At 68.9% G+C, this 55,647-nt stretch carries 50 protein-coding genes; 31 read left to right on the top strand and 19 right to left on the bottom strand.

Translation table 11 applies throughout. The features are described from left to right. Positions 1-379 (bottom strand): hypothetical protein (locus VFZ09_RS37070; RefSeq protein ID WP_329732493.1); only part of this gene is annotated, 379 nt, incomplete at its 3' end. A 347-nt stretch (positions 380-726) separates the two neighbouring features. Between VFZ09_RS37070 and VFZ09_RS37075 the strand changes: the two genes are divergently transcribed. Continuing rightward, entirely contained in the window at positions 727-909 is a 183-nt protein-coding gene (locus VFZ09_RS37075) for a hypothetical protein (RefSeq protein WP_329732494.1), read from the top strand. Positions 910-1,075: 166 nt separating this feature from the next. On the opposite strand, the gene VFZ09_RS37080 is transcribed toward VFZ09_RS37075, so the two are convergent. From VFZ09_RS37080 to VFZ09_RS37100, 5 genes are all read right to left on the bottom strand, one after another. Next, a complete protein-coding gene (locus tag VFZ09_RS37080; protein ID WP_329732495.1) occupies positions 1,076-1,849 on the bottom strand; it encodes an NlpC/P60 family protein in 774 nt (257 codons plus the stop codon). A 199-nt stretch (positions 1,850-2,048) separates the two neighbouring features. Further along, positions 2,049-2,636 (bottom strand): hypothetical protein, encoded by a 588-nt coding sequence (locus VFZ09_RS37085; protein WP_329732496.1) that lies wholly within the window; start codon positions 2,634-2,636, stop codon positions 2,049-2,051. 389 nt (positions 2,637-3,025) lie between these two features. Further along, positions 3,026-3,826, bottom strand: a complete 801-nt coding sequence (locus VFZ09_RS37090; protein WP_329732497.1) for a hypothetical protein — start codon at positions 3,824-3,826, stop codon at positions 3,026-3,028. A gap of 95 nt (positions 3,827-3,921) precedes the next feature. Continuing rightward, the gene (locus VFZ09_RS37095; protein ID WP_329732498.1) at positions 3,922-4,533 is read right to left on the bottom strand and encodes a hypothetical protein; all 612 of its coding nucleotides are present in this window, start codon (positions 4,531-4,533) and stop codon (positions 3,922-3,924) included. Between the two features lie 172 nt (positions 4,534-4,705). After that, positions 4,706-6,307, bottom strand: coding sequence for a DUF4403 family protein (locus tag VFZ09_RS37100; protein WP_329732499.1), 1,602 nt, complete (start codon positions 6,305-6,307; stop codon positions 4,706-4,708). A 295-nt stretch (positions 6,308-6,602) separates the two neighbouring features. Here VFZ09_RS37100 and VFZ09_RS51780 point away from each other — a divergent pair, with 295 nt between their 5' ends. The 8 genes from VFZ09_RS51780 (at position 6,603) to VFZ09_RS37135 (ending at position 14,706) form a co-directional block, all read left to right on the top strand. Continuing rightward, complete coding sequence (locus VFZ09_RS51780; protein WP_414640786.1) at positions 6,603-7,043, top strand: DUF2169 domain-containing protein; 441 nt, start codon at positions 6,603-6,605, stop codon at positions 7,041-7,043. Next, complete coding sequence (locus VFZ09_RS37105; RefSeq protein ID WP_414640787.1) at positions 6,925-7,821, top strand: beta-ketoacyl synthase N-terminal-like domain-containing protein; 897 nt, start codon at positions 6,925-6,927, stop codon at positions 7,819-7,821. The genes VFZ09_RS51780 and VFZ09_RS37105 overlap by 119 nt, the downstream gene beginning before the upstream one ends. Positions 7,822-7,834: 13 nt before the next feature. Next, positions 7,835-8,923 (top strand): hypothetical protein, encoded by a 1,089-nt coding sequence (locus VFZ09_RS37110; protein ID WP_329732501.1) that lies wholly within the window; start codon positions 7,835-7,837, stop codon positions 8,921-8,923. Positions 8,924-8,950: 27 nt separating this feature from the next. Then, positions 8,951-9,526, top strand: a complete 576-nt coding sequence (locus tag VFZ09_RS37115) for an imm11 family protein (RefSeq protein WP_329732502.1) — start codon at positions 8,951-8,953, stop codon at positions 9,524-9,526. Positions 9,527-9,557: 31 nt separating this feature from the next. Beyond that, a complete protein-coding gene (locus VFZ09_RS37120) occupies positions 9,558-10,343 on the top strand; it encodes an Imm49 family immunity protein (RefSeq protein WP_329732503.1) in 786 nt (261 codons plus the stop codon). A 36-nt stretch (positions 10,344-10,379) separates the two neighbouring features. Beyond that, entirely contained in the window at positions 10,380-10,850 is a 471-nt protein-coding gene (locus VFZ09_RS37125) for a DUF4150 domain-containing protein (RefSeq protein ID WP_329732504.1), read from the top strand. Positions 10,851-10,882: 32 nt separating this feature from the next. Beyond that, entirely contained in the window at positions 10,883-12,202 is a 1,320-nt protein-coding gene (locus VFZ09_RS37130) for a TIGR02270 family protein (protein ID WP_329732505.1), read from the top strand. Between the two features lie 278 nt (positions 12,203-12,480). Beyond that, the gene (locus tag VFZ09_RS37135; protein WP_329732506.1) at positions 12,481-14,706 is read left to right on the top strand and encodes a M3 family metallopeptidase; all 2,226 of its coding nucleotides are present in this window, start codon (positions 12,481-12,483) and stop codon (positions 14,704-14,706) included. A gap of 81 nt (positions 14,707-14,787) precedes the next feature. Here the strand turns inward: VFZ09_RS37135 and VFZ09_RS37140 are convergent, their stop codons facing one another. The 4 genes from VFZ09_RS37140 to VFZ09_RS37155 all read right to left on the bottom strand — a co-directional run bounded on the left by VFZ09_RS37140 (position 14,788) and on the right by VFZ09_RS37155 (position 20,603). Beyond that, positions 14,788-15,420 (bottom strand): manganese efflux pump MntP family protein, encoded by a 633-nt coding sequence (locus VFZ09_RS37140; protein ID WP_329732507.1) that lies wholly within the window; start codon positions 15,418-15,420, stop codon positions 14,788-14,790. Between the two features lie 17 nt (positions 15,421-15,437). Next, entirely contained in the window at positions 15,438-16,169 is a 732-nt protein-coding gene (locus VFZ09_RS37145) for a hypothetical protein (protein WP_329732508.1), read from the bottom strand. A 50-nt stretch (positions 16,170-16,219) separates the two neighbouring features. Further along, positions 16,220-18,964 carry a PAS domain S-box protein gene (locus VFZ09_RS37150; protein ID WP_329732509.1) on the bottom strand — a complete coding sequence of 915 codons (2,745 nt, stop codon included), beginning with the start codon at positions 18,962-18,964 and terminating at the stop codon, positions 16,220-16,222. 274 nt (positions 18,965-19,238) lie between these two features. Continuing rightward, positions 19,239-20,603, bottom strand: coding sequence for a pyridoxal-phosphate dependent enzyme (locus tag VFZ09_RS37155; RefSeq protein ID WP_329732510.1), 1,365 nt, complete (start codon positions 20,601-20,603; stop codon positions 19,239-19,241). A gap of 302 nt (positions 20,604-20,905) precedes the next feature. On the opposite strand from VFZ09_RS37155, the gene VFZ09_RS37160 reads away from it, so the two are divergent. The 4 genes from VFZ09_RS37160 to VFZ09_RS37175 all read left to right on the top strand — a co-directional run bounded on the left by VFZ09_RS37160 (position 20,906) and on the right by VFZ09_RS37175 (position 25,015). Beyond that, positions 20,906-21,943: an aminoglycoside phosphotransferase family protein gene (locus VFZ09_RS37160; protein WP_329732511.1), complete on the top strand. Its 1,038-nt coding sequence runs from the start codon at positions 20,906-20,908 to the stop codon at positions 21,941-21,943. Positions 21,944-21,964: 21 nt separating this feature from the next. Next, complete coding sequence (locus tag VFZ09_RS37165; RefSeq protein WP_329732512.1) at positions 21,965-22,993, top strand: sugar phosphate nucleotidyltransferase; 1,029 nt, start codon at positions 21,965-21,967, stop codon at positions 22,991-22,993. Between the two features lie 313 nt (positions 22,994-23,306). After that, on the top strand, positions 23,307-24,188 hold the full coding sequence (locus VFZ09_RS37170) for a hypothetical protein (protein WP_329732513.1): 882 nt from the start codon (positions 23,307-23,309) through the stop codon (positions 24,186-24,188). Between the two features lie 23 nt (positions 24,189-24,211). Beyond that, the gene (locus tag VFZ09_RS37175) at positions 24,212-25,015 is read left to right on the top strand and encodes a hypothetical protein (RefSeq protein WP_329732514.1); all 804 of its coding nucleotides are present in this window, start codon (positions 24,212-24,214) and stop codon (positions 25,013-25,015) included. A 36-nt stretch (positions 25,016-25,051) separates the two neighbouring features. On the opposite strand, the gene VFZ09_RS37180 is transcribed toward VFZ09_RS37175, so the two are convergent. Together VFZ09_RS37180 and VFZ09_RS37185 are read right to left on the bottom strand one after the other, a co-directional pair. After that, positions 25,052-25,816, bottom strand: coding sequence for a Stp1/IreP family PP2C-type Ser/Thr phosphatase (locus VFZ09_RS37180; protein ID WP_329732515.1), 765 nt, complete (start codon positions 25,814-25,816; stop codon positions 25,052-25,054). A 124-nt stretch (positions 25,817-25,940) separates the two neighbouring features. Continuing rightward, a complete protein-coding gene (locus tag VFZ09_RS37185; protein ID WP_329732516.1) occupies positions 25,941-26,297 on the bottom strand; it encodes a DUF192 domain-containing protein in 357 nt (118 codons plus the stop codon). A gap of 17 nt (positions 26,298-26,314) precedes the next feature. On the opposite strand from VFZ09_RS37185, the gene VFZ09_RS37190 reads away from it, so the two are divergent. The 6 genes from VFZ09_RS37190 to VFZ09_RS37215 all read left to right on the top strand — a co-directional run bounded on the left by VFZ09_RS37190 (position 26,315) and on the right by VFZ09_RS37215 (position 36,891). Beyond that, positions 26,315-26,821, top strand: a complete 507-nt coding sequence (locus tag VFZ09_RS37190; protein ID WP_329732517.1) for a tRNA (cytidine(34)-2'-O)-methyltransferase — start codon at positions 26,315-26,317, stop codon at positions 26,819-26,821. A 33-nt stretch (positions 26,822-26,854) separates the two neighbouring features. Continuing rightward, positions 26,855-31,561 carry a J domain-containing protein gene (locus tag VFZ09_RS37195; protein WP_329732518.1) on the top strand — a complete coding sequence of 1,569 codons (4,707 nt, stop codon included), beginning with the start codon at positions 26,855-26,857 and terminating at the stop codon, positions 31,559-31,561. A 251-nt stretch (positions 31,562-31,812) separates the two neighbouring features. Further along, a complete protein-coding gene (locus VFZ09_RS37200; protein WP_329732519.1) occupies positions 31,813-34,548 on the top strand; it encodes a response regulator in 2,736 nt (911 codons plus the stop codon). Positions 34,549-34,583: 35 nt separating this feature from the next. Continuing rightward, the gene (gene tsaD / locus VFZ09_RS37205; protein WP_329732520.1) at positions 34,584-35,582 is read left to right on the top strand and encodes a tRNA (adenosine(37)-N6)-threonylcarbamoyltransferase complex transferase subunit TsaD; all 999 of its coding nucleotides are present in this window, start codon (positions 34,584-34,586) and stop codon (positions 35,580-35,582) included. Between the two features lie 20 nt (positions 35,583-35,602). Further along, a complete protein-coding gene (rsmA, locus tag VFZ09_RS37210; RefSeq protein ID WP_329732521.1) occupies positions 35,603-36,433 on the top strand; it encodes a 16S rRNA (adenine(1518)-N(6)/adenine(1519)-N(6))-dimethyltransferase RsmA in 831 nt (276 codons plus the stop codon). 59 nt (positions 36,434-36,492) lie between these two features. Further along, on the top strand, positions 36,493-36,891 hold the full coding sequence (locus VFZ09_RS37215) for a hypothetical protein (protein ID WP_329732522.1): 399 nt from the start codon (positions 36,493-36,495) through the stop codon (positions 36,889-36,891). A gap of 34 nt (positions 36,892-36,925) precedes the next feature. Here the strand turns inward: VFZ09_RS37215 and VFZ09_RS37220 are convergent, their stop codons facing one another. Continuing rightward, positions 36,926-37,201 (bottom strand): hypothetical protein, encoded by a 276-nt coding sequence (locus VFZ09_RS37220; RefSeq protein WP_329732523.1) that lies wholly within the window; start codon positions 37,199-37,201, stop codon positions 36,926-36,928. Positions 37,202-37,407: 206 nt separating this feature from the next. On the opposite strand from VFZ09_RS37220, the gene VFZ09_RS37225 reads away from it, so the two are divergent. The 5 genes from VFZ09_RS37225 to VFZ09_RS37245 all read left to right on the top strand — a co-directional run bounded on the left by VFZ09_RS37225 (position 37,408) and on the right by VFZ09_RS37245 (position 41,117). Further along, on the top strand, positions 37,408-38,052 hold the full coding sequence (locus VFZ09_RS37225; RefSeq protein ID WP_329732570.1) for a deoxynucleoside kinase: 645 nt from the start codon (positions 37,408-37,410) through the stop codon (positions 38,050-38,052). A gap of 166 nt (positions 38,053-38,218) precedes the next feature. Beyond that, positions 38,219-39,115, top strand: a complete 897-nt coding sequence (gene panB, locus VFZ09_RS37230; protein ID WP_329732524.1) for a 3-methyl-2-oxobutanoate hydroxymethyltransferase — start codon at positions 38,219-38,221, stop codon at positions 39,113-39,115. A 3-nt stretch (positions 39,116-39,118) separates the two neighbouring features. Then, positions 39,119-39,973: a pantoate--beta-alanine ligase gene (panC, locus tag VFZ09_RS37235; protein ID WP_329732525.1), complete on the top strand. Its 855-nt coding sequence runs from the start codon at positions 39,119-39,121 to the stop codon at positions 39,971-39,973. 13 nt (positions 39,974-39,986) lie between these two features. Continuing rightward, a complete protein-coding gene (smpB, locus tag VFZ09_RS37240) occupies positions 39,987-40,469 on the top strand; it encodes an SsrA-binding protein SmpB (protein ID WP_329732526.1) in 483 nt (160 codons plus the stop codon). A gap of 30 nt (positions 40,470-40,499) precedes the next feature. Then, a complete protein-coding gene (locus tag VFZ09_RS37245; protein WP_329732527.1) occupies positions 40,500-41,117 on the top strand; it encodes a ClpXP protease specificity-enhancing factor SspB in 618 nt (205 codons plus the stop codon). Positions 41,118-41,136: 19 nt separating this feature from the next. On the opposite strand, the gene VFZ09_RS37250 is transcribed toward VFZ09_RS37245, so the two are convergent. The 6 genes from VFZ09_RS37250 to VFZ09_RS37275 all read right to left on the bottom strand — a co-directional run bounded on the left by VFZ09_RS37250 (position 41,137) and on the right by VFZ09_RS37275 (position 47,268). Further along, positions 41,137-42,870, bottom strand: a complete 1,734-nt coding sequence (locus VFZ09_RS37250) for a serine/threonine-protein kinase (RefSeq protein WP_329732528.1) — start codon at positions 42,868-42,870, stop codon at positions 41,137-41,139. A 22-nt stretch (positions 42,871-42,892) separates the two neighbouring features. Continuing rightward, positions 42,893-43,225, bottom strand: coding sequence for a DUF971 domain-containing protein (locus VFZ09_RS37255; protein ID WP_329732529.1), 333 nt, complete (start codon positions 43,223-43,225; stop codon positions 42,893-42,895). A 97-nt stretch (positions 43,226-43,322) separates the two neighbouring features. After that, entirely contained in the window at positions 43,323-45,023 is a 1,701-nt protein-coding gene (locus VFZ09_RS37260; protein ID WP_329732530.1) for an HD domain-containing phosphohydrolase, read from the bottom strand. An 18-nt stretch (positions 45,024-45,041) separates the two neighbouring features. After that, positions 45,042-45,923 carry a LysM peptidoglycan-binding domain-containing protein gene (locus VFZ09_RS37265; RefSeq protein WP_329732531.1) on the bottom strand — a complete coding sequence of 294 codons (882 nt, stop codon included), beginning with the start codon at positions 45,921-45,923 and terminating at the stop codon, positions 45,042-45,044. Next, positions 45,920-46,366, bottom strand: a complete 447-nt coding sequence (locus tag VFZ09_RS37270) for a FecR domain-containing protein (RefSeq protein ID WP_329732532.1) — start codon at positions 46,364-46,366, stop codon at positions 45,920-45,922. Before VFZ09_RS37270 ends, VFZ09_RS37265 begins: the two co-directional genes overlap by 4 nt. Before the next feature lie 98 nt (positions 46,367-46,464). Next, positions 46,465-47,268, bottom strand: a complete 804-nt coding sequence (locus VFZ09_RS37275; RefSeq protein WP_329732533.1) for a carbon-nitrogen hydrolase family protein — start codon at positions 47,266-47,268, stop codon at positions 46,465-46,467. 215 nt (positions 47,269-47,483) lie between these two features. On the opposite strand from VFZ09_RS37275, the gene rimP reads away from it, so the two are divergent. The 7 genes from rimP (at position 47,484) to truB (ending at position 55,436) form a co-directional block, all read left to right on the top strand. Next, positions 47,484-47,966 (top strand): ribosome maturation factor RimP, encoded by a 483-nt coding sequence (rimP, locus tag VFZ09_RS37280; RefSeq protein ID WP_329732534.1) that lies wholly within the window; start codon positions 47,484-47,486, stop codon positions 47,964-47,966. Positions 47,967-48,026: 60 nt separating this feature from the next. Continuing rightward, entirely contained in the window at positions 48,027-49,715 is a 1,689-nt protein-coding gene (gene nusA / locus VFZ09_RS37285; RefSeq protein WP_329732571.1) for a transcription termination factor NusA, read from the top strand. A gap of 41 nt (positions 49,716-49,756) precedes the next feature. Then, on the top strand, positions 49,757-50,098 hold the full coding sequence (locus tag VFZ09_RS37290; protein ID WP_329732535.1) for a YlxR family RNase P modulator: 342 nt from the start codon (positions 49,757-49,759) through the stop codon (positions 50,096-50,098). 71 nt (positions 50,099-50,169) lie between these two features. Next, the gene (gene infB / locus VFZ09_RS37295; protein ID WP_329732536.1) at positions 50,170-53,478 is read left to right on the top strand and encodes a translation initiation factor IF-2; all 3,309 of its coding nucleotides are present in this window, start codon (positions 50,170-50,172) and stop codon (positions 53,476-53,478) included. An 87-nt stretch (positions 53,479-53,565) separates the two neighbouring features. Then, complete coding sequence (locus VFZ09_RS37300; protein ID WP_329732537.1) at positions 53,566-54,174, top strand: DUF503 domain-containing protein; 609 nt, start codon at positions 53,566-53,568, stop codon at positions 54,172-54,174. Further along, complete coding sequence (rbfA, locus tag VFZ09_RS37305; RefSeq protein ID WP_329732538.1) at positions 54,171-54,530, top strand: 30S ribosome-binding factor RbfA; 360 nt, start codon at positions 54,171-54,173, stop codon at positions 54,528-54,530. Before VFZ09_RS37300 ends, rbfA begins: the two co-directional genes overlap by 4 nt. Positions 54,531-54,566: 36 nt before the next feature. After that, complete coding sequence (gene truB, locus VFZ09_RS37310; RefSeq protein WP_329732539.1) at positions 54,567-55,436, top strand: tRNA pseudouridine(55) synthase TruB; 870 nt, start codon at positions 54,567-54,569, stop codon at positions 55,434-55,436. Positions 55,437-55,647 lie beyond the last annotated feature (211 nt).

Consider the following 55,647-nt stretch of genomic DNA (forward strand, 5'->3'; position numbering starts at 1 on the left):
CCTCGGGCTCGTCCGCGAACTGGTTCCAGTAGAAGATGCCGATGTTCCAGCCCGCGTTGATCCACGCGTCGGCCATGTTCACGTTGACGCCGTACGTGGGATCGTTCTCCGCGTAGTTGAACGTCTCGCGCTTGCCATTGACGACGCCGTCCTTCTGCCAGCCGTGCACGTAGATGACGGTGGGCTTGGCGGCGTTGAAGTAGGGATTGTAGACGCCGGGGACCGCCTTCTGGGACGCGTTGCTCAGCCCGTACCAGTAGATACCGAAGTCCAGCGTGCGGCAGTCGAAGGGCACGGCCGCGTGCGCGTCAGAGGGAATGCCCCCGCCGAGCATCACGCCCACGGCGGCCAGGGCCGACAGCAGATGGCTCTTCTTCATAGGATTTCCTTTCGTGCGGACGGCCGGGAATGGACCGTCCGAGGCAGGGGGGCAATAGTTCAATCAGTGAAAATAGTAAATGTGGCAAAACGTGAATTTATTCCCACCCTGTGCGTCTGGGATTGCCCACTGCGAGAATTTCCAATCACTGACGAAACGCTGACGCGGCGCTGACGAAGCGCTGACGGCTCTCCTGTAAATGACTCAGGGGAAGCGTGCTCGAAGCGTCTTCAAAGACAACCGGCAGCTACCCCTTGCCCTGGTCCTCGGCCTGATGGGCTCGCGGGTCAGGTGGGCGAGGCCTCGGCGTTCTGCTCCATCCGCTCGAGCGCGGAGGCATGGCCTGCGTGGCCCCTGCACGCCCCAGCCAGGAGGATGAGGAGGACCTGGCGGCGTTCGAGCTTCCGTTCTTCCAGCGCCTCGTCGTGCAGCGCTGGGCGATGGTGCTGGCCCTGACCGGGGGCGTCAAAGCTCCGAGAGGCAACTGCCCGGAGCCCCGCTCCGACAATCCCAGCGGACGTCCGCCTTGAAACGAGCCCCCGCCTGGCGGACATCAACCACGATCCGAGGGCCCAGCTGCAGTCCAGCCTCGGCGGCCTGGGCGGCGAGAGCTTCCCGAAGCCGAAGCCCACGCCGCCGCGTAGAAAAGGAAGATGCCCGGCAGCGCGATACCGGCTGGAGTGCACGAGCGCCGCGTCAGATGCCTGGTACCCGGTGAGCGGTGTAAGCAGAGTCCTGAAGGTACGAGGTCGCGTTGGAGATGATGACGCCGGTCTTGCTGCCGTCGGGGTTCGTCCATTCCGGCGTCGCCTCCAGGACTGACGCAATGCCATCCCCATCACCGTCACCCAGGTAGACGGCCACGTGCCCGTACTTCACGAGGAGATCGCCCACCTGGATGTAGGACTTGGAGATTTGCGGAATGCCATTCTTCATGTCCGTGGAGGAGGTCCAGCCGAAAGGCACTCCTGCATACTGGAACATCTTGTACACCAATCCCGAGCAGTCGAAACCTCTGACGCCAGCGGGCTGGTAGTAGTTGCCTTGACCACTGTTGCAGCTCGCACCGTAATGCCACATCGCAGTGCTGGGGGCGGCGCCGAACCGGTAGGTTCCCGCACAGGCTCCCGTGTAGACGGAGTCGAGTGCCGCGAGGCCGTAGGAGAGCGCCATCCTGACCTTGACGGAAGGCGACGTCGACACCTTGCAGTGCTGCATGTAGAACGGGATGCCATTGGCCGGGATGCCCGCGACGAGCACCCCGTTGAGGTAGTACCTGAACTCATCATTGGGCACGATGGCCACGTGGGCGATCCCGCCCACCTTCCACTCTCCGGGCCTGGCGGTGTAGCTCTCACTGGATTGCAGTCCAACCCCTGGGCGGTAGCTTTGCACCGTGGCGGTGTGAGTAGAGCCCGTCCCATTCAGCAGATTGTTGGTGATCTGGTAGACGCCTCCGTACGCGTTCACCTTGTTCCAGCAAGCCCCGGTGTGAGGATCCGTTCGGTAGAATGTGTAGTCAGCTCGAGCGGGCGGCGTGAATGCGAAACACGAAACCACGGCCGACACGGTTGCCAGCAAAGCACCTCTGCGGGATGAGAGCATTTCGGTATGGCCTTTCGTTCAATTCACGGTGAGTGGCCCTCATGAGAGGGCCGGTGCTTCCCCCTCACAGGGGGCGGCAGGTGAGATACTGCTTGTTGTCACAGTTGGAGCCGAAGCACCGGATGCCGCGGATGAAGAAGCCAGTACGGCCGATGCTGGCCACCTGGAACGGGCTGTTCTCCTCGGAATAGGTGCCGCTCGTCCACGCGCACTGGGTGGGGGCCCGGTTGGTCTCCGTGCACCGGATGCTGAGGTTGTCGCAGAAGTCCCCATGGCACTGGATGCCGGTCATCCACTCGTTGCCGGAGCAGACGCCCTCGTGAGAGCCCTCCTCCGAGAAGAAAGGCGTGGAGGAGCTGGCGCCAAACGTGAGGCCACTCACCGCCACGCAGTCGATGGCGACGTTGTCACAGAAGCGCCCGCTACAGGCGACGCCCGCCACCAGGCGGCTGTCCAGACAGTTCACCGGCGGGTACTCCTCCGACGTGTAGGCCGTCCACAACGTGCTCTGGAGCTGCTCCAGCGGGTCCGTCCCGTTGTCAGCCGGGGTCTCCCCTCCGGGTGACATGCCGCAACCCACCGCCCCGACGTGCAGGGCCACGCCCAGCACGGTGACCTCGAGGAGGGCGCGCATCGAGAGCCAGGGCTTCATGTTCAGACCTCGCGAGCAGTGGGGGCCTCCTGGCCCACACGTGTGAAAACCGGAGTTCACGAAAAGCTGGAATCACAGTGAATCAGTTCTCACGCGGAGTAAACATGTTTTTCGTTTTTCCTGGTTCAGGGCGGGGCCCCCGGCCGAGGCCGGTGCCCAGGGCGTTCCCTGGGAGCTTGTCGGAGAACCCCACCAGCAGGAGGAGGCAAAGAGCTCCGCGCGCTTCAGCTCACCGCGACCGTTCCGGGAGTGGCTGCCGGACCAGGGGCAACTGCTGCCGCGGTACGCGAGGGAGGTATTGGGGGAGGGCACTCAACGCTCCTGGCATTGCGCAGAGCGAGGGTCATGCGGAAATCTTCCCTCATGGTCACCCCTGCAAGTGCCTGGGCTCACGGGAGGATGGACTGGGCCTTCCGGGACGCCGCGGAGACCGGCAGGTAGCACTTGCCCTGGTACTCGGCCTGGGTCTCGAAGCAGGGCGGGCGCTTCTCCAGCGCCACCCAGCACCCGCCGTTGATCTCCACCTCGCCTCGCTTGGGCCGGCAGGGGGCCTTGGCCTGGTCGCGGAAGGGACCTCCGGGCATGGGATACGCGATGGCAGCCATGCTCTCGTCATCAGGACTGAGCGAGGCGGGCGCATCGAGCCGGGCCGCGGCCTCCGCGGCCACGCCATGGGCCGTGCGGGGCTCGTGCTCAGGGCCACCGCCGAGGCCGGTGATGCCCAGCCAGAGGCCCATGCCGAGTGCCACCGTAGCGAGGCCCGCGATGGCGAGCCCCCGCCGTGAGCGCATCCACCGGCGCGAGCGTCCGAGCCACCTGCGCAGCCGGCCGATGGGCTCGCGGGTCAGGTGGGCGCGGGCCTCGGCGTTCTGCTCCAACCGCTCGACCGCGGAGGCCAGCAGATCGAGCAGCTCCGCCAGGGCCGGCAGCCGGCCCGAGGCCGGGGCGTGCCCCACCTCCAGCGCGACGTAGGGAGGCGACTCGTGCGAGGAGGCGGAGATCCGCCAGTCCTCCGTGGGCTCCCAGTCCGCACCCCGGTCGGGCATGAGCACCAGGGCCGAGGCCCCGGTATTCACGTTGTGCGCCTCGTAGACACGGCCCAGGCCCGTTCCGAGCTCCTTGTGCTTGAAGCGCCTGCCGAGGTGGAACGGCCCCAGTCTTCCGCCCTTGAAGGGTGATTCGTCGGCCATGTGCGGCCTCCTTCCGCCCACCCTTCTATCACCTCGCGAAACGGGAGGCCGCACCTCATCTGGCAGGTCACCTCACGGCGGGCCCCGTCCCTGTCCTAGATGCAGTAGTACAGCATGCTGCCGATGCCCGCCCTCACGATGCAGACCGACCCATAAGGGGAGCAGACCTGCCCACTCGGGCTGCTCGGGCACGGGGCGAAGGCGTAGCACGACGGGAAGCCGAAGGTGCCGCAAGGGAAGGGCGCGTAGGTTGTCCAATGGCAGTCCTCGGTCACCGTGACGGTGGTGGAGGTGAGCGCGGCCGAGCAGGTGGTGCGGTTGCCGGCGCTGTCGACGACCATGGGCCAGGCCTTCACCACCAGGTTGCGCGGGCCGCAGGCGATGCCCGTGGTGCTGAAGTACCAGGTGCCCGTGGTGCCCACGCGCTCCTCGGTGGTGTAGAGCGTGTCACCGACGTAGTACTCCAGCCGCACCGCGTTGGCGCCCGGGGCCGTCGTCCAGGTGCCGCTCGCGGCCATCTCGCCGTTGTACGTGCTCGCCCCCGAGACGACGAGCGAGGTGACGTACAGGCCCGAGCACAGCTCCGAGCTCTGGGTGCCCAGCGTCTCCTGCTCGGACAGGACCGGGTCGGCCTCGGTTCCACCGCACGCCACCAGCAGCCCGCAGAGCACGGCGCACACGAGCGGACGAATCGCTTCACGCATCATCGGGGTCTTCCTCCGGAGACGGGAGTGGGCTCCCGTCCTGTCGTGCCGGAGTTCCACCCTGGGGTGGACGTGTCCTACGAGCTTCGCGGGATTTCCGGCCTCACTGGGTAATTCCTATATCACCGTATGAGGCCGGATTGAAACGAAAACCGATTTTCGCTGGAATCCCGGTTCAGCGCTTGCAGGGCAGGTACAGGCCGAGCTGGGCGTCCACCTGCACGTAGATGCGCAGGAAGCTGGGGTGGGGGTAGATGCCCGTCACCTCGGAGCGGAGCACCTGGCCGCGCACGCAGCCCATGTCCTCCGAGAAGCTCATCTCGGTGGACATCTTGTCCTTCACCGCGGCGAGCCGCTCGGAGATGTCCACGCGCAGCGCCTGCCGGGCCTGGTCGCGGATGGACTGGTAGTCCAGGGCGAACTTGAGCTTGAGCAGCTCGCTGGCCGTGCCCGGGGTGATCTCCAGGTCGGGCACGGAGATCTGGTTGTCGATGACGTGCGGATGGCCGGCGAAGAAGAGCTCGCCCTTCATGGGCACGGAGTAGCTGCCCACCTTGGCGTTGCCCCCGAGGTTCATCTTGATGACCACCGTGTCATCCGAGGGGTAGACCTGGGGGTTCTCCATGTACAGCTCCGGGTGCGACTCGGAGAAGTGGAGCCGGCCCTTCATGGAGGCCTCGAGCGCCTTGGACAGCTCCTCGTAGCGGGCGGCCACGGGGATGACGACCTTGAAGGGGCCGGAGGGCAGGGTGGAGACGTTCTGCAGCAGGGGCATGGCCACCTGCGTGGCCGGAGGCGGAGGCGTGCCGGCGTCCGTGCTGGTGCCTCCGTCGCCAGGCGCGGTGGCGGTGGACACGGCCGTCTGTGTCTGCATGCCCGCGTCCGGGACCGGCGTCCCACCATCCGTGCCCGTGGCGCCCGGGGTGTAGCTGGCGAACTGCGGGGTGCTCCCGGGAGCCGCCGTGGGGCTGGCCGTCTGGAGGCCCGCGTCGGTGGCCGGAGTGCCGCCGTCGGTGCTCGCGGGGCGGGTGAGGCTCGCCACCGGGGTGCATGGCAGCGTCACCGAGGGCATCACCACGATGCCGAGGTCCTTCTCGAAGCCATCCGCGAGCACGGTGGGGGCGGCCTCCAGGCTCGTCACCTTCAGCTCGGCGCAGGCGTACTGGTCCCCGCCCACGGGAATCTCGATGGGGCGGGCGAGCCGGGCGAAGGCACTGGAGAGCAGCGGGCGCACGTCGAAGCGGAACTCCTCGAGCGTCTTGCCGATGAGCTCCTTGAGCTTGGCCTCGAGGGCACGGTTGACGGCGTCCACCGGGCCGGCGGCCACCACCTGCACCTCGGTGGATTGCAGCAGTGCCTTGAAGTCCGCCGTCATGACGGGCTCGCCGGCGATGGTGACGGTGATGGGCATCTCCCGCTCGCCGAGCATGTTGAAGCGGCCATGGACGGGGACGCCCACCACCACGCGGCCGCGGTCGAACTTGATCGTCAGCGGCTCGCGCTGCCAGGTGTAGTGCAGCGTCTGGCCGGCGAAGAGCTGGGCATCGCCCTCGCCCGAGCGCGGCAGGCTCTCGGCCAGCTTCTTGAGGAGCCCCTCGCGGAAGATGGTGGTGTGGATGACGATGCGCGAGGGCGGAGGATCCGACACCGGGCGCCCACCGTTGGCGGCGGGCGGAGGCGGCTGCAGGGTCTGCGACTCGATGCGCGGGCCGGCGCAGGACACGAGGGCCAGCGACGCGAGGAGCGCGGGGAACGGACGAAAGCGCGACTGAGGCATGGCGAGGAAATACACCGCGAGTGTGGGCGCGGAGCATAGCCCAATCCGGTGGCTTTCCGCAGGGGGGAGTGGCGGTGATATTCGCGCCGTTCTGGCTGGGTCCGTGATGGTACGGTGAGGGGGGAGGCCGCACCGTTCCATCCAGCAGGGGTGAGCGCATGCTTCTTCCTGTTGCTGCGTGGTGTGGCATGGTGTTCCGGTTTTGTTCCCGCGCACGGGGGGGCACATGAGTCATCCGGCCATAGAGAACAGGACGCCGTTCGTCTTCGAGCCGCTGGCTCTCGCCGATGAGCAGATGCGTCCCTTGTTGGTGCTGGTGATCAAGGGGACCTACGCCATCGGTCCCCGAGGTTTGCAGCTGGCTGCGGAGCAGGCGCCTTTGTGCCTGGCTGGCCAGCATTGGGGTGAACCGGAGAAGTCCAGTTATCGGTACGAACCGGAGTGTGCCTTCATCAAGCTGACGACGGATGTGGTGCTGGTGGGCCACGTTCATGCCCCAGACAAGGACACGCGAGAACTGTTGTTGTCTCTGCGGGTGGGTCCCGTACAAAAACATGCGGCTGACCGGTCATCCGCTTCGAGGCATCACGGAGGGATTTCGTGGTCTCGGCTTGTATCTGCGCCTCTCCACGCACGCTCTCGCCGATCTGCTCTGGTATTCCGGTCTCCAGCAGGCCGAGCAGGGCTTCTGGCGCAATACAGCTCTCTACATGGGCCTCTCTCCCACTCGGGATGAGTCCATTGATTTCTACGATGACCTTCTGGAGGAGCAACTGGTGGAAGAAGCTGCCCGGCACGTGGGGCTCCCCATCGCTGCGAAGGACCGCGTCACCTTCTTTCAGGGGCATGCCTCCGCGCTGGTGGCCCTTCACCAGGCCGCGTCGGCCATCCAACAGGGTCATCTTGAACGCGCCATCATCTGTGGCGTCGACAGCCTGGTGGGTCCTGATGAGTTGCAGGTGCTCTACGAGCAGGAGCGGCTCAAGACACCAGCCCGGTCACGCGGTCTGATGGCGGGTGAGGCATCCGCGGCCTTCCTGGTGGAGCCGCTGTCGCTGGCATTGCGGAGACAGGCGCCGCTGCAGTGCCTGGTGGGGGCCATCGAGGTGGGACAGGAGCCCAGGCCCCGAGCGGAAGGAGGACTCCCCATGGGCCTCGAACTGTCCAAGGTTATCGATCGGAGTCTGCGCTCGTCCTCGCGAGTGGGGACCCTCTACGGTGATTTGAATGGCGAGGATTCCCGAGCGAGTGAGTGGGGCGGGGCCCGCGTACGGCTCCAGAGCAGGCATGACCTGTCCGGGGCCGTGGAACTCTGGCCCGCCACGTCTCTGGGGGACACGGGGGCCGCGAGCGGGGCCCTCTCCGTAGTGGCGGCGGCACGCTCGCTCTCCCGCGGTCATACGGCACCAGGGGAGGTGCTTGTCTGGTCCAGTGCGGACTCGGGCGAGGTTGCCTCGGCACTGCTTCGCCGCCACGAGCCTTCCAGGATGTCGTCTTCACTTCCGAAGCATTAGGGGAGGCGAATCAATGAGCGAGAACAATCCCAACAACCGGAGCCATGCGGACCAGAGGGCGCTGGTGAACCGCCATGAGCGGAACCCGGGTCCAAACCGGCCCTGCTTCTGGAAACACAACTACGGCCAGAGCAGCGACACGTGTATCCGCATCAGCCAGTCCGAGACCGACACCCATTCCTGCCACTACCAGGAGAACAGCGTCGACAAGGCAGAGGCCCACCCTGAGGTCTATAACACGCGCAAGGGCAAGGGAAACCGGCAGAAGGCCGAGGAACTGGGCTACATCCGTGGTGGCCAGGTGAACAACGACACGGAGGAGTACACCTCCGGTGCCGCACAGGTGGGTGAGCAGAAACTTCAGTCCACCCTTGCTCAGGGCAAGAGCATGGTAGATGCCTTGCGCAAGAAATTGAATTTCCTGAACGCATACCGGGGTAGGTACGGCAAGTCCCTGCACTGGCTCGTGTTGGATCCCCAGGGCTGGGACGTGGGATACAGGGCCGGTGTGAGTAGCGAGAAGTTCCGAAATGTCTATGGCGGGAACAAGAAGAATCGGAAGAGGAGCTTCGCCAACTACTTCAGTGAACTCGTGGCCCGGTTTGGACGGCGGCCCAAGAATTTCGCCATCAGGAAGAGCGTGGCCGAGCCGGGCCTCGGGCAGTGGTACCCCTATGAGCACGATCATCATCACCTGCTGCCGGTGAGCGCCTTCCAGCAGTATGTGCTGAACAAGCAGACGAACAACGGCATCGACTACATGAAGCGGGCTGCGGTCGTCATGAAGTCCACCTGGAATATCCACCACCAGGAGAACATGATGATGCTGCCTCGAGAGGTATTCGTGGCGCGCATCCTGGATCTCCCAGCGCACATCCCCTGGCAATCCGGTGCCGACCACAAGGGCTACTCGCTCACATTTGAGAAGCGGTTGGACCAGGTGCGGGCCCGAATCGATCGGGCCCTCGCCATCGAGAACAAGCGGGAGCGGCACGAAGCAGTCACCAAGGCCGCGAACGACATCAAAAGCATGCTGGAGGCCATGTCGCGCAAGGCACGACAGAACCTTCTGGACGATGGCTTCTTTGTGATTGAATCGTGAGGAGACACTCCTCTCCGAGAGGGAAAAATGGCCCACGGGTACCTGTCGATCTACCTCAACACTGATCGGCGCAACGCGATCATCAAGGACATCGGCGAGCGGGTCGCCAAGAGCTGGGAGCTCACCGAGGGCACTGTCCTGAAGGACTCCCTCCCCGAGTCCACGACGTTCTCCCTCTCGCAGGATAGCGGGGATATTCTGTGTGACTTCATCCCCAACATCAGCTCGGTGCTCGTCATCTCCTCACGGGCGAGGGAGGTGCTCGAGGCGCAGGGCCTTCGCCAGGAAATGGAGTACCTGCCCATCACCGTGCTGGACAGGCGCGGACGGCCCACCAAGAGCCGGTATTATCTGGCCAACGTCTTGCGCAAGGTTGCCTGCATGGACCGCGAAAAATCCGAGTTCGTTCCGGGCAGCGATGAAGAGATCCTGGTAGTCGAGCGGCTCAAGCTCCAGGAGGAGCTCATCCCGCCCGAGACGCGTCTCTTCCGTCTGGGGGAGTGCCCCGAGGTCATCATCATCCGCTCCGATCTGTTGCAGCACATCCAGGCCGAGAATCTCACCGGGCTCGTGGTGCGCGAGCAGGGAGAGGACATCTATTGAAGCCGCGGACGTCAGTGTCCTCGCGGGAGGAATGATGAGCATCCGGGAGCTCGAATTCACCGTCAGCAACCTGAGCCAGATCCTCGCGCTGCGGCTCGAAGCGCTGCGCAAGAGCGGGGCGGTGGATGCCAACAAGATCCTCCAACTCGCGAGCGACTACCGGCGGCTGGGGTGCGGATTGTTGCTATCCTCCTACGATGTCGAAGGATTCTGTGGCCACCTCTTCCTCGCGGCGGATGCATACCTCCAACTGCTGGAGCGCAAGTCCGTGAGTCCTGGGCTCGATCCGTACTACCTGGCTCGGAGCCGGGCCCAACCCCTGCTCGACGCGCTCGCCCTCGGCGACATGACTCTGGCCGGGCGCATTGGCGAGCGGATGGAGCCCCGGTGGGCAGAAGGCATGGAGTACGAGGAGGACTTCTGCTTCTTCGAGCTCCTCCCGCTCCTGGCCTCGTCCACGGGCAGCGAGGAGCGCGCGTTGAAATGCCTGGAGCGTATGGAGCGGGCGCTCGAAGGGGTGGCGTACCCCCGCTATGAGGCTGTGGCAGCCCTGGTGCACAGGGATCCGGAGCGCTTCGAGGCCGCGCTGTTGGCTTTGTGTGAGGAGTGGCAGTCCCAGGTCCGTCTGCAGCGGCAGTCGGGGTTGGGAGATCATGTCTTCCTGCTCACCGAGGCCAACGTCTTCATTGAGGGCCTCGCTCTCGTGAGGCTGGCCAGTGGCAGGGGAATGCCCACCCGGTCTCAGTACCCCTTGATTCCTCCCGTCGTCCTGGCTGGGCGGCCACGGCCCCATGCCCGCGTGATGCTCTGGGGGTAGAATGGCGGAAACCCAACCGGTGCCGGAGGTGGCTCCATGGCCAATACAGTCGGTGTGAACAAGATGTCCGTGGTGACGAAGGACAGCAACGGCACCACGGTGGCCTTCCCGGATGTCTGCAAGACGCCCACCCCAGGCGGGCCGGTGCCCATTCCCTATCCCAACGTCGCGCGCTCGTCGGATACCGCCAAGGGCAGCAAGACGGTGACGGTCGAGGGAAACCCGGTGTGCGTCAAGGACTCGAATTTCAGCACCAGCACCGGCGACGAGGCGGGCACGGCGGGTGGTGGTGTGGCCTCGAGCAAGACCCAGGGCAAAGCGGAGTTCGTCAACTACTCCTTCGATGTGAAGGTGGAGGGCAAGAACGTCGCCCGCGCCTTCGATTTGATGCTCCACAACGACAAGAACACTCCGCCCTTTCCCGTGATGCAGCCACCGGTGATCGCCCCGGGAAAGGAGAAGGAGAAGCCGGAGTGCCTCGTGTGTGAAGAGGACTACGAAGGCTGAGCACGGGCTTCAGGCGAACCTGGCGGAAAAGCGTGAGACAAGATTTGCTGCCGAGATGGGATGTCTACGAGGAGCACCTGGACGAGGCTGCTTTCTTGTGGGGGCAATGGGAACGGGCCCTGGTCGCTCCTGACTTCAATGTGGAGGAAACCTCTGGCCCTGAGGCGCGACTGCTGGCTCATGTCGAGGGGCTCGCGGAAGCGGGTGCTCCCGTCGCGGAGCGCCTGTTGCGGCCCGCGCTCGAGTCCGACGAGCCGGAGCGGCTCTCCTCAGCCGCTCTGGCCCTGCTCGCCAGTCACGAGGCCAGCGCCATGGAGGACCTGCTCCAGGTGCTGAAAAAGGGCGAGCCCGGTTCGCGTGCACCCATCCAGAGAGCACTGGAGGTATGGACGTGGCAGGCGTGTGCCGAGCGCATGGATATCCTCCTGGCGTCTCCCGAGCCCGTCCTCCAGGCGTTGGCGCTGGAGGTGCTGGCTTTCCATGATGTGGTGCCCCCCTCCGAGGTGCTGGACAGGATGCTCGTGCACGAGGAGGCGGCCGTGCGCGTGGCCGCTTGGCGATGTGCTCGTCTCCAAGAGGGCGGAGTCCGGCCAGCGGTGCTGTCTGCCTCGCTCAATTCCGTTCATCCGGCCGTCAGAATGGCCGCGATTAGAACCGGGCTCCTTCAGGGCTCGCGTGCCGCATGGGAGGCCTGCAAGGAGATGGCCTCCGCTCAGGAGATGGGCCGTGCGGAGGCGTGGGTGCTCCTGGCTCTCGGAGGTGGCGACGGAGAGCTTCAAATGTTGCTGAGTGCTCTCGAGATACCGTCGCAACGTCCTGGTGTCCTCTGGGCATTGGGGTTCAGTGGGCGTGTCGATGCCGCGGAGGCCTGCCTCGGGTTGATGTTCGAGGCGCCAGTTGCGGCACTGGCAGCGGAAGCCTTCTCCTCCATCACAGGTCTGGCCATTCAAGGCCCCTATGCGGCGCCCAGCTCGGATGACACTGAGTCCGCGCTTCCTCCGATTGAGGAGGATCTCGATGCGGATCTTTCACTGAAACCCGAAGCCTCCCTGGCCGTTCCAGCGATCGACGCTGTCTCCACCTGGTGGCAGCAAGCTCGTAAGGGCTTCGCGCGAAGCGAGCGATATCTCCATGGGCAGCCGTTCGACGTGGAGCTGCTGTTGAATGCGATCGAGCGCGGACCCATGCGACGTCGCCACGTGCTGGCGCTTGAATTGGCCATTCGCAGCAGGGGCACGTGTCGTGTCCAGACAAGGGCGTTCACCCGCCGCCAACGGGTTGAAATGGGGCGGCTTCGTGCCGCTCCCTCCATCCCAATGGTGCGGCAGCCCCTCTCGCAGATGCTCAGGTAATGGGTGTGGCGCTCATGTTCAATCCACCGAGCGGGGACGACCGAGTAACTCCAGGGGCGCACTTTCGCGTCCTCCCGTGATTATCAGCAGGCGAAGCAGCCCTCGCCGCAGGGGCGGGCCACTCTGCTTGAGGTGTTCGCAGCATCTGGCTCACCGCTGACAGCCTTACCTTCTCCCTTCCGGGGCGAGTTGGAAAAAATCGACGGGAAGAAGCGGGCAGGCATGCTCGTTGGAGCAGGGATTTTCCGTATTCACCCCAGTCTGGAGGCATCTCCTTCATGCGTCAGTTTCTCTTCGCCAGCGCGGGCGTGGCCGCGCTCGTGTCCGCCGGGTGCGCGACGACCAGCCAGGAGGTCCGCGAGGCGGCTCCCTCCGCTCCGGCCGCCCAGGGCGCCCCCGCCGCCCCGAGCGCCCCGGCCGAGGCCGCCCCGGTGCGGAACCCGCTGCTGGTCCCATGGACCGGTCCGTACGGCGGGGTCCCCCCGTTCGACAAGGTCCGCGTCGAGCACTTCAAGCCCGCGCTCGAGGCCGCCATGGAGGAGTTCCGCCAGGAGATCGCCGCCATCGCCAACGAGCCGGCCGCGCCCACCTTCGAGAACACCATCGCCGCGATGGAGTCCGCCGGGAAGACGCTCGACGACGTGGAGACGCTCTATGGCATCTGGGGCTCGACGCTGAGCGGGCCGGAGCTCCAGGCCATCCAGCGCGAGATGGCGCCGAAGCTGGCCGCCTTCTCGGATGAGATCACCCAGAACGAGAAGCTCTTCCGGCGCATCGAGGCCGTCTACCAGTCGCCCGAGAAGGCGAAGCTGACGCCCGAGCAGCAGCGCCTGACGTGGCTGCGCTACACCCACTTCGTCCGCGCGGGCGCGAAGCTCGACGCCGAGGCGAAGAAGCGCCTGGCCGGCATCAACCAGCGCCTCGCCTCGCTCTACACCAGCTTCAGCCAGAACGTGCTGGCGGACGAGGAGAACTACGTCGTCGTCCTCGAGTCGGAAGCGGATCTCGCGGGCCTGCCCGACTCCGTGCGCGCCGGTGCGGCCGCCGCGGCCGAGTCGCGTGGCATGAAGGGCAAGTGGGCCGTCACCAACACGCGCTCCTCCATGGAGCCGTTCCTGACGTACTCGGCCCGGAGGGAGCTGCGCGAGAAGGTCTGGCGCAACTACGTCAACCGCGGGGACAACGGCGACGCCCGCGACAACAACCAGATCATCACCGAGGTGCTCCAGCTGCGCGCCGAGCGCGCGAAGCTGCTGGGCTACCCGACGCACGCCCACTGGCGGCTCGAGAACGCCATGGCGAAGACGCCCGAGCGCGCCATGCAGCTGATGGAGGCGGTGTGGACGCCCGCCGTCGCCCGCGCCCGCGAGGAGGTCGCCGACATGCAGGCGATCGCCAACAAGGAAGGCGCGAAGCTGAAGATCGAGCCCTGGGACTACCGCTACTACGCGGAGAAGGTCCGCAAGGCGAAGTACGACCTGGACCAGAACGAGGTGAAGCCGTACCTGCAGCTGGAGAAGCTGCGCGAGGGCATGTTCTGGGTTGCGGGCGAGCTGTTCGGCTTCTCGTTCACGCCGGTGAACGACGTGCCCGTGTACCACCCGGACGTGCGCGTCTGGGAGGTGAAGGACAAGGCGAGCGGCAAGCACGTGGGCCTGTGGTACTTCGACCCGTACGCGCGGCCGGGGAAGCGCTCCGGCGCGTGGATGAACGCCTACCGCAACCAGGAGCGGTTCAAGGGTGAGGTCAGCACCATCGTCTCCAACAACTCCAACTTCGTGAAGGGCGCGCCGGGCGAGCCCGTGCTCATCAGCTGGAGCGACGCGGAGACGCTGTTCCACGAGTTCGGCCACGCCCTGCACGGCCTGAACTCCAACGTGACGTACCCGACGCTCTCGGGCACGGCGGTGGCGCGGGACTACGTGGAGTTCCCCTCGCAGTTGCTGGAGCACTGGCTCTCCACGCCCGAGGTGCTGAACACGTACGCGCTGCACTCCCAGACGGGCAAGCCCATCCCCGCGGCGCTGGTGGCGAAGATCGAGAAGGCCTCCACCTTCAACGAGGGCTTCGCCACGGTGGAGTACCTGTCGAGCGCGCTGATCGACATGAAGCTGCACCTCGCGGGCAGCCAGAAGATCGATCCGGACGCGTTCGAGCGCGACACGCTGGGAGCGCTCGGCATGCCCAAGGAGATCGTCATGCGGCACCGCACGCCGCAGTTCGGCCACGTGTTCGCGGGGGACGGGTACTCGGCGGGCTACTACAGCTACCTGTGGTCGGACACGCTCACGGCGGATGCCTTCGAGGCCTTCACCGAGGGCAAGGGCCCCTACGACCGGACGGTGGCCGAGCGCCTGCGCGAGAACGTCTTCTCCGTGGGCAACACGGTGGACCCGGCCGAGGCCTACCGGAGCTTCCGCGGCAAGGACGCCGGCATCGACGCGCTGATGCGCAAGCGCGGCTTCCCGGTCCCGGGCGCGGCGCGGAAGAAGCCGGCGAAGTGAGCTGAGCCGGGCTGTTGTCTCCGGGGCCGGAAGCCGCTGCGCGCCAGTGGCTTCCGGCCCCTGTGTTTCGTGCGGGACGCTTCAGGCGGAGAGGTGCTCGATGAGCGTCTTGGTGCCGATGCCGATCAGCACGATGCCGCCGATGATGTCGAGCTTGCCCTCCAGGGACTGTCCGAACCGGCGTCCCACGCTCACGCCCAGCAGGCACAGGGCGAAGGTGACTCCGCCGATGATGGCCGCCGCCGTCACCAGCCGCACGTCGAGCAGCGGCAGCGTGATTCCCGCCGCGAGCGCGTCGATGCTGGTGGCCACCGCCATGAGCGCGAGCGTCCCGAACTGGAACGGGTTGCGCTCGGGGGCCTCGCCCGGCTCCTTCGCGTCGGGAACCCCCGGGTGCTCGTGGGTGATGGCCTCGTGGATCATCTTCCCCCCGATACCCACGAGCAGCACGAAGGCGACCCAGTGGTCCCAGGCGGAGATGACCTTCTCGAACTGGGACCCCAGCGCCCAGCCGATGACCGGCATGACGGCCTGGAAGAGGCCGAACAGGAAGGCGAGCAGCAGGGCGTCTCGTGCGCGGACGCGCGGCGCCGACATGGCGCTCGCGACGGACACGGCCGTGGCGTCCATGGCCAGTCCCAACGCGAGCAACAGCAGTGTCAACAGCGACATGCGGCCCTTTTGCCCCATCCCCGCGTCGCGCGAAAGCACCATGACGATGCTTTCGCCGCTCACAAGGGGGAGCCGTTGTAGGCGCCCGTGGCCGCGCCATAGCCGATGAAGACGCTCACCATGTGGTTGCGCAGCATGGAGCGGGACTCGGCGCCCACCCAGAAGGTGGCGCTGCCGTTGTAGAGGTGGTTGGCGGGGCCGTGGCGGGGGAGGGTGAGGGCGAGCGCCACGCCGAGGGCGAGCTCGTCACTGGTGTGGCCGGCGAGGGAGAGGAGCGGCTGGAAGCCGCTGAAGTGTTCAGCGGGGAGGCTGCCCTCCTCGCCCTGGAGGACGGCGGCGAGCCAGATGGGCCGGGCCCAGACGCGCAGGCGCAGCATGTCGCCCAGGTTCATGGCGGCGGTGGCCTGGAGATTCAGGGTGAAGAAGGCGGGGGAGGCGAGCGGCTTCTGCCCTCCGCCCTGGATGCCGGCACCGCCCAGGAGGCCGAATCCCACGGGGCCCAGCCAGTACCCGAGGCCGAGGCCGAGGCTGTGCTCCCACAGGTCGGTGGGGCCGTACAGGGCGAGGTCGCTGGAGAAGGCCAGGGGAAAGCCCTCGAAGGCGACGCAGTCATAGCGCAGCCGCCCGCCGAGCCGCGGGCCGGGTTCGAGGCCGAGGCCCGGGGCGTTGTCCAGGTGGGTCACGGTGAGGGCGGCGTTCAGGTCACTCAGGACACTGAGGCCCTCGGCGCGCGCGGTGGGCGCGGCAAGGACAGACACGAAGAAGGCAGACACGCGCAGGAGTCGGAACATCCGGGAGGGCCCTTTCACCCGAGGAGGAGACAGGGCGTGAGGGGCCGCCGTCAAGGTGCCGGGCCCTGGGAGGGCGGCGCGTTCCTGGGCAGCACCATCGTGAATGCCGCGCCCTTGCCGGGCTCGCTCTGGACGCGGATCGCACCGCCCATCGCCTCCACGAGGGACTTCGTGATGTAGAGCCCCAGGCCCAATCCCCCGTAGTGGCGCTCGGAGACGGCCCGCGCGAAGCGCTCGAAGATGCGCGTCTGATCCTCCGGGGCGATGCCGATTCCCTTGTCCTCGACGGTCAGCTCCACGTTGTCCGGGTCCGCCACCAGCCGCAGGGACACCGGCTTGCCCGCTCCGTACTTGAGGGCATTGTCCACGAGGTTCACCACCACCTGCTCCAGGCGCGGTGCGTCCCAGCTGCCCGGGAGCGACGGGGGCGCCTCGACGTGCAGCGGTGTGCCCGCCCGGGCCGCCTGCTCCTCGTGCCGTGATGCCACCTCCCGGAGCAGGGCCGCGAAGTCCATGGCGCGGGGGTTCAACACCATCCGGCCCGCGGAGATGCGTGACACGTCCAGCAGATCGCCGATCAGCTCCGCGAGCCGCTTGACCTGGCCGAGCCCCACCGCCACGTGGGCCTGGACCTCGCGCGCGAAGGGAGAGCCGGGCTGTTGGGCGGCGCGCCGGGCCAGCATCTGCAGCTTGAGGGTCAAGGGGGTGAGGGGGGTCTTCAGCTCATGGCTCGCGACGGACAGGAACTCGTCCCGCAGCCGCACGGCCTCCTGGGCGCTCTTGTAGAGCCGCGCGTTGTCCACCGAGAGCGCCACGCGCCGCGCCAGCTCCTCCGCGACGGACTTGTCCGCCGCCGTGTAGTGGCGCCCCGAGCGGGAGGTGAAGAAGCTCATCACTCCGAGCATGCTCTCCCGGGCCACCAGCGGTACCGCGATGCAGGAGCGCGGCCGCGACTGCTCCCGCCGGCACGGGAGCTCCCCGGTCCGCTCGTCCCGCGGGAGGCAGCCGGGCGTGAAGTGCTCGATGAGCAGCGTCGAGGTGCCTTCCGGCATCAGGCTGAAGCGGGGGCCGGGCGGGGCCAGCGTCGTGTCCTCGGACGCGGCGTGCACGGCCCGTACCCGTTGAAAGGAGCCGTCCGCCTGGCGCAGATCGACGAAGCACCAGTCGGCGAACACGGGCACGGCGAGCCCGGCGGCGGCGGTGAGTGTCTCCGTTTCGTCCAACGAGGTGCCCAGCTCGGCTCCCGCGCGCGCCAGCAGCGCCAGCAACTCCTCGCTGCGCTTGCGGTCGGTCATGTCGATGACGGAGCCGATGTAGCCGAGCAACGCGCCCGAGCCGTCGAAGCGGGGCAGGGCCGACACGCTCACCCAGCGGTACTCTCCATCCTCTCGCTGGAGGCGGTGGTCCAGCCGGAGGGGCTCCCGCCGGGAGAGCGCCGCCAGGACGTGCTCCTTCAGCGCCGTCACGTCCTCGGGGTGCACGGCCTCCAGCCAGCGGTGCCCCAGGCTCTCGGCCTCGCCGCGTCCGGTGAAGGCGTACCAGGGGCGGTTGAAGTACGTGCAGCGCAGGGCCTCGTCCGTCATCCCCAGCATGACGGGCGCGTGGTCGGCCATGTTCCGGAAGCGGGCCTCGCTCTCGCGCAGCGCGGCCTCCACCCGCTTGCTCTCGTCGATGTCGATCGACGTCCCGAACCACTTGGCCACGCGGCCGTGCTCATCCTTCCAGGGGATCGTCCGGGTCAGGTGCCAGCGGTAGCTCTGATCCGAGCCCCGCAGGAGCCGGAACTCGCCCTGGAAGGGCTCGCCCCGCTCCAGGCACTGCCGCCACTGCTCGGCATGGGTGGCGAGATCCTCCGGGTGGGTGGCGTGGACCACCTGGTCGAAGTCCAGGCTGCCCCGGGGGAGGCCGGTGTACTCGTACCATTGCCGGTTGTAGAAATCGTTGCGCCCATCGGTTCCGGCGCTCCACACGATGGCCGGGATGGAGTCGGCCAGCCGTTGGAGCCCATTCTCCGCGTCCTCCGCCCGCTTCCGGGCGAGCACCAGCTCCGTCACGTCGAACGCGAAGGTGGCGACTCCCTCCACGCGGTTCTCGGCATCGTACGTGGGTTGGCAGACGAGGTTGAGGAAGGCCTCCCGCGTGGACCCCCGTGGTTGGAGCAACCGCACGGCGACCTCCCTGGCCGAGACGCTCCTCCCCGTGGTGTAGACCTGATCCAGCATCCTCAGCAGCTCGTGGTGCCCGGCCTCGGGCATCACCTCGCGCAAGGGCCTGCCCACCACCTCGCGGCCCGTCATCAGCTCGCCGTTCAGGGCGTTGGACAGCACGCAGACATGCTCGGGCCCCCGGAACAGGGCGATGTACGCTGGCGCATCCTTCAGGAGCGTATGCAGGCGGATGCGCTCCGCCTCGGCCTGCCTCCGGGCGGCGTGCTCGCGCTCGAGCAACTCCACCCGCTCGGCGTTGCTCCTGCGCAGGGTGACGTTCAGCCAGGTGATCAGCGTCGCGATGAGCGCGAAGAGTCCCAGTGTCAGCAGGTTTCCCGCGCGCGGCCCGGACGGCGCTCCGGGGGCCAGGAACAAGCGACCGACGAGCAGGACGGAGAGCGAGATGTTGGCGATGGCCGGCCCCCATCCTCCCCACCACCCCGCCACCATGATGGCGAGGAAGAAGAGCATGAAGGGCGCGATGTGCAGCAGGGGCCAGAGCGCCTGCTCGGCCAGGGCCGCGAGAAGGCAGCTCAGGAGGGCCACCGCATAACGCCCCGGGAGGGAGGCCAGTCGCCGGCGTCCCACGGATGTCCTGGCAGCGCGTGACGCATTGTCTCTCATGACTCCGTAAGCCTTGCCATCTCCTCCATCCCCGCCAATGCCCCTCGGGCCGAGGCGAGACTCGCTCGGGCGTGCGGTCCCGCGGCACCCCCGGATGCACGAAGGCCCCGGGTTCTGGTGAACCCGAGGCCCTCGATACCCTCACCCCGGGGGGCTTGCCCCCCCTTTGAACGACGGGGGGATCCTCTCCCGGAGGGAGAGGGGAGCTGTGCTCGGTGGGGTGTTCTGTGCGGGGAGGCTACGCCGCCGTGCGGTGCATGTACTCGATCAGGTCGATCTTCGTCACGATGGCGAGGATCTTCTCGCCTTCCTTCACCACCGCGACCTTGTCCTGGTTGAAGACCTCGCGCAGCCGGTTGAGGCTCGTCTCCGGCGACACCACGCCCTGCAGCGGCGCCACGATGCTGTCGATGGTGTCCGCGAACTTCGCCTTGTTCGCCACCAGCGCGTTGAGCAGGTCGTACTCGTGGATCATCCCCACCGCCCGGCCGTCCTCGCTCATCACCGGCATCTGGCTGATGCCGTGCTGGCGCATGGCCTCCACCACCTGGTCCACCCGCTGGCCCTTGCGCGCGGTGATCACCGCCCGCTTGCCGCTCAGCAGATCCCGCACCGTGCCCGCGCCCTTCTCCTCCAGGAAGCCGTTGTCGCGCATCCACTCGTCCGAGTGGAACTTGCTGACGTAGCTCATGCCCGTGTCCGGCAGGACGACGACGATCGTCTTGCCCTTGCCCACTTCCTTGGCCAACTGCACCGCCACGTGCACCGCCGCGCCCGCCGAGCCTCCCGCGAAGATGCCCTCCTCGCGCGCCAGCCGCCGCGCCGCCACGAAGCTCTGACGGTCATCCACCTGCCGGATGTCGTCCACCACCTTGAAGTCCATGGCACCGCACAGCATGTCCTCGCCGATGCCCTCGACCTTGTACACGTGCGGCTCGGTCAGCTTCCCCGTCTTGAAGTAGCCCTCGTACACCGAGCCCTCCGGGTCCACGCCCACGTTCTTCAGGCCCGGAATCTTCTCCTTCAGGAACTTGCCCGCGCCGCTCATCGTGCCGCCCGTGCCCAGGCCCGACACGAAGTAGTCGATCTTCCCGTCCGTCTGCTCGTAGATCTCCGGACCGGTGATCTTGTAGTGGGCCTCGATGTTGTCCGGGTTGTGGTACTGGTTGAGCATGAACGCGCCCGGCGTCTCGCGGTGCAGCCGCTTGGCCGTCTCGTAGTAGCTGCGCGGATCCTCGGCCGGCACGTTCGTCGGCGTCACCACCACCTGCGCGCCCATCGCCTTGAGGCGGTTGATCTTCTCCAGCGACATCTTGTCCGGCATCGTGAAGATGCACTTGTAGCCCTTCACCGCCGCCGCCAGCGCCACGCCCATGCCCGTGTTGCCGCTCGTGTTCTCCACGATGGTGCCGCCGGGCTTGAGCTTCCCCTCCTTCTCGGCCTTCTCGATGATGTAGAGGGCCATGCGGTCCTTGATGGACGCGCCGGGGTTCATGAACTCGCACTTGACCAGCACGGTCGCGTCATTGGGGCCCACCAACCGGTTGAGCTTCACCAGGGGCGTGTGGCCGATCGCGGAGAGAATGTTGTCGTGGATTTCCATCTGAAGCTCTCTTGGGGAAGGGAGAAACCGGCGCCCTTATAACTGCCCCGGTGATGCCGGTCGACCTCGGCCGGCTGCCCGCCCCCCTCTTCGAGAGAACACCTTCGAGGTTCTCCCGCTTTCCGACACGGTGCGGCGAAGTCCGGGCCCGGACAGCAGGCGGCCACCCGGGCCCCGGGTTCCTCCTGTCGGGCATACGACCGCTCGTGAAGTGTCCTCGCACAGGAGCTTTGACCCGGGTGCCCGGCACTCCCATACTGCCGCGCCTCCTCTCACGAACCTCCCAGGAGAATCGTCTACTTATGGAAATCGAGGCCGCGCTTCGCGACCAGGTAGGGAAGGCCATCGGCCGCCCCGTTCCCCAGGCCCCCATCAAGAAGCTCAAGGGTGATGCGAGCAACCGCTCGTACTACCGCGTGGGGACGGCCCCCGAGAGCTGGGTGGTCATGGTGATGCCCCTGGATGCCTCGAAGAAGAGCGAGGAGGCCTCCAAGGGCGAGCCGCCCAAGGAGCTGCCCTTCGTCAACGTCCACCGCTACCTGGAGAAGCTCGGCATCCGCGTGCCGCGGATTCTCCGCTTCGACGAGCCCGCCGGGATGATGGTGCTGGAGGACCTGAGCGACATCACCTTCGAGGCGGCGCTCGAGGGCGGCAGGAACAACCAGGCCCTCTACACCCGGGCGGTGGACCTGCTGGCCCGCATGCGCGCCCAGGCCGAGCGGCTGCCGGACCCGGACTGCCTCGCCTTCACCCGCGCCTTCGACGAGGACCTGTACGACTGGGAGCTCCACCACTTCCGCGAGTGGGGCCTCGAGGTGTGGAGCGGCAAGAAGCCCACCGACACCGAGCGCGCCGAGCTGGACCGGACGTTCCGCGACATCGCGAAGCAGCTGGCCGCCGCGCCCCGGGGCTTCACGCACCGCGACTACCAGAGCCGCAACATCATGATGAAGGACGGCGAGCTGGTGGTCATCGACTTCCAGGACGCGCTCCAGGGCCCGCGCCAGTACGATCTGGTGGCGCTGCTGCGCGACAGCTACGTGGAGCTGGACCGGGGCTTCGTGGACACGATGCTGGACCGGTACATCGCCACGTTCGCCGAGGTGACGGGCGAGCGGATCGACCCGAAGTCCTTCAAGGCCTTCTTCGATCTGCTGACCATCCAGCGCAAGCTGAAGGACGCGGGCCGCTTCGAGTTCATCAACCGGGTGAAGGGCAACCCGGGCTTCCTGGTGTCCATCCCCGCGTCGCTGCGCTACGTGCGCGATGCCTTCAAGCTGCGGCCGGAGCTGAGCGGACTGCAGAAGCTGATTGCCAGGTACGTGCCCGAGGTGGGCTGACAGGAAGGGGAGGGGCGGCACATGAAGGCAATGGTCCTCTGCGCGGGGCTGGGTACGCGCCTGCGTCCGTTCACCGAGCGTTGGCCCAAGCCGGCGATGCCGTTCCTCGGGCAGCCCCTGTTCCGCTACCACCTGGCGGTGCTGCGGGCGGCCGGAGTGCAGGGGGTGGGCATCAACACCCACCACCTGCCGGACGTCATGGCGGCCACCGCTCGCGCCGAGTGCGCGCGCGTGGGCCTGCCGCTGCACGTGGTGCACGAGCCCGTCATCCAGGGCACGGGTGGCGGCATCCGGGGCCTGCGCGACTTCCTCGCGGGGGATGACTTCATCGTGTTCAACGGGGACATCCTGTTCCCGGTGGACTTGAGGCCCGTGGTGGCGGCGCACCGGGCCTCGGGCGCGGCGGCCACGATGGTGCTGCTGCCCATGCCGGAGAACGAGAAGTACGCCGCGGTGGAGATGGACGCGCAGCAGCGCGTGCGCCGCATCGCGAGGTTCGGGCCCGGGGGCGAGGGGCTGTCGCCCTGGCACTTCACGGGGGTGCACGTGATGTCCCCGCGTGTCTTCGACTTCATGACGCCCGAGGGCCCCGAGGACATCAACCGCGACGTCTACGTGCGGATGATCGAGGCGGGGCTCATCGTGCGCGGCGAGGTGGTGCGCTCGTACTGGTCCGATCTGGGCACACCCTCGCGCTACCTGTCCACGGTGCGCGATGTGCTCTCCGGGCAGGTGGCGCTGGAGGGGCTGGGCGCGGACTCACCGTTTGTTTCGGCGCCGCGTGCACAGGGGAATTACTGGGCGCATCCGTCCGCCCGCGTGGGTGGGGCCCAGGTGACGGGGCCGGCGCACCTGGACGCGGGGTGCTCGCTGGCGGAGGGGGTGCGCGTGGGGGCCTCGGTGTCCGTGGGCGCGCAGGCGCGCGTGGGCGCGGGGGCCCGGCTCGAGCGCTGCGCCATCCTGGAGGGGACCGAGGTGGCTCCCGGCGAGGAACTGGTCGAGGTGATGGCCTGGGGGGCACACCGGGTGCCCGCGCCGCTCACCCCGTAACTCGCTGCCCATCACGCTGGTTGCGAGTTCTCGCATGACCTGACCGGGGGAGGCGTGGTCTTCCCGCGGCTCTCGGCATCTACTGCTTCCCGGCTCTGCTCTTGTCTGGCCCCGCGGAGTGGGAGGTGCTCGTGAGTGCCGGTCTATCCATGTCTCGGGTCGCGCGGCATCGGGCGGCCCTGATCCTCGTCTGGGTGGTCACGGGATGTGTCACGGAGCCGGCAGGCAGGTGCCTCCCACATTGAATGCGGAGGGGCCACGGTCCGGCCCGTCATCCTCCCTCCAAGCGGTGCCGTCTCATTGCCTGTTGGCGATGAGTGACAGCCCGGCAGCGGGTGGAACGCCCTCTGGCGCGGCCATCCAGGGCTACGATGTCCCCGGCCGGAATCCGGGTTCGCAGACGCCCTGGCAGTTCTTCTTCGGCAACGCCGCACACCGGTTGATTGCGTACATGTACGGCGTGAATCACCCAGGCCATCAGACCTACTACAACAGCAGTACCCTCTACTCGATCATCAGGGACACGCGGCTGGGTGACTCTTCCCGCCTGCTTCCGAATGAGCGCCCGCTACGCCCGGACATCACGGACGTGACCGCCCGGCATCTCTTCGAGATCAAGCTCTGGCATGAGCAGGCCCTCGAGGAAGGCCGACAGGAAGTGCGGACCTACCTTGCCGCGCTGAATCGGGTTGTTGCGCCGGACATGAGCTTCTCGGCAGGAACGGACTTCCGAGGAGAAGTCCTGATCCGTTTCGCGCGAGGGCAATACATCTGGCGCCTGACGTGGTGGGTCGCCGAGCCGGGAGTGGTCCAGTACCGGTGGACGCGTAGCCAGAGGCGCTTCGAGTCCGAGGTGGCGGCGTATGAGGACGGGCAATGGGTGACGCTCATCCAAGAGGAAATGGCTCAGTACGGAGGTTGGGTGGGGCAGGCCGTGGAGGAGATGGTGGAGCGGCGCGAGCGGCTCGCCACCTTCAGCGGGGCCGTTGGCATCGTCATCGAGGTTCTGGGCAACGCCGCGACGGGCTTCTTCTCGGGTGCGATTCTGGGCCGGATGGGCTCGGGTCCTGGGGCGAAGCAGCCCCCCAGCCAGGGAGGAGGGCAGGTCATCCCCTTTCCATCACCTTCGTCACCCATCGCCCCCCCGGTGCGAGTGCCCGCCGCCGCCTCGGGCATGCCCCTTCCTCGCGGATGAGCCGCTTTGATAGGACGCGCTTCATGTCGCCCGGGCCGTCTTCTTCTCTGTGGATGCCGTCCTTCCTTCATGGGGCCTACTCCTCGGTCCAGCGGAAGACGAGGAAGGAGGGGCTGCGGTGTGGCGAGCAGTATCGAGAGGACGGCTCCTTCCCCGTTCCCCGGCAGATGTTGGAGGTCCCCTCCGGAGAGGTGGTGGTGGCGCACGAGGGGGTGGACTTCCAGCGTGAGCGCCCGGCCTGGCGGCTGTACCTGCTGTCCAACCTCAAGCAAGGTTTGTGGGAGGCCCTGGACTGGCCGGGGACGTACGAAGTGGACGACCTCTACGAGGCCACCTGTCGCGAGACGGCCTGGGGAGCGCTGTACTTCGCGATGGGGCGAACAGCTCCGATGAGTGCCGAGCGTGTGGCCCTCCGCCTTCAGGCCGTGCTGCGTTTCTGGGAGCCGCTCCAGTCCGTGCGCTACCTCTTCAGCTCCCCGACGGCCGCGCTCACCTTGGAGGAAGTGATGCGGGCCTCCTGCGACTGGGCGATGGATGCCTGGTGCCCGGAGGGAGATTCCTCGGTCAGGGCGTGCCTGGACGCGGCGGCGGAGCGCATGGGACGTGCGAGCCGGGAGGACAGTCTCGAGGCCATCCTCCGGCAGATGCCCCGTGTTCTCACCTTCGCGCGTGGCTTGAAGCACCAGGAGGTGGTGGCCGACCCGTCATTCCAGCGCCAGCGCTTCTCCCTGCTCGACCCACACGCTTTCGAACGGGTGTCCGGCGCGTGCACGTCGGAACTGCTGGGCCAGGTGTATGCCTGGGACCGGCAGCTCGGAGCGGTCTAGTCGCATTCCGAGCAGCCGCCGCTCACCCCGTGACGCTCAGTTGGCGTGGAAGCGCGCCAGCACGCAGGTGACGTTGTCGTTGCCGCCCGCCGCGTTCGCCATGTCGATGAGCTGCGAGCACGCCTTCTCCAGCTCGTTCGTCCGCGACAGGATCTCCTGCATCTGCGGATCCGTCACCATGCCGGACAGCCCGTCCGAGCACAGCAGGAAGACGTCGCCCTGCTGCGGCTCCACCTTCGCCACGTCCACCTGCACCGTCTCCTTCATCCCCAGCGCGCGGACGATGACGTTCTTGTGCGGGAAGTTCTCGATCTCCTCCGGCGTGAGCTTCTTCGCCTTGAGGTAGTCGTTGAGCAGCGAGTGGTCCTCCGTCACCTGCCGCAGCACGCCCTGGCGGAAGAAGTACACGCGGCTGTCGCCCACGTGCCCCACGTACGCCGCCGCGTCCGTGAAGTGCACCGAGACGATCGTCGTCCCCATGCCCTTGTACTTCTGGTCCGTGCTGGCCTTGTCGAAGATGCTCTTGTTCGCCAGCTTGATGCCCGTGGCCAGCCGGTTCTCGTCGTAGTTGCGGCCCTTCTCCATCTTGAAGGGCCACGTGGCGTCCTCGTCGCGCGACGTCATCCGGAAGAACTCGGCCAGCTCCTCCACGGCGATCTTCGAGGCGATCTCCCCGGAGGAGTGTCCGCCCATCCCGTCGGCGACACAGCACAGGTTCTCGTCGGTCAGAATGAGGTAGTTGTCCTCATTGTGGTTCCGCTTCATCCCGACGTGGGTGTGGCCAGCAACCTCGATGCGCATGCTCGCGGAGTCTCCGACGTGTCCAGGGGGGGCCGTGGACGGGGGGGCAGGTTAACAAAGCGTGACGAAGGGGGTCAAAACCCCAGAAGCCCGGATGGCTGGTCTGTTCACTCCCCTTCGGGGTTCAAACCACCGGCTCGAAGACGAGCCGGTCCCCATCCCGGGTGCCGCTCGCCTGCAGGGCTCCCGCCGGCAGCTCCAGCACCGACTTCGCCTGGAAGTACACCGAGGTCGCTCGCCAGGGGGGCAGGGCCACGAACTGCTTGACGATGACCCCGTCCCGGTCGAGGAAGGCCACGTCGATGGGGATGCGCATGAAGAACGTATGGATGGAGTTGCAGGGCACGATGTGCAGCCCCTCCCCGAAGGCCAGCGACTTGCGGCCCATCAACCCCACGAACCGGTCCGCGAAGGACTCGGCCCGCTCGGCGCGGTCCGCCAACAGCCGCTGCCGTGTCACATTGTTCACCTTCAGGCGCATGCAGCGCCTTCTACCCCATGCTCCAGCCCCTGGCGCGTCCCTTCCACCTCGTCCTCGTCTCCCCCCAGATTCCCCCCAATACGGGCAACATCGCCCGGCTGTGCGCCGTCACCGGCTGCCGCCTCATCCTCGTGGAGCCCCTCGGCTTCTCCATCGATGACCGGCACCTCAAGCGGGCCGGGCTCGACTACTGGGACAAGGTCTTCCTGAAGCTCTACCCGGACTACGACGCCTACCTGGCCGAGTGGCCCTCGGCCAGGCGCTTCCTGTTCTCCGCCCGCGCCGCTACATCCCTGTATGAGGCCCGCTTCGAGGAGGGGGACCACCTCGTCTTCGGCTCGGAGACCCAGGGGCTGCCGCAGGACATCATGGGAGGGGGCTCGGGCACGGCCGTCACCATCCCCATGCTGCCCGAGCGCCGCAGCCTCAACCTGTCCACCGCGGTGGGAATCGCCGCCTATGAGGCCCTGAGACAGGTGCGGTTCGGCGCGGCGGGCGGGCGGACGGGCGGCACGCCGAGTTGAGGGGAGGGGCGGAAGGACTACACTGGGGGCCGCATGCCCCCCTCGCAGGTCGCCGAGACGCTGTACTCCGCCCACAAGTCCCGCTCCACCGGCCGGCTCACGCTGCACGCCGGTGGCCGCGAAGCGCTGCTGTTCCTCCAGGGAGGTGACCTGGTGGGGACGCGGCTCGGCTTCGGCTTCCAGACGCCGGTGCAGGCGCTGATGCAGGCCGGGCGCATCCGCGCCGAGCTGCTGGATGCGCTGTGGGCCCGGGAGAGCGCGGGCTCGCCGGACGAGGAGCTGCTGGAGGAGCTCGGGCTGGCGCCGGACGCGGTGGCGGAGCAGAAGGTGCTCGCCGATGTGCGGCGGTTGAGTCAGCTGGCCGAGCGCGCCGCGTTCGAGGAGGGTGGGGTGGAGGCGATGTTCCGCCCCATTCCGGGGACGCGCGTGGTGCGTGCCGCCCTCGAGCCCGCGGGCGCCGAGGCCCCCGAGCCCCGCATGTACCGCTGCGAGGATCCGGGCCTGTGTGCGCCGTGGGTGGCGAGCGCCGAGGAGATGGCGCTCCTGCTGAAGCTGGCGGAGTTCCAGCGGCTGGAGGCGCTGACACCCGCGCAGGAGGTGCTGCTGCACGTCCTCGAGCGCGAGGGCCTCGTCGAGTCGCTGTCCCTCGAGGCCTGGGAGGCCCGGGAGCGGGCCCGGCGCGAGGAGGAGGCCCGGCGGCGCGCGGAAGAGGAAGCCCGGCGATTGGCCGAGGAGGCGCGGCTCGCCGAGGAGGCCCGGCTGGCGGAAGAGGCTCGGCTCCGGGCGGAGGAAGAGGCCCGGCTGGCCGAGGAGCGGCGGCTGGCGGAAGAGGCGCGGCTGGCGGAAGAGGCCAGACTCGCCGAGGAGGCTCGGCTCCGGGCGGAAGAAGAGGCCAGGCTGGCGGAGGCGGCGCGTCGCGCGGAAGAGGCGCGGCTGGCTGAAGAGGCACGGCTGGCTGAAGAGGCTCGTCTCGCGGAAGAAGCTCGTCTTGCCGAGGAGCGACGGCTGGCGGAAGAGGCCAGACTCGCCGAGGAAGCCCGTCGTCGGGCGGAAGAAGAGGCGCGCCTCGCGGAAGAAGCTCGCCTTGCCGAAGAGGCACGGCTGGCCGAAGAGGCTCGCCGCCTGGCGGAAGAAGCTCGGCTCGCGGAAGAGGCGCGATTGGCTGAAGAGGCGCGTCTCGCCGAAGAGGCGCGTCGCGCGGAAGAGGCCAGACTGGCCGAAGAGGCGCGATTGGCCGAGGAGCGACGGCTGGCCGAAGAGGCTCGCCTTGCGGAAGAGGCCAGACTCGCTGAAGAGGCACGTCGCCGGGCGGAGGAAGAGGCACGGCTCGCGGAAGAGGCACGATTGGCCGAAGAAGCACGTCTGGCTGAAGAGGCCAGGCTTGCGGAAGAGGCCCGTCGCCGCGCGGAAGAAGAGGCACGTCTCGTCGAGGAGGCCAGACTCGCCGAGGAAGCCCGTCGCCGAGCGGAGGAAGAGGCTCGGTTGGCCGAAGAGGCACGTCTCGCCGAAGAGGCACGTCTCGCCGAAGAGGCTCGGTTGGCCGCGGAAGCCCGCCGCCGAGCGGAGGAAGAGGCTCGCCAGGCTGAAGAGGCACGTCTCGCTGAGGAGCAACGGCTCGCGGAGGAGGCACGTCTCGCCGAAGAGGCGCGATTGGCCGAACAGGCTCGGCTCGCGGAGGAGGCTCGGCTGGCCGAAGAGGCCCGTCGCCGCGCGGAAGAAGAGGCACGGCTGGCCGAAGAAGCCAGACTCGCGGAAGAGGTTCGGCTGGCCGAAGAGGCTCGCCTGGCCGAAGAGGCCAGACTCGCCGAGGAAGCCCGCCGCCGAGCGGAAGAAGAGGCTCGACTGGCGGAAGAGGCGCGGCTGGCCGAAGAGGCACGTCTCGCGGAGGAAGCGCGCCTGGCCGAAGAGGCACGGCTGGCCGAGGAGGCTCGTCGGCTCGCGGAAGAAGAGGCGCGCCGCGCGGAGGAAGCTCGACTGGCCGAAGAGGCCCGGCGGGCGGAGGAAGAGGCACGGCTGGCCGAGGTGGCACGTCTCGCCGAGGAGCGACGGCTCGCGGAAGAGGCACGCCTCGCGGAAGAGGCTCGGCTGGCTGAAGAGGCCAGACTCGCCGAGGAAGCCCGCCGCCGCGCGGAAGAAGAGGCTCGCCTGGCGGAAGAGGCGCGGCTGGCCGAAGAGGCACGTCTCGCCGAGGAGCGGCGGCTCGCGGAAGAGGCACGTCTCGCGGAGGAAGCGCGTCTCGCCGAAGAGGCTCGGCTGGCCCAGGAGGCTCGTCGGCTCGCGGAAGAAGAGGCGCGCCGAGCGGAGGAAGCTCGACTGGCCGAAGAGGCTCGGCTCGCGGAGGAAGCGCGGCTGGCCGAAGAGGCGCGTCGTGCCGCCGAGGAGGCAATGCTCGCCGAGGAAGCCCGGCGCCGAGCGGAGGAGGAAGCCCGGCTCGCCGAGGAGGCCCGGCTGGCGGAAGAGGCTCGTCTCGCCGAGCAGGCGCGGCTTCTGGCGGAAGAAGAAGCCCGGCGTGCCGAGGAGGCGCGTCTGGCCGAAGAGGCTCGCCTCGCCGAGGCCGCACGCCTCGCCGAGCAGCAGCGTTTCGCCGAGCAGCGTCGCGTCAACGAGGTCTCCCAACTCTCGGATGTGGCCTTCATCGCCGAGGCGGCCGAGTTGCAGGATGGCGAGTTGATCCTCACCGGTTCGCCGAGCGAGCCGCTGGTGCCCGCGCGTCCGTCCGGAGTCAGCTATCTCTCGGGAGCCGCAGCCGCTCCCGTGGCGGCGGGTCCGCGGACCGACGCCCGCTCCGAGGCCTCTCTCTCCGAGGTCGCGCCCGCCTCCGAGGTCTGGTTCGACGCGGTCCCCGCCGAGAGCACCGCCGAGCTACCCGCGCAGGAGGACACGGAGGGGCTGCGCCTCGCGCGCGAGCAGGCGGATGCCGCGCAGATGCACGACATGGAGGAGGCGATGCGGCGGGCCGGGCCCGCTGCTCCCGAGTCCTGGCTCATCGAGGAGCCCGCTCCCGCGCCCGTGGCCACCGCGTCCGCCGCTCCGGTGTCCCAGGTGGCGGTGGATGAGCTGAGTGCCGATCTGGACTGGGGCGACCTCGTGGCTCCCGAGCCGCCCGCCTCCGCCGCGCCCGTTCCCGTGGCTCCAACGCCCGCCGCGCCGCCCATGGCCGCGCGCCCGCCACCCGCCGCGTCTCCTCCGGCCGCGCGCCCGCCGTCCGCCGCGCCTCCCTCTGCCGCGCCGCCTCGGGCCGCTGTTCCTCCGGGTCTCCGTTCGCCCGCGGCCAGTGCGCCGGCTCCCGTTCCCCCGGGCCTTCGTTCGCCCGTGGCCAGCACGCAGGCTCCCGCGGCCCGTGGGCCGGCTCCCGCCCCCAGCGCACCGGCTCCGGCTGCTCCGACGGCGTTCGTTCCTCCGAACCTGTCGTCCCGCTCCGGTCCTCCCGCTGCCCCCGCTGCCGCTGCCGCTCCTGCCCCGGCTGCCGCTCCTGCCCCCGCTGCTGCTCCCGCCCCCGCTGCCGCGCCTGCTCCCATGCAGCCGCTCAAGCTGGGGCCCGACGCCGCGCGTCCCACGGCGGACGATGATCTCTGGGGAATGGCCTTCGACAACGCTCCCACCGTCGAGGCCGCTGGCGACATCAACGCCTCCTTCGAGGCCGCGTTCCAGCAGGTCGATGCCCACCTGGAGTCTCTCGCCCGCCCGGATGCACCCCAGGCCTCGTCCGCGCCGGTCGCCTCCGCCGTCGCGCCCGCCCCCGTGGCCGCGCCTCCGTCTCCCGCGCCAGCTCCGGCCCCGGCCGCTCCGGCCCAGGCCCGCGACGCCAGCGCGGCCGATGCGTGGGACGACCTGTCCCTCGGCGAGGATGACCTGGCGGATGAGCCCTCCGACGAGGCCGCGAAGGCCCGCCGCCAGGCCCTGCTCCAGCGGGCCGCGCAGCTCGGTTCCCGTCCCGCTCCGCCACCCGGTGCGCCCGCCGCGCCCGCGTCGTCTCCCGCTGGCCCCCCTCAGCTCCTCTCCGAGGAGCAGCAGCTGGCCCAGCTCGCGCAGACCATCGAGAAGCGCTACGAGGAACTGCAGGCCAAGCGTGAGCACTTCACCACGCTGGGTCTCCCCATCGACCCGGAGGTGAAGAAGGAGCAGGTGAAGACCGCGTTCCTCGGGCTCGCCAAGCGCTTCCACCCGGACCGGCTGCCCCCGGCGCTCTCCGCGCTCTCGCCCAAGATGACCGCCGTCTTCGAGGCCATCCGCGACTCCTACGAGGTCCTCTACGACGACAAGCAGCGCGCGGCGTACCTCCAGGAGCTGCGCACCCAGAGCGCGCCGCAGGCGAGCACCCGGCCCCCAGGAGTCGATCCGAACGATCTCTTCAAGATGGGCGAGGTCTTCTTCCGCAAGCGGGACTTCGTGGCCGCGGCCGAGCACTTCGAGCGCGCCTACAACGCCGAGCCCAAGGCGGTGTACCTCGCCGCCCGGGCGTGGGCCATCTACATGGACCCTCAGCGCAAGGCCGAGATCCCCAAGACGAAGCAGATGATGGCCGAGGCGCTCAGGCTGGACGCCAACTGTGATCGAGCGCACTACCAGCTCGGCGTCATCTCCCGCGTCGAGGGCGACATGGCCCGTGCCGAGCGCCACTTCCGCGAGGCGGTGCGCGCCAACCCCAAGCACCTCGAGGCCAACCAGGAGCTGCGCCTGATCGAGATGCGCAAGAAGAATCCGCCTCCCCCCAACAAGAAGGGTGGCCTTTTCGGCTGATCGCCCCCGGCTCGGTTGGACCCCCACGCATCCCCGGGTCCGGAGCCGTGCTTTCCCCGGAATCCCGCCCGCCTGGTTGGGGGCCGTCCGGGGTGCCCGTGCGGGCGGGGAGGGTGCCCGTCTCCCCGGGCGCCAGACGAGGACCCGCCTCCCTCCGCCATTGACATGCCTGGAGAGCGGGCATGATCATCCGCTCTCTTCTCCGCGCCGGGTTCGCCCTGTGAGGCGCCCGCAGCGAAAGGCATTTAAACGTGGCCAAGCAGCACCTGCTCCTGGTCGATGGTGACCCGAAGAGTCTCCGTGTGATGGAGGTCAGCCTGAAGAAGGCCGGCTTCTCCGTGACGACGGCTATCCACGGCAAGGACGCGCTCGAGAAGGTGCAGATCAGCCCGCCGGACCTCGTGCTCGCCGACACGAAGATGCCGGAGATGGACGGCTTCGAGCTGTGCAAGACGCTCAAGTCGGACGAGCGCTACAAGCACATTCCCTACGTCTTCCTCACCAACCAGAAGGCGGTCGAGGCGAAGGTGAAGGGCCTGGAGCTCGGTGGCGACGACTACCTGACCAAGCCCATCTACATCAAAGAGATCGTCACGCGCGTGACGATGATCCTCCAGAAGGCGGACAAGGAGAGGATCGAGCGGCGCGAGACGACCAAGGGCGGGTTCGCGGGCAACCTGGCCGACATGGGCGTGGTGGACCTGGTCCAGACGTTCGAGATCGGCCGCAAGACGGGCACCATCTCCATCAAGGGAGACCGGGTCGCCACCATCTACTTCAAGGAAGGCCGCGTCATCGACGCGGAGATGGGGCGGCTCAAGGGCGAGAACGCCTTCTACCGGCTGCTCAACGCCACCGAGGGCGAGTTCGACGTCCAGTTCACCGCGTTGGACCGGCCCGAGCGCATCGAGGTCTCCACCCAGGGCCTGCTGATGGAGGGCATGCGCCGGCTGGACGAGTGGGGCCGCATGCTCGAGCAGCTGCCTCCGCTGGAGACGGTGTTCGAGATCGACTACCACCAGCTGGCGGACCGGCTCTCGGAGATTCCGGACGAGGTGAACGGGCTGCTGCGGCTCTTCGACGGCAAGCGGAGCCTGAGCCGGGTGGTGGAGGACTCGGACTTCGATGACCTGGCGGCGCTGGGCATCATCAGCAAGCTGTACTTCGAGGGGCTGATCCGCGAGCTGGGCAGCGTCTCGCAGGAGCCGGTGCAGAGCGGCAAGCCCGGCATCGAGGAGTGGCTGCACAACGCGCCGGCGCCGAGCGCCCCGGCCGAGCCCGCGCCGGAGCCGGTGGCCCCCGCGGTGACGCCCGCGCCGGTGCCCGAGGTGGCGCCGGTGGCCGTGGCCGCGCCGGTGGTGGAGCAGCCCGCGCCGGTGCCCGTGGAGGTGCCGGTAGTGCCGCCGGTGGAGCCCATGGCCGAGCCGGAGCAGGTGGCTCCCGCGCAGGCCGCCGCCGGGTCCGACGAGGATCGGCCGCGGCAGCTCGCCAACGTCGTCGTCTTCGAGTCCCGGAAGCGCGCGTCGAACGTTCCCGAGACGGACATCATCGCGCCGCCGCGCTCGGCCGAGGGCTCGTCGTTCCTCGTGGAGCCGGCGCCGGCCCACCGCGCCAAGGAGCTGGAGCGGCGCAGCCTGCTGCTCGACTGGAGCCGGGTGGACGTGGATGGCCTCGGCTCGGCGGGAGGGTGGGGTCCGGGTTGGTCTCCGGCGCCTCGTGCCTCGACGTCTTCCAGTGCACCGGCCTCCACGCCCTCTACGCCCTCCACGCCTCCGTCTCCGTCCGCTCCCGCGGCCCCGGTGGATGCGTCCTCGCGTGGCCCCATCTTCGGCGGGGCCGCCGTGGCCCCCAATCCGTTTCCGCCTGTGCCTCCTCCGGAGCCCGCGACTCCGGCCGAGGAGGTGACGTTGGTGTCGGGCTCGAAGCCCGCTGTCCCCGTCACGCCCGTGTCCTTGCCCGCCGTGGTCGAGAAGCCCGCGGAGCCTCCGGCCGAGAAGCCCCAGCAGCTCGCGCTGCCGCCGTACCCGGGCCATGGTGCGCCCGATCCCGCCGCCGCGTCCAAGCCCGTGGAGCAGCCCCGGCCCGTCGAGACGCCCAAGCCGGAGCCCAGGCCCACGCCGCAGGCCAGCAAGCCCGTGGCGGATGATCCCAAGCCGCGTCCGGTGTCGCCCCGGCCCACGACGCAGCCCAAGACGCCAGCGGCCGGCGTGCAGAACGCGCAGCAGCCGAAGCCGAACCGGACGGGCCTCATCATCGGCGGCATCGTGGCGATCGCCATGGTGGCCGCGGTGGTGGTGTTCACCCAGTCGGGTGGCTCGGACAAGCCCACGCCTCCGCCGCCCGCGCCGAAGCCCGCGCCCACCGAGCAGGTGAAGGCGCCCGAGCCCGAGAACAAGGCCCCCGAGGCGAAGGCCCCGGAGACGAAGCCGGTCGAGACGGCGACGCCCGAGACGAAGCCCGTCGAGACGCCGGCCGCAACGGCCCAGACGGCCGTGACCGACGCGGGGACGCCCGCCAAGACCCCCGAGCAGCCGGCCGTGGCCGCGAATGGCACCGCGCCCACCGAGGATGACGGCAAGGACGACGAGCCGGAGCAGCCCGCGGCGCAGCAACTGAGCCCCGAGGCCCAGTACGCCAACCTGACGCGCCAGGCGAAGAAGCTCATGTCGTCGGGGCGCTACAAGACGGCGGCCTTCTCGTACCGCAAGGCGCTCAACCTCAAGCCGGACTCGGCCGAGGCCAAGGCGGGCCTGGGCATCTCCCTGGTGCGCAGCGACTCGAGCTACCGCGAGGCCGTCAAGCTGCTGGAGGACGCCCTGAAGGACCAGCCGAACAACGCCCACGCCTGGCTGTGCCTGGGCATGGGCCGGCAGATGGTCCAGCAGGACAAGAAGGCAATCGACGCCTACAAGCGCTATCTCTCGTTGGAGCCCAACGGCCAGTACGCCAACGACGTGCGCGCCGCGCTCAAGTCGCTCGGACAGTAGGCGTGGCGGCGGGCTCCTGGTAGAGAGGAAGCCCTTTGCTCGTACTCGGAATCGAAACCTCCTGTGATGAGACCGCCGCCGCCCTCGTGGAGGACGGCCGGCGTGTGCTCTCCGATGTCGTCTCCACCCAGGTGGACATCCACCGGCGCTGGGGTGGGGTGGTGCCGGAGCTGGCCAGCCGCAACCACGTGGTGCAGGTCATGCCCGTCGTGCACGAGGCCCTCACCCGGGCCGGCAAGACGCTCGACGACGTGGACCTCATTGGCGTCACCTCCGGGCCCGGCCTGATCGGCGCGCTCCTGGTGGGCGTGCAGGTGGCCAAGTCGCTGAGCCTCGCCACGGGCATCCCCTTCGTCGGGGCCAACCACCTCGAGGGGCACCTGCTCGCCATCCGCCTGCTGGAGGACGCGCCGGAGCCTCCGTTCCTCGGGCTCGTCGTGTCCGGTGGCCACACCAGCCTCTACGAGGTGCAGGACTACGGCCGCTACCGGCTGGTGGGCAGCACCCGCGACGACGCCGCGGGCGAGGCCTACGACAAGACGGCGCGCATCCTCGGCCTGCCGTACCCGGGCGGGCTGCCCATTGATCAGCTCGCGCAGAAGGGCGACCCCGAGGCCATCCGTTTCCCCCGCGCGCTGCCCGGGGCGGAGAACTTCGACTGGTCCTTCTCGGGGCTGAAGACGGCGGTGGCGCAGCACGTGCGCAAGCACGGCGTGCCCGAGGGGCAGGCGCTGGCGGACCTGTGCGCCTCGTTCCAGGAGGCCGTGGCGGACGCGCTGTCGAAGAAGTTCGTCGCCGCGGCGCGCCGGCTGGGATTGAAGAACCTGGTGGTGTGCGGGGGCGTGGCGGCCAACTCGCGGTTGCGCTCGCTGAGCCTGGAGCGCGCGAAGGAGCGCCACTTGAATCTGTACCTGCCGCCGGTGCGGCTGTGCACGGACAACGGCGCGATGATCGCCGTGGCCGGTTACGAGGCCTGGCGCCGGGGACTTCGCGGGGACTTCAATCTGTCCGCGGACCCGGCCTGGCGCATGTGAAGGTGAAGGGAGCCGAGAGAGTGGATACGCCACGTGACATCCTCCAGCGCCACGGCCTGAGGGCCAAGCACAGCTGGGGGCAGAACTTCCTGGGGGACCCGGACATCCTGGAGGCCATCGCCGACTCGCTGGAGCTGCGCGAGGGCGAGCCGGTGGTGGAGCTGGGTCCGGGCCTGGGGCACCTCACGCGTTTTCTCGCCGCCACGAAGGCGCGCGTCACCGCGGTGGAGAAGGACCGGGACATGATCGCCGTCCTGGAGAAGGAGGCCATCCCCGGGGTGCGCGTGGTGGACGGCAACGCGGCCACGGTGGACTTCGCCAAGGTGGCGGGCGTGCCCGAGGTGAAGGTGGCGGGCAACCTCCCGTACCACCTGACGAGCTCCATCCTCTTCCAGGTGCTGGAGCAGCGCGAGCACGTGACGCGCGCCGTCTTCACCCTGCAGAAGGAGGTGGTGGACCGGCTCGCGGCGGAGCCGGGTGGGCGCGACTACGGCCTGCTCACCGCCATCCTGGGGCTCTACTTCACCTCGGAGAACCTCTTCGACATCGACGCCCACCGCTTCCATCCGCCGCCCAAGGTGGACTCGGCGGTGCTGCGGCTGATCCGCCGTCCCGCGCCGCTGGCGCCGGTGGTGGACGGGGCGCGCTTCATCCGCCTGGTGAAGGCGGGGTTCGCCCAGCGCCGCAAGACGCTCATCAACTCGCTCAAGTCGGACAAGTCGCTGGGGACGAGCGAGCAGCTCCACCAGGCGCTGCAGACGGCGGGCATCGATCCGACGCGGCGAGCGGAGACGCTCTCGTCCGAGGAGTTCGCCGCCATCGAGCGGGCGCTCGGTCCCGTGACGAGGTAGCGGCAATTTGGCGTCCGGCCCGCTCTGGTGTTAACGCTAGAGCGGCTCGGAGAGGATGGATGACGCCCCTGCCCATCAATGAGCTGGAGCCGGTGCTCAACCGCTTCGGCGTGGTGTACGCGGTGTTCGCCCGCCCGGACGGGGTGGTGTTGCTGCGTTGGGGCGATCCGAGCCCCATCCCGCTGCTCGACGAGAAGACCTTCGTGGGAGCGACCCAGGACATGGCCCGGGTCTACCGCTCCCTGGATCGCATGCTCCTGCCGCAGATGGACGTGCAGGGCGAGTACCTCGGCATCCGCTCGAAGGTGGCGGACAAGGTGGTGTACGCGCTCTTCTTCGAGACGCGGCGCTTCGAGGCGGCCACGCCCGTGGAGCGGCTGCGCACCGAGTACGCCTTCTGCAAGTCACTGGGGAGCGCGGTGGACGCGGCGCTCCAGCCCTGGGTGGCCTCGCGTTGAGAGGGCTCGGGAAGGGCGCGGGAAGGGCTCAGGACTACTCGCCGCCGCCGCCGAGCACCTTGGCCAGCTCGCCCTGTTGCGACAGCCACGCGCGGAACTCGTCCTCGGACAGCCGCATGCGGGCCAGCACGCCGCGGAGGATCTCCTCCGGGGTGCCGTCCTTGCGCCGCTTGAGCTCCAGGGCCGTCTTCAGGAGGGCCACACCGTAGAGTGGATCCGGCTCCACGGCCCGTGTTGGGGACGTCTCGGTGGACGTGGCCCGGCGTGGCTCCAGCTCGATGACCGTCTTCGCCCGCTGCCGTCGATTCATCTCCCTCGGTCCCCGCGCGTTGGCGTTTTCCGCACCGCGCGTGCGTCCCTGGTAGTGGACGCTCATCGGGCCGTCAAGCGTGGCGAGCCGGAAGGGAGCGCGATCATTGCCCGGCCGTCACTCCCGTGCTCTATTCCGCGCCCCGTTCCGGCCGGAGTTCCCCCCACCGGAGCGCGGCTCTCGTGCAGTCGGAGGTCTCGAAGCGGATGGACAACCGCTACATCGTGGTCGAGGGGCCCATCGGCGTCGGTAAGACGAGTCTCTCCAACTTCGTGGCCGAGCGTTTTGGCGCCCGGCGTGTCTTCGAGAAATACGAGGAGAATCCCTTCCTCGCCCACTTCTACGAGGACCGGCAGAAGTACGCCTTCCAGACGCAGATCTTCTTCCTGCTCTCGCGCTTCCAGCAGCAGCAGGAGCTGTTCCAGCCGGATCTGTTCAACTCGGTGACGGTGAGCGACTACCTGTTCGCCAAGGACCGCATCTTCGCGTGCCTGACGCTGGGCTCGCACGAGCTGTCGCTCTATGAGCGGGTCTTCGAGGCCCTCACCCCCCGGGTGACACGGCCGGACCTGGTCATCTACCTGCAGGCGCGCCTGGACGTGCTGCTCCACCGCATCAAGAAGCGGGGCCGCGAGTTCGAGCGCCAGTTCGACGCCGGCTACCTGGAGGAGCTGGTCCACGCCTACAACGACTTCTTCTCGCGCTACACGGAGACGCCGCTGCTGGTGGTGGACACCTCGGACATCGACTTCGTGCACAACGAGGACGACCTGAAGGGGCTGATGGGCGCCATCGACCGGGCGCGTCAGGGGACCCACCACTACCACCCCCAGAGCGCCAGGCGCCTCTGAGCGGGGCTCGGCTGCCTGCCTGCCCTCAAGAAGCCCCCCGCGGCGCTCCCAAGGGCGTTAGAGTGTGACTCGGTGGCCGCTTCCGGCGATCCCCTCGGGGACGGCGAGAGGCGTCCATGCATGCACCGGCAGGACGTTGAACCCCTATCCCCAGAGGAGGTGAACCGTGAAGGACAAGGTCACCATCCACACGCTGAAGCGCCTGAAGCAGAGCGGCCAGAAGATCTGCATGGTCACGGCCTACGACGCCACCTTCGCCCGTGTTTTCGATGAAGCCGGAGCGGACGTGCTGCTCGTGGGAGATTCCCTGGGCATGGTCGTGCAGGGCCACGACTCCACGCTCCCCGTCACGATGGACCAGATGGTGTACCACTCGGCCGCCGTGGCCCGGGGGACGAAGCGGGCGCTCGTGGTGGGCGACCTGCCCTTCATGAGCTACCAGGTGTCGGTGGAGGAGGCGGTGCGCAATGCCGGCCGCATGGTGGCGGAGGGCCGGGTGGGCGCGGTGAAGCTCGAGGGCGGTGCCGAGTTCGCCGACGTCATCTCCGCCATCACCCGCGCGAGCATCCCCGTCATGGGCCACCTGGGCCTCACGCCGCAGTCGGTGCACAAGATGGGCGGCTACGTGGTGCAGGGCCGCGACGAGGACGCGGCGCGCAAGATTCTCGAGGACGCCATCGCGCTGGAGCGCGCGGGCTGCTTCGCGCTGGTGCTCGAGGGCGTGCCGCTGGAGCTGGCGCGTCAGGTGACGCAGCGGCTGTCCATCCCCACCATCGGCATTGGCGCGGGCAAATACTGCGACGGCCAGGTGCTGGTCTGCTACGACCTGCTGGGAATGAACCCGGACTTCAAGCCCAAGTTCGTGAAGCGCTACGCCAACCTCCACGGCTCCATCACGGAGGCCGCGGGCGCCTACTTCTCCGAGGTCCGCGCGGGCACCTTCCCGGACGAGGAGCACTCCTTCAAGTCCAAGCCCATCCGCCTCGTGGCCTCCACGCCGGAGCCCACGGACGCGTCCGCCGAGCCGGAGAAGATGGGCCCCGTCTACGGAGCACCGGTCTAGCCCATGGCCCCGCTCGTCCTTCGTACCGTTGCCGAGACCGCCGCGTGGGCGGAGTCCGTCCGCCGCTCGGGGCGCCGGTTGGCGCTGGTGCCCACCATGGGCTTCCTGCATGAGGGGCACGTCTCGTTGATGCGCGAGGGACGCACGCGCGCCGGCGTCGTCGCGGCCTCCATCTTCGTCAACCCCACCCAGTTCGGTCCCAAGGAAGACCTGTCGCGCTATCCGAGGGATCTGGAGGGGGACCTGGCCAGATGCGCCAGCGCCGGGGTGGAGGCCGTGTTCGCCCCCGTTCCGGCGGAGGTGTACCCGCCGGGTTACCAGACGTACGTGGACGTGGAGCAGGTGAGCCAGGGCCTGTGCGGTGCGCGCCGGCCCGGCCACTTCCGCGGCGTGGCCACGGTGGTGACGAAGCTGCTGTGCCTCTTCAAGCCCCAGCTCGCCCTCTTCGGCGAGAAGGACTACCAGCAGCTCCAGGTCATCCGCGCCCTCGAGCGCGACCTGAACCTTGGAGTTGAAATCATCGGCATGCCCACCGTGCGGGAGGCGGACGGGCTGGCGATGAGCTCGCGCAATGCCTACCTGTCCCCCGAGGAGCGCCAGCGGGCGCTCGCCCTGTCGCGGGGCCTGGCGGCGGCCCAGGCGCTGTGCCGGAGCGGGACGCGCGAGACGCCGGCCCTGGTCGCCGCGGTGCGTCGCGAATTGGAGGCAGCGGGCCTCCGAGAGGATTATGTCGAGTTGGTGGACGCTACCTCGCTGACCCCGCTGCCGGCCGTGAGTCCGGGCCAGACGGCGCGGTTGTTGGTGGCGGCCTTCGTTGGTTCCACACGGCTGATCGACAACCAGCCCATCGGAGGCTAGGGGACACGAGCGTATGGCGGCAGGCAAGGGCAAGGGCGGGACGGGTGACGGCATCAAGATCATCGCCGAGAACCGCAAGGCGCGAGCCGCCTACACCGTGGACGAGAAGGTCGAGGCCGGCCTGTCGCTCTCGGGCAGCGAGGTGAAGGCGTTGAGGGCGGGGACGGCCAACCTCTCGGACGCCTACGCCCTGCCCAAGGGCAGCGAGCTGTACCTGCTCAACGCTCACATCGGCGTCTACAACCCCTCCAGTTTTTTCAGCCACGAGCCTCTTCGCGGCCGCAAGCTGTTGATGCACCGCGAGGAAATCGACCGGTGGATCACGAAGGTTCGGGAGCGAGGCTATTCCATCATCCCGCTCCTGCTGTATTTCAAGAACGGCCGGGCGAAGGTGGAGCTGGGGTTGTGCCGGGGCAAGACGCACGAGGACCGACGGCAGGACATCAAGGAACGGGAGACCAAGCGGGAGATGGACCGGGCGATGCGCCGTCGCTGAAACGCCCCCCTCGTCCGCTAGCGCACGTCGATGGACAAGAAAGGTCCTGAGAAGAAGGCGCGGCTGTTGGCCGCACTCGAGAAGGGCATGGTGATGATCCACCTGGACGCGCGCCGTCCGGGGGTGCTCGTCCCGCCATCGCTGCGCACTGAGTCCCACCTGCGCCTCAACCTGTCCTACCGGTTCGATCCACCGGACCTGACGGTGGGCGAGTGGGGCGTGCGCTGCACGCTGAGCTTCTCGGGGAGCCGCTTCAAGGTGGCGGTGCCGTGGTCGGCGCTGTTCGCCATCACCAGCCACCTGACGAAGGAATTCTGGATGTACCCGGACGACATGCCGGCCGAGCTCATCCAGCAGACGATGGTGACGACGAAGGTGCCGGAGAGCGTGACGGAGCAGTCGGCCCCGGCGGCGGAGGCGCGTCCCCGGACGGTGTTGCGCGAGGTGGGGCGGCCGGAGGACGAGTCGCCCGAGCCCGTGGCGGCGGTTCCGGTTCCGGCTCCTGCTCCTGCTCCGGCTTCCACGCCGGCCCCCGTCCCCGTGTCGGCACCCACCCCGGTTCCCGCGCCGAGCCCCGTCGAGGCCGAGGGGCCCCGGGACGAGCCGCCACCCGGACCGAGGCGGGGCCACCTGCGCCTGGTGAAGTGAGCGCGGGCCCTCCCGCGCCTCAGCGCTCGAACTGGAGGTCGATCGACACGGGCTCGCCGCCGGTGAAGGTGCCCTTGCGGGACTTGTAGCCCTTGAGGGTCACCTGGAAGGGGACCTTCTGGCCGGTGGCGTAGGTGTTGTCGATGACGAGGGGCGTGGTGCCGATGACCTGGCCGTTCACGGAGACGGTGGCGCCCTCGGGCTGGCTCTGGAAGGCGAGGATGGGCAGGGTCTGCTTGGGGGTCACCGAGTAGAAGAGCCGGGTGAGCAGGGGCCGGAGGGAGGGGTAGCCCACCACGGCGGCGCCGCCCAGCAGCAGGAGCGTGGCCAGGATGGCCACCGGACGTCCCCACTGCATGCGGGCCTTGGGCTCCTCGTATGCCGTCTCCTGCTTCGGGGCACGCTCCTCCAGCTCCAGCTCGTCTTCCCTCATGTCCAGCACCGAGCGCCGCGAGGTGGGCAGGGTGGTCGGCACGGAGGAGAGGTCCTCGGCGAGGGAGGAGAGCCCCGGGGAGAGCTCGCGGGCGCAGCGGTCGCACGGGGCATGGGCCGAGGCGAGGGGCGCGTTGCAGCGGGCGCAGCGGAACTCCCGGCCCCGGGCCGGAGTGGGCGCGGGAGCGGAGACGGGCGCGGCGGCGGGGGCCTCGGCGGTGGGGAGGACGAGCCGGCCGCTCATGCTGAGCGCGGGTCCACCGGGCACGGCCTCGTTCTCCTCGTGCTGCAGCTCGAAGGAGGGGGGATTCACGGACCGGGTGGACAGCGAGGGGCGGCGGACGGTGGGCTCGAGGACGCCCGGCTGTGAGCCGCTGGCTCCCGGAGACTCCGCGGCCTGTGCGCGCTCGACGAGGGTGAGGGGCGGCGAGAGGCTGGCGATGAACGTGGCGAGCGACTGGGAGGTGGCGGGCTCACCGGCCTGGGACAGGTAGCGGGCGAGGGCCTCGGCCATGTCCTCGGGCCGGGGGAAGCGGGCCTCGGGCGTCTTGTCCATGGCGCGCGCCACCACCGCGGCGAGCGGCGCGGGGATGTCCGTGAGGGGCGCGGGCTCCTGCTGGGTGATGGCGAGGGCGAAGGCCATGGGATCCCCAGCGCCATCTCCGAAGGGGTGGCGTCCGGCGAGCAGCTCGTAGAGGACGATGCCGAGCCCGAACAGATCGCTCGAGGCGTTGGCCGGCTCGCCGCGCAGCGTCTCGGGGGCGGCGTAGGGGAGCTTGCCCTTGAAGGTGCCGGGCTGGGTGCCCATGGACACGCCCTCGAGGCGGGCGATGCCGAAGTCCGTCACCTTCACCTCGCCCTCGCGGGAGACGAGGATGTTGGAGGGCGAGATGTCGCGGTGGGCGGTGAGCACGGGGCGGCCGTTGTGGAGGCGGCGGTAGGCGTGGATGAGCCCCGCGAGCGTCTGGGAGCCGATGAAGGCCACCAGGTGGGGAGGGAAGCGCTGGCCGCGGCGTTGGGCGTGGCGCAGCAGCACGCCCAGGTCCCAGCCGTCCACCAGCTCCATCACCATGAAGAGCCCCTCGGGGCTGGTGCCCACGTCGTAGACGCTGGCGATGTTCTGGTGCTGGAGGTGGGTGGCCAGCCGGGCCTCGGCGAGGAACATCTGCGCGAGGGTGGGCTCGCTGGCCAGGTGCGGCAGCATGCGCTTGATGGCCACGGACTTCTCGAAGCCCTGCGCGCCGCGCGCCACGCCGAGGAACAGCTCCGCCATGCCCCCCATGGCCAGTGGGCGCAGCAGACGGTAGCGGGACTCGTTCATGCGTTCCTCCACGCGCCCGGCCTCACGGCAGGGTGATCTCGCGCAGCAGCTTCCAGGGGTAGATGCCGGTGCCGTGGCCGTCGCTGAAGACGAAGGTGAGGGCGTAGTTGCCCACGGGCTGCAGCTGGGTGATGCGCACGTCCGCGGGCACCCGGGCCGGGTCCAGCGTGCGCTTGTTGGTCCACTCGTCCACGCACCCGGCGCACGGGCACTGCTGGCGCAGCACCTGGGCGGTGGCGCCCGTCTTCACCCCGTCCTCCCAGACGAGGCTCAGCCGGGTGTTGTCCGGAGAGAGCGTCACTTCCGTGGCGGACACGGGGCGCTCGGTGGGCTTGATTCGATCCCAGAAACTCAAGGGGTTCCCCTTTCAGGGCCAGAACATCGCTGCGCCCTGCTTACCATCCAGCGCACCGGTGGGGGAGGGGAAGCCCGTCGAGGCGCTGAAGAGGCGCTCACGAGGCGAGCTTCACGGGGAGCCGGTGGCCCTCGACGCGCACGCCCTTCTTCTCCAGCACCCGGCGCAGGGCGGAGACCACGGCCGGGTCCAGCTGCTTGCCGCTGAGGTTCTCCAGAATCTCCATGGCCTTCTCCAGGGGCATGGCCTTCTGGTAGGGGCGGGTGGAGGTGCAGGCGTCGAAGGTGTCCGCGCACGCGACGATGCGGGCCAGCAGGGGGATGTCCTCGCCGGCGAGCTTGTCCGGGTAGCCGGTGCCATCCCAGCGCTCGTGGTGGCTGCGCACGCAGGAGCGCATGGCCTGCAGGAAGCTGATGGGCTTGATGATGGTGTCGCCGATGGCCGGGTGCTCGCGCATGATGGTCATCTCCTCGTCCGTCAGCCGCGACTGCTTGCAGAGGATGGACTCGACGATGCCGATCTTCCCGATGTCGTGGAGGATGCCGCCGAACTGCAGCTGCTTGAGCTCGCGCTCGGACAGGGCCATCTCGCGGCCGATCTCCACGGCCACGTCGCCCACGCGCTGGCTGTGGCCGCGGGTGTAGGAGTCCTTGGAGTCGATGGAGTTGGCCAGGGCGACGATGGTCTCCAGGTAGCCCTGCTCGAGGCTCTCGTAGAGGCCGCGGTTCTCGTGGTCGTACGCGAGCAGCTGCTTGCTCATGTAGTTGAACGTGCGGGCCAGATCGCCGAGCTCGTTCTTCTGGGGGACGTTGACCTCGAGGCCGAACTTGCCCTGGGCCAGTTGCAGGGCGCCCTGGATGAAGCCCTTGAGGGGGCGGGTGACGCTGCGCGAGAAGAAGGCGGCGAGCGCGAGGGCCACCACGGTGGCGGCGAGCACGGTGAGCAGCAGGCGCCGCTCCATGGTCTCCACCTGCTTGTAGGCGAGCGCCACGGGCTGCTCGGAGACGATGGCCCAGTGGGGGTCCGCGAGGGTGGCGTAGGCGGCGACGACGGCCTCGTCGCCCTCGGCGAAGTTGCCCACGTGGAGGATGTCGGTGTCCGGGGAGCGCGCCACGCCCTTGAGCAGGTGCGACACCACGGGCCGGTGGGAGACGTCCTGGCCGGCCACCAGTCCGCCGCCGCCGGCGAGCACATGGCCCTTGGCATCGGCGAGGTAGACGAAGCCGGTGCTGCCCACGCGCTCCTGGACGAGCATGGTCTGCAGCTCCACCAGGGACACGTCCGCGGCGATGTAGCCCTTGACGGGCTCGCCCACGGGGAAGGCGAACGTCACCACGGCCTCGCCGCTGGGGCGCCACACCACGTCCGCGAAGTGCAGGCCGGCGAGCCCTTCCAGCAGGGCCACGGCGCGCGACTCGTGCTCGGCGAGCGCGGTGGGGGGCACGTCACTGACGGCGAAGGCCTGCAGTCCGGGGAGGCGCTTGCCCTCGGGCCCGAAGAGGGTGATGGCCTGCACCTCGCGGCTCTGGTTGAGCACCGCGCGCAGGTACGTCTGCTGCTGCTCCAGCGGCAGGGCGAAGAAGTTGGGCACGCGCGCCATGCCCATGACGGCGCGCGTGGGCTCGGCGAGGAAGCCCTCCACCTTCAGCTTCAGCTGTTTGACGCGCTCCTGGGTGAGCTCCTGGGCGTCGCGCACCAGCAGCTCGCGCGTGTCGGACACGGACAGCAGGCCCACCATCACGGTGGGCACCAGGCTGGCCACCAGCATCAACAAGAGGATGGTCTTGAAGAGCCGCATGGGGACGCGCCTCCCGCGCTACTTCCACTTCGAGGGCTGCACCTGGAGATTGATGGGCCTGGCCGGCGCTTCCGCCACCTCGAAGCCCTGCTCGGCCGAGGCCTCGGAGCGGGCGTCGCGGGCCACCGCGCGCACGCTCCAGCGGTAGGCGCCCGCGCTCAGCGACACGCGGAGCTGGTGGGCGCTGGCCTGCAGCGTGCGCTTCTCCCCGCGGGCGGGGATCAGCTCCACCTCGTAGCCCTCCGCGCCCTCCACCGGCTTCCACGCGAGGGTGACGGGGCTCGGGCCGCTCTTGGCGGGCTGCACGGTCAGCTTCAGCTTGTCGGCGGGGGAGGTGGGCTGGGGCACGGCCAGCGGCGCCCGGGGCATCGGCGGCGGCTGGCCCTTCTCCACGCGCACGCTCTCGCCGGGGTAGACGGGACGGGTGACGCCTTCGGCCTCCACGCGCACCGGCTGGCCGGAGCGGGACTCCACGGTGGTGATGCCCTTGTCGTTCACGTTCACGGTGAAGGCGGTGGGCTGTGTCGCCGCCACCAGCTTCCAGGCACCATCGGCGGCCTGGGCGGCGTCGTCGTAGCGCGCACCCTGGAAGTAGGCCTCGGCCTCCTTCAGCTTGGCCGCGGCCTCCTCGCGCCTGGCCGCCTGCGTGTCCGCCTGGGCCAGCGCGTTGCGCGCCGTCGTCAGCGAGCGCTGGGCGAGCTCGCGGTTGGGCCCGGGCAGCTTCAGCTTCGTGCCCGGCGCCACCGCGTTGTCCTTCAATCCATTGAGCGCCTTGAGCTCACTGGCACCCCCGCGGTCTCCCAGCGTGCGCTGGGCCACCTCGGCGAGGGACTCTCCATCGCGCACCACCACCTCGGTGGGCGCCAGCATCAGGAATGCGAGCAGGAGGGACGCCTTCATTGGAACACGATCTCCCTTCCGGCCCGGACGGTGGCCGCTGGCGTGGTGACGGACAGGGACTGGCGTGCCGGATCTTCCATCTCGGCGTCCACCCGTCCGCGGAGAACGGTCAGGTCCGTGCGCTCCTGCCCGGGCCTGGGCCGCGTCTCCGCGATGCCGATCAGCGCGTCGTCGCCCAGGTTCACGATGCTTCCATTGGCGAAGACGATCTGCGCTCCCGCACCAGCCACGGTCCGTACCTTGTCGTTCTCGAAGAGGGGCATGCCCTCCTGGGCGGGGAGCCATTCGTCTCCCGCCGCGCGTTTGACCTTCACATCTCCTTGAAGGCCCTTGAGCTGGGCACGGCGCACCGGAGGCGGCGCGGCCGGTGCCTGCACCGGGGCCACGGGCTTCTCATCGGCGGGACAGCCCACCGACAAAGTCCCGAGGAGGACGAACACCATAGAGGACCAGCGTCTTTTCACGAGAGAGGTTCCGGTCCTCCAGTGTAACGGGGAATGGACCCGGGACCCAGGGGGCTGGTCACAAGTGCTCGGTCGGTTCAGTCCAGCCGTCGATGTTGCAGGCAGGGCAGATTCTTGCGGATACGGGCGAGCAGCTCCGGATCCACCGGTGCCACGGCGAGCCCCTCGCCCTCGGACGCCCGGGCCGTTACCAGCCCCCACGGGTCCACCACCATGGCGTGGCCCCAGGTGACGCGCTGGGGCGAGTGCCGTCCGCCCTGGGCCGGGGCGAAGAGGTAGCACTGGTTCTCGATGGCGCGCGCGCGCAGCAGCACCTCCCAGTGATCCTTGCCCGTCATGAGGGTGAAGGCCGCCGGCACCGCCAGCAGCGTCGCGCCCTCCTGGGCCAGGCGCCGGTACAGCTCGGGGAAGCGCAGGTCGTAGCAGATGGACAGGCCCAGCCGGCCCAGCTCCGTGTCCGCCGTCACCACCTGGCTGCCGGGGGCCACCGCCTCCGACTCGCGGTAGGGCGTCCCGTCACCCACGTCCACGTCGAAGAGGTGGATCTTCCGGTACACGGCCCGCCGCGCGCCGTCCGGCCCGAAGAGGACGGTGGTGTTGTAGAGGCGGCCGCCCGGGGCGCCCGTCTCCAGGATGGAACCGGCCAGCAGTGTCACCTTCCGCTCCCGTGCCAGCTCGGCCATGCGCGAGAGCGTGGGCCCCTCGAGCGTCTCGGCGGCACCCGTGCGCTCGGCTTCTGGACCCATCCAGCTGAAGTTCTCGGGCAGGCCCACCAGCCGGGCTCCCAGGTCGGCCGCACGCCGGACGAGCCGGGTGGCCGATTCGAGGTTGTGGGCCTTGTCCGCGGTGGACACCATCTGGGCTGCGGCAATGAGGTGCATGGGGGCGTTATAACCGGTCCCCGTCCACGGAAACCCCGGGAATCCCTACCCCTGGGGGGACTGTTGGATGTCAGGACAAGGGGTGCGTCATCCTTTACACCCCGAGGTGGCGTGTGCTACGGACGCCGCCGACATTTTTCGACGCAGTTCCTCGAAAAGTGGGCCGTCGCGCCCGCTTTTCGTGTTTTTGGAGTCCGGAGTTTTCGAAGCGGCCTATGGCGGAGAACATCAAGCAAACGGTGGAGGCAAGGGCGCAGGAGCTGCTCGAGCCCATCGTTGCGGGCGAGGGGCTGGAGCTCCTCGAGGTGGAGTTCCTCCGCGAGCGCGAGGGCTGGATCCTGCGCCTGTTCATCGACAAGCCGGGTGGACGGGTGGGTCTGGACGAGTGCTCGCAGGTCTCGCGGGCGGTGGACACGGTGCTGGACGTGGAGGACATCGTCCCCCACGAGTACAGCCTGGAGGTCTCCAGCCCCGGTGTGAACAGGCCCCTGAAGAAGCCCGCGCATTTCGAGCGGGTGAAGGGCCAGAAGGTCAAGGTGAAGACCTTTGGTCCCATCGGGGAGCCGCCGCGCAAGAACTTCACCGGAACGCTCACCGAGGTGGCGGCCGACGCCATCGCCGTGGACGTGGAAGGGGCGGGCAGCTTCCGCATCTCCTTCAAGGACATCGCCAAGGCCAATCTGGAGTTCGAGTTCTAGCAGTCCACATACAGGGTGCGCCCTCGCGCGGGCGCGCCCGTGGAACCTTTGGAGAAGATGATGCCCACGCCAGCCAACCCCAACATCAACCTCAACCTCGTCCTGGACCAGGTGGCCAAGGACAAGGGCATCGACCGCAGCGTGCTCATCGCCACGCTCGAGGACGCGATGACGACCGCGGCCAAGAAGCACTTTGGCCAGGAGCGCAACCTCGAGGCGAAGTACGATCCGGAGAAGGGCGTGGTGGAGCTCTTCCAGGCCATCACCGTGGTGGAGACCATCACCGACCCCATCCAGGCGGTGAATCAGATCTCCCTCGACGAGGCGCACAAGAAGGGCATGGAGGTGGAGCCGGGCGACGAGCTCGTGTTCCAGATCTTCTACCGTGACGAGGACGCGGCGGAGGCCAAGGCGCAGGACGATCAGTACGGGGACATCCTCCGGCTGAAGACGTTCCGCCGCGGCTTCGGACGCATCGCGGCCCAGACGGCCAAGCAGGTCATCCTCCAGCGCACCCGCGACGCCGAGCGCGAGAACGTCTTCAACGAGTACAAGGACCGGCGCAACGAGATCGTCACCGGCATCGCCCGGCGTTTCGAGCGCGGCAACATCATCGTGGACCTGGGCCGCGCCGAGGCGGTGCTCCCGGTGCGCGAGCAGGTGCCGCGCGAGACGTACCGCGCCGGTGACCGTGTCCAGGCCTACGTGCTGGACGTGCTGCGCGAGTCCAAGGGCCCGCAGATCGTCCTCAGCCGCGCCTCCGTGAACCTGCTGACCAAGCTGTTCGAGATGGAAGTGCCGGAGATCGCCGAGGGCATCGTCGTCATCGAGGCCGCGGCGCGTGAGCCGGGTGGGCGCGCGAAGATCGCCGTGTCCAGCCGCGACTCGGACGTGGATCCGGTGGGCGCGTGCGTGGGCATGAAGGGCAGCCGCGTGCAGGCGGTGGTGCAGGAGCTGCGCGGCGAGAAGATCGACATCGTCCCCTACGACGAGGACCCGGCGCGCTTCGTGTGCGCCGCCCTGGCCCCGGCCGAGGTGAGCCGCGTCATCATCGACGAGGCCAACCACGCCATGGAGCTCATCGTCCCGGATGACCAGCTGTCGCTGGCCATCGGCCGGCGCGGGCAGAATGTCCGTCTGGCGGCACAGCTGACCGGTTGGAAGCTGGACATCAACAGCGAGAGCCGGGTGCGCGAGATGCGCGAGTTCGCCAACCGTTCGCTGGGCGCCCTTCCGGGTGTCAACGAGATGCTGGTCGAGACGCTCTACGCGCACGGTTTCCGTCAGGCGAAGGACATCGCCGAAGCCAATCCGGAGATGCTGGGCCAGATTCCGGGGATGGACCCGTCGCGGATTCCCGCCATGCAGGAGGAGGCCCGGAAGCAGATGTCGCTGGACGCGGCCGAGCTGTCGCGCATGGAGCGCGAGCGCGAGCAGGCCCGCCAGGCCGAGGCGCGCCGTCATCCGGACGAGCTCAGTCAGACGGAGCGTCTGGCCCGCGTCAGGGGCATGGGCGAAAAGACGATCGAACAGCTGGGCCTGGCCGGTTACAAGACGGTCGAGGACCTCGCCAACGAGAAGGACCTGGCGAAACTGGGCGACGTGCCGGGCGTTGGTATCAAGAAGGCCCGCCAGCTCAAGAGCGCGGCGGAGAACTACCTGGTGGAGGAGGCCAAGCTCCGGGCGGAGCTCAACGCCGAGCGCGGGGCCTCTTCTTCGGCCGCCCCTCCGGCGGGCGCCCTGGTCTAAGGTCGGGGTAAGATCGTAAGCTCGCTCGGTGGGCAGGGGGGATGCGCCTGAAGGCTCGTTCCGGTAATAGAAGAAAAGAAGAACTCCCGGCGAACGCCGGACCGGTGCGAAGCTGCATCGGCTGCGGCGCCCGGCGGATCCAGTCGGAGCTCACCCGGTTGGCGGTGAGCCCCGAGGGCGCGGTGGTGGTGGACCGGGCGAGGCGGCTCCCTGGGAGGGGGGCATGGCTCTGCGGAGCCGGGTGCCTGGCGGCGGCGGTGAAGCGGAAGGCCTTTGGCAGGGCCTTCCGGGGGAAGGCGGGGGCGGTCGACCCGTCGGCCCTGGGACAGGCGTTGGAGTCGGGCCCGGCTCGAGGTGGAGCGGCCGGGGGGAGTGGGTGTTAGCACCACTCGCACACATTTTTGGATTAGGGTGCTGCGCCCGGTAGTCGGCGGAGCAAAAGGCCAAGCAACGTATGTCGAAGAAGCGCGTTCACGAGATTGCAAAAGAGCTCAAGGACCAAGGGGTCGAGCTCGACAACAAAGAGGTCGTGACTGAGCTCGTCGCGCTCGGCTACGACGTCAAGAGCCACTCGTCCTCGCTCGAGGACGATCAGGCCACCGCTGCCGTACAGAAGATCCTGGACAAGCGGAAGCCCAAGCAGGCGGCGGCGCCGGTGACGGCCAAGGGATTCGTGGTGCGCCGCAGGGCGCCGACGAGCTCTCCCTCGTCCTCCGACGCCGGTTATGACGAGGCTCCGGCCTCCGAGGCCCCGCGTGCCGCCGAGGCGCCGGCCGCCGAGGCACCTGTCGCCGAGGCTCCGCGGGCCGTCGAGGCTCCCGCCGCCGAGGCCCCACGGGCCGCTGCGTCGCAGCCGCCCCCCGCCGCCGCTCCGGAAGTGTCGGCCGCTCCCGTCGCTCCGCCCGCTTCCGCCGTCGAGGCGCCGCGGGCCGCTGCTCCGGCTCCCGTTTCCGAGGCTCCGGCCGCCCCCGTGGCGCCGGCTCCTCCCGCCGAGGCACCCCGTGCCGAGGCCCAGCCTGCCGCCGCGGAGCCGTCCAGCCCCGCCACGCAGCCGTCGTCCCCCGCGGCCGCCATTGAGGCGCCACGGGCCGCGGAGCCGCCCCGTGCGGCCACCCCGCCCCCGGCTGCCGCCGCGCAGCCGCCATCCTCTGTCAAGGAGTCACCCAGCTTGTCTACCCGCCCGCCTTCGGCGGTTCCACCCACTGTCCGGACCCCCTCGGCCCATCCTTCTTCCGGTCCGCATCGGACCTCTTCCCCGGGTGGTCCCGGGGGCATGGGAGGCCGTCCCGGCGGTCCCGGTGGCCAGGGAGGCCGTCCCGGCGGTCCCGGTGGTCAGGGAGGCCGTCCCGGTGGCCCCGGTGGTCAGGGAGGCCGTCCTGGCGGTCCCGGTGGTCAGGGAGGCCGTCCCGGTAGCCCTGGTGGTCAGGGAGGCCGTCCCGGTGGCTCCGGCCAGTACCAGCGTGGCGCGCCCAGCCAGTACCAGCGCAGTGGCGGTATCCAGTCGACCGGTCCGGTGCGTCCTTCCTCTCCGGGGACTCCGGCGGGTGGTCAGCCCGGCGCTCCGGGTCAGACGGGCCAGCAGGTGATGGTGGGCGGTGTGCCCCACCAGCAGGTCACGCAGGATCCGCGCTCGCTGCGTCCCACGGCCACGCAGGCCGTCGTCATCTCCCGTCCGCTCATCCAGGTTCGCCGGGTGACGCCCACGGGTGGCGCGGGCAAGCAGTACCCCATGGCGCCGGGCAAGAGCGCCATCGGCACCGAGAAGCGTGAGTTCCGGGTCATCCCCGACCACGCCGGCCGGGGCCGCGAGCTCGTCGACGTCTCCAAGGGCAAGGACAAGGAGAAGGCGGGCCGCACCAAGCGCGGTCCGGCGGGCGAGGGCGGTCCGTCCAAGCAGGAGATCTCCGATCTCGTGTGGGGACGCGTCACCATCCCCATCCGCGGCAAGAAGAAGAAGCCCACGAAGAAGGGCGCCAAGACGCAGATCACCCAGATGGCCGAGGAGAAGAAGGTCATCAAGATCCAGGAGGGCATCTCCGTGTCCGACCTGGGCCAGCGCATGGGTGTGCGCACCAACGAGCTCATCAAGAAGCTGATGGGCCTGGGCAAGATGGCCACGGCCAACCAGATCATCGATCCGGAGACCACCGAGCTGCTCGCCACCGACTACGGCTGGCGCGTGGAGAAGGCGGGCTTCGAGGTCGAGGACTTCCTGCCCGAGGTGGAGGCGCGTCCCGAGGACGAGCGCACCCGTCCGCCGGTGGTCACGGTCATGGGTCACGTCGACCACGGCAAGACGAGCCTGCTCGACGCCATCCGCGCCGCCAACGTGGCGGCCGGCGAGGCCGGTGGCATCACCCAGCACATCGGCGCCTACTCGGTGAAGACGTCGCGCGGTGACATCACCTTCCTGGATACCCCGGGCCATGAGGCCTTCACGTCCATGCGCGCCCGCGGCGCCAACGTGACGGATATCGTGGTGCTGGTGGTGGCCGCCGACGACGGCGTGATGCCGCAGACGATCGAGTCCATCAAGCAGGCCAAGGCCGCCGAGGTGCCCATCGTCGTCGCCATCAACAAGATGGACGTGCCGGGCGCCAATCCGGACCGCGTGAAGAAGGACCTGGCCAACTACGAGCTCACCCCCGAGGAGTGGGGCGGTGAGACCATCATGGTGCCGGTGTCCGCCAAGCAGAAGATGGGCATCGACCTGCTGCTGGAGAACATCGCGCTGCAGGCCGAGGTGCTCGAGCTCACGAGCAACCCGGGCCGTCCGGCGGTGGGCGCCATCATCGAGGCCAAGCTGGAGAAGGGCCGCGGTCCCGTGGCCACGGTGCTGGTGCAGGAGGGCACGCTCAAGGTGGGCGATGCCGTCGTCACCGGTACGCACTTCGGCCGCGTGCGCGCCATGAACAACAGCCGGGGCGAGTCCGTGAAGGAAGTGCTCCCGGGCTACTCCGCCGAGCTCATCGGTCTGTCGGGTGTGCCCACCGCGGGTGACACCCTCAACGCGGTGGCCGACGAGAAGGCGGCCAAGGAGATCGCCTCCCACCGCGCCATGAAGGGCCGTGAGGCGGAGCTGGGCAAGCCCAGCACCCGCGAGACGCTCGAGCAGCTGTTCGCCAAGACCAAGGCGGGCGGTGGTGCCAAGGAGCTGCGCCTCGTCATCAAGGCGGACGTGCAGGGCTCGGCCGAGGCCGTCAAGGAGGCCGTCCAGAAGCTGTCCACCCACAAGGTCCGCGTGGAGATCGTCCACTCGGGTGTGGGCGCGATGACCGAGGGCGACGTGATGCGCGCGGCCGCTTCCAAGGGCCTCGTGGTGGGCTTCAACGTCAAGCCCGAGTCCGGCACCGAGGCCGCCGCCAAGGCTCAGGAGGTGACGCTGCAGACCTACAGCATCATCTACGAGCTCATCGACGGTGTGCGCAAGGCCATGGAAGACCTCCTGGAGCCCATCCGCACCGAGCGCAAGCTGGGCCGTGCCGAGGTGCGCAACACCTTCAACGTGCCGAAGCTGGGCACCATCGCCGGTGCGGCGGTGCTCGACGGTGTGATGAAGCGTGGTGCCTTCGTCCGCCTGCTGCGCGACAGCAAGCAGTTGTTCTCCGGCAAGATGGCCTCGCTCCGCCGCTTCAAGGACGACGTGAAGGAAGTCGCCCAGGGCTTCGAGTGCGGTATCGGCATCGAGAACTACAGCGATCTCAAGCCCGGCGACATCATCGAGGCCTATGAGATCGAGGAGACGCGGCCGAGCCTGAGCTAGTTCGCTCTGGCCGCTGTCCGTCACCACCGGAATGCACCCGGTGGCCCGCCGTCCAGGCGAGGTCACCGGGCCGAGGTCCTGAGTGTCATGTTCGTCTGCGTCGCACGTCTGACCCTGCAGATTCCGGAGAGCGGTTCCCTCAAGGCCAAGCGGCAGGTGCTCCGCCGGGTAACGGAACGGGTGAAGGCCCGGTTCAACGTGGCGGTGGCCGAGGTGGATGACCAGGATCTCTGGCAGAAGGCCACGCTCGCGCTGGCGGTGGTGGGCAACGAGCGCCGCCACGTCGACGAGCAGATGGAGAAGATCATCCACTTCGTGGAGGAGATGTACGTCGCGCCCCTGCTGACCCGGCAGACGGAGATCATGGCCTTCGGGGACACGCTGTACACCCCCGGACCGCCGCGGTCCGCTGGACGGGCCGAGGCCGGGGACGACGAGGAATCGGACGAGGAGGAGGCGTCGGACGATGAGGCGGGTCCGGAAGCGGACCTGGAGGAGCTCATCGCCGGCATGGGCCGTGGAGATCGCTCCATGGCCGAGGCCGAGGGGATGGCGGACTGGGAGCGCCGGCACCAGGGGCAGGAGAGCGGGCGGCCGGCCCGGGGCACGGAGCGGCAGCAGGGGCCGCTGTCCCTGGATGATGCCCGGGCGCGCGCCCGGAGCCTGCGCAACCCGAGGGATTGGGAGAAGAAATGAGTACCAGCAATCGGCCGGAGCGGGTGGGGCAGGAGATCCAGGCGGCGCTCGGGAGGATGCTCACCCGGGGTGAGCTGAAGGATCCCCGCATCGGCTTCATCACCATCACCGGCGTGAAGGTGTCGCCGGACCTGAAGACGGCGCGCGTCTACTACTCGATGATGGGGAGCGAGCAGGAGCGCAAGGAGACCCAGAAAGGTCTCGAGGCGGCCAAGGGTTACATCCGCCGGGAAATCACCGAGGCGGTGAACCTGCGCGTCTCGCCCGAGGTGTTCTTCACCTTCGACGAGTCGCTGGAGCGGGGTGACCGCATCGAGCGGTTGCTGCGCGAGGTGAAGGACAAGGAAGGCTGGTAGCCGCGCACGGTGCGGTTGCCGGTGAGGATTGGAAGCATGGACGGCGTCCTGGTCATCGATAAGCCCAAGGGGCCCACCTCGTTCGACGTGGTGCGGCAGGTCCGGGGTCTGCTCAAGGTGAAGAAGGTGGGCCACACCGGCACGCTGGACCCGATGGCCACGGGGGTGCTGCCCCTGTGCCTGGGCGAGGCGACCAAGGTGGCCGGCTTCATCACCGAGGGCGACAAGGCCTACGACGCCGTGGTGCGTCTGGGCGCGGAGACGGACACCCAGGACGCCGAGGGCAAGGTGGTGGCCGAGGCTCCGGTGCCCGCCCTGACGTCCGCGCTGCTGGAGGACGTGCTGGGCCGCTTCCGCGGCTCCTTCGAGCAGGTGCCGCCCATGTACTCGGCGGTGAAGGTGGGTGGGAAGCGGCTGTACGAGCTCGCCCGCGCCGGCGAGGAGGTGGAGCGCGCCAGCCGCCACGTGACGGTGTACGAGCTGGTGCTGCGCGACTTCAGCGCCAACCAGCTCCGCCTGTCGGTGCGCTGCTCCAAGGGCTTCTTCGTGCGCACGCTGGCCTATGACATCGGCCGGGCGCTGGGCTGCGGGGCCCACCTGGAGGCGCTGCGGCGCACCCACAGCGGTCCCTTCGCCCTGGCGCATGCCCTGCCGCTGGCGGACCTGGCCGAGCTGGCCCGGGAGCCCGAGGCCCTGGCGAAGCGGCTGCTGCCCATCTCCGAGGCCCTCACGGACCTGCCCGCGGTGCGGGTGAGCGCGGCGGACGCGGCCCGGGTGGCCCATGGCGTGCCCGTGGAGGCGCCCGCCCATCCCGGCCGGGTGCGGGTGGTGGACCCCTCGGACGCGCTGCTCGCCGTGGCCGAGGTGGTGCGCGGCCGGCTGCGGTACCTGCGGGTGCTCGTCTGACCCCCTGCAGCCCTGGAGAGCGTCCTGGAGCCCCTCGTCCCGGGGGCATTGGACTGTCCACTGGCCCGTTTCCAGTCAGTTGCCCGGGCGCTTCAGGTTGACCGCCCGCACGGGCGGTGCTTATAAGCCCCCGGTTCGTCAGTAGAAGGAAGCCCGGTCTGTACCCCTCCGCGGACCGCGGCGACCGCAGTACCCACCCCCCGGAGCGGGA

The organism is Archangium sp. (genome assembly GCF_036277355.1).
In the GTDB taxonomy this organism is placed as follows: Bacteria; Myxococcota; Myxococcia; order Myxococcales; family Myxococcaceae; genus Archangium.

What these genes read in the sequence shown, in the direction of transcription:
- nusA (WP_329732571.1), top strand. Translation starts at nt 48,027, where the DNA reads ATGCCCACGCCAGCCAACCCCAACATCAACCTCAACCTCGTCCTGGAC.
- rbfA (WP_329732538.1), top strand. Translation starts at nt 54,171, where the DNA reads ATGAGTACCAGCAATCGGCCGGAGCGGGTGGGGCAGGAGATCCAGGCG.
- VFZ09_RS37215 (WP_329732522.1), top strand. Translation starts at nt 36,493, where the DNA reads ATGACGCCCCTGCCCATCAATGAGCTGGAGCCGGTGCTCAACCGCTTC.
- VFZ09_RS51780 (WP_414640786.1), top strand. Translation starts at nt 6,603, where the DNA reads ATGCGTCCCTTGTTGGTGCTGGTGATCAAGGGGACCTACGCCATCGGT.
- VFZ09_RS37155 (WP_329732510.1), bottom strand. Translation starts at nt 20,603, where the DNA reads ATGGAAATCCACGACAACATTCTCTCCGCGATCGGCCACACGCCCCTG.
- VFZ09_RS37165 (WP_329732512.1), top strand. Translation starts at nt 21,965, where the DNA reads ATGAAGGCAATGGTCCTCTGCGCGGGGCTGGGTACGCGCCTGCGTCCG.
- VFZ09_RS37160 (WP_329732511.1), top strand. Translation starts at nt 20,906, where the DNA reads ATGGAAATCGAGGCCGCGCTTCGCGACCAGGTAGGGAAGGCCATCGGC.
- smpB (WP_329732526.1), top strand. Translation starts at nt 39,987, where the DNA reads ATGGCGGCAGGCAAGGGCAAGGGCGGGACGGGTGACGGCATCAAGATC.
- VFZ09_RS37180 (WP_329732515.1), bottom strand. Translation starts at nt 25,816, where the DNA reads ATGCGCATCGAGGTTGCTGGCCACACCCACGTCGGGATGAAGCGGAAC.
- VFZ09_RS37225 (WP_329732570.1), top strand. Translation starts at nt 37,408, where the DNA reads ATGGACAACCGCTACATCGTGGTCGAGGGGCCCATCGGCGTCGGTAAG.
- VFZ09_RS37140 (WP_329732507.1), bottom strand. Translation starts at nt 15,420, where the DNA reads ATGGTGCTTTCGCGCGACGCGGGGATGGGGCAAAAGGGCCGCATGTCG.
- VFZ09_RS37270 (WP_329732532.1), bottom strand. Translation starts at nt 46,366, where the DNA reads ATGGTGTTCGTCCTCCTCGGGACTTTGTCGGTGGGCTGTCCCGCCGAT.
- VFZ09_RS37115 (WP_329732502.1), top strand. Translation starts at nt 8,951, where the DNA reads ATGGCCCACGGGTACCTGTCGATCTACCTCAACACTGATCGGCGCAAC.
- VFZ09_RS37085 (WP_329732496.1), bottom strand. Translation starts at nt 2,636, where the DNA reads ATGAAGCCCTGGCTCTCGATGCGCGCCCTCCTCGAGGTCACCGTGCTG.
- rimP (WP_329732534.1), top strand. Translation starts at nt 47,484, where the DNA reads ATGGCGGAGAACATCAAGCAAACGGTGGAGGCAAGGGCGCAGGAGCTG.
- VFZ09_RS37145 (WP_329732508.1), bottom strand. Translation starts at nt 16,169, where the DNA reads ATGTTCCGACTCCTGCGCGTGTCTGCCTTCTTCGTGTCTGTCCTTGCC.
- VFZ09_RS37110 (WP_329732501.1), top strand. Translation starts at nt 7,835, where the DNA reads ATGAGCGAGAACAATCCCAACAACCGGAGCCATGCGGACCAGAGGGCG.
- VFZ09_RS37250 (WP_329732528.1), bottom strand. Translation starts at nt 42,870, where the DNA reads ATGAACGAGTCCCGCTACCGTCTGCTGCGCCCACTGGCCATGGGGGGC.
- VFZ09_RS37170 (WP_329732513.1), top strand. Translation starts at nt 23,307, where the DNA reads ATGAGTGACAGCCCGGCAGCGGGTGGAACGCCCTCTGGCGCGGCCATC.
- VFZ09_RS37290 (WP_329732535.1), top strand. Translation starts at nt 49,757, where the DNA reads ATGCGCCTGAAGGCTCGTTCCGGTAATAGAAGAAAAGAAGAACTCCCG.
- panC (WP_329732525.1), top strand. Translation starts at nt 39,119, where the DNA reads ATGGCCCCGCTCGTCCTTCGTACCGTTGCCGAGACCGCCGCGTGGGCG.
- VFZ09_RS37190 (WP_329732517.1), top strand. Translation starts at nt 26,315, where the DNA reads ATGCTCCAGCCCCTGGCGCGTCCCTTCCACCTCGTCCTCGTCTCCCCC.
- VFZ09_RS37100 (WP_329732499.1), bottom strand. Translation starts at nt 6,307, where the DNA reads ATGCCTCAGTCGCGCTTTCGTCCGTTCCCCGCGCTCCTCGCGTCGCTG.
- VFZ09_RS37135 (WP_329732506.1), top strand. Translation starts at nt 12,481, where the DNA reads ATGCGTCAGTTTCTCTTCGCCAGCGCGGGCGTGGCCGCGCTCGTGTCC.
- truB (WP_329732539.1), top strand. Translation starts at nt 54,567, where the DNA reads ATGGACGGCGTCCTGGTCATCGATAAGCCCAAGGGGCCCACCTCGTTC.
- VFZ09_RS37195 (WP_329732518.1), top strand. Translation starts at nt 26,855, where the DNA reads ATGCCCCCCTCGCAGGTCGCCGAGACGCTGTACTCCGCCCACAAGTCC.
- VFZ09_RS37185 (WP_329732516.1), bottom strand. Translation starts at nt 26,297, where the DNA reads ATGCGCCTGAAGGTGAACAATGTGACACGGCAGCGGCTGTTGGCGGAC.
- VFZ09_RS37300 (WP_329732537.1), top strand. Translation starts at nt 53,566, where the DNA reads ATGTTCGTCTGCGTCGCACGTCTGACCCTGCAGATTCCGGAGAGCGGT.
- infB (WP_329732536.1), top strand. Translation starts at nt 50,170, where the DNA reads ATGTCGAAGAAGCGCGTTCACGAGATTGCAAAAGAGCTCAAGGACCAA.
- VFZ09_RS37245 (WP_329732527.1), top strand. Translation starts at nt 40,500, where the DNA reads ATGGACAAGAAAGGTCCTGAGAAGAAGGCGCGGCTGTTGGCCGCACTC.
- VFZ09_RS37125 (WP_329732504.1), top strand. Translation starts at nt 10,380, where the DNA reads ATGGCCAATACAGTCGGTGTGAACAAGATGTCCGTGGTGACGAAGGAC.
- VFZ09_RS37120 (WP_329732503.1), top strand. Translation starts at nt 9,558, where the DNA reads ATGATGAGCATCCGGGAGCTCGAATTCACCGTCAGCAACCTGAGCCAG.
- VFZ09_RS37275 (WP_329732533.1), bottom strand. Translation starts at nt 47,268, where the DNA reads ATGCACCTCATTGCCGCAGCCCAGATGGTGTCCACCGCGGACAAGGCC.
- VFZ09_RS37175 (WP_329732514.1), top strand. Translation starts at nt 24,212, where the DNA reads ATGTCGCCCGGGCCGTCTTCTTCTCTGTGGATGCCGTCCTTCCTTCAT.
- VFZ09_RS37265 (WP_329732531.1), bottom strand. Translation starts at nt 45,923, where the DNA reads ATGAAGGCGTCCCTCCTGCTCGCATTCCTGATGCTGGCGCCCACCGAG.
- VFZ09_RS37260 (WP_329732530.1), bottom strand. Translation starts at nt 45,023, where the DNA reads ATGCGGCTCTTCAAGACCATCCTCTTGTTGATGCTGGTGGCCAGCCTG.
- VFZ09_RS37220 (WP_329732523.1), bottom strand. Translation starts at nt 37,201, where the DNA reads ATGAATCGACGGCAGCGGGCGAAGACGGTCATCGAGCTGGAGCCACGC.
- VFZ09_RS37090 (WP_329732497.1), bottom strand. Translation starts at nt 3,826, where the DNA reads ATGGCCGACGAATCACCCTTCAAGGGCGGAAGACTGGGGCCGTTCCAC.
- VFZ09_RS37095 (WP_329732498.1), bottom strand. Translation starts at nt 4,533, where the DNA reads ATGATGCGTGAAGCGATTCGTCCGCTCGTGTGCGCCGTGCTCTGCGGG.